Origin of the sequence: Kribbella sp. DT2, assembly GCF_049844575.1 — a bacterium.
Taxonomy (GTDB): domain Bacteria; phylum Actinomycetota; class Actinomycetes; order Propionibacteriales; family Kribbellaceae; genus Kribbella.
This window is the reverse complement of record NZ_JBNCLH010000003.1, coordinates 690,884-746,872: the sequence shown is the minus strand read 5'-3', so window position 1 is coordinate 746,872 and position 55,989 is coordinate 690,884. Positions and strand designations below refer to the sequence as shown.

53 protein-coding genes (2 of these 53 only partly in view) are annotated in these 55,989 nt (G+C 70.4%); 18 read left to right on the top strand and 35 right to left on the bottom strand.

The genetic code is table 11. From position 1 onward, the window contains the following. A protein-coding gene (locus ACLQ2O_RS16860) for a vWA domain-containing protein (RefSeq protein ID WP_425832231.1) crosses the window boundary here: on the bottom strand, positions 1 to 1,142 show its 5' portion. Its footprint begins 877 nt before the window's first position; the window shows 1,142 of its 2,019 coding nt (coding positions 1–1,142); it begins with the start codon at positions 1,140 to 1,142; its stop codon lies off the left edge, out of view. A gap of 149 nt (positions 1,143 to 1,291) precedes the next feature. Between ACLQ2O_RS16860 and ACLQ2O_RS16855 the strand changes: the two genes are divergently transcribed. The 5 genes from ACLQ2O_RS16855 to ACLQ2O_RS16835 all read left to right on the top strand — a co-directional run bounded on the left by ACLQ2O_RS16855 (position 1,292) and on the right by ACLQ2O_RS16835 (position 5,265). Further along, complete coding sequence (locus ACLQ2O_RS16855; protein ID WP_425832229.1) at positions 1,292 to 1,852, top strand: helix-turn-helix domain-containing protein; 561 nt, start codon at positions 1,292 to 1,294, stop codon at positions 1,850 to 1,852. A 138-nt stretch (positions 1,853 to 1,990) separates the two neighbouring features. Then, positions 1,991 to 2,863, top strand: a complete 873-nt coding sequence (locus ACLQ2O_RS16850) for a substrate-binding periplasmic protein (protein WP_425832227.1) — start codon at positions 1,991 to 1,993, stop codon at positions 2,861 to 2,863. Further along, positions 2,863 to 3,612 (top strand): amino acid ABC transporter permease, encoded by a 750-nt coding sequence (locus ACLQ2O_RS16845; protein ID WP_425832226.1) that lies wholly within the window; start codon positions 2,863 to 2,865, stop codon positions 3,610 to 3,612. Before ACLQ2O_RS16850 ends, ACLQ2O_RS16845 begins: the two co-directional genes overlap by 1 nt. Then, complete coding sequence (locus ACLQ2O_RS16840; protein ID WP_425832225.1) at positions 3,596 to 4,339, top strand: amino acid ABC transporter ATP-binding protein; 744 nt, start codon at positions 3,596 to 3,598, stop codon at positions 4,337 to 4,339. Before ACLQ2O_RS16845 ends, ACLQ2O_RS16840 begins: the two co-directional genes overlap by 17 nt. A gap of 125 nt (positions 4,340 to 4,464) precedes the next feature. Then, complete coding sequence (locus ACLQ2O_RS16835; RefSeq protein ID WP_425832224.1) at positions 4,465 to 5,265, top strand: polysaccharide deacetylase family protein; 801 nt, start codon at positions 4,465 to 4,467, stop codon at positions 5,263 to 5,265. Here the strand turns inward: ACLQ2O_RS16835 and ACLQ2O_RS16830 are convergent. The 6 genes from ACLQ2O_RS16830 to ACLQ2O_RS16805 all read right to left on the bottom strand — a co-directional run bounded on the left by ACLQ2O_RS16830 (position 5,262) and on the right by ACLQ2O_RS16805 (position 11,553). Beyond that, positions 5,262 to 6,014: an HAD-IIA family hydrolase gene (locus ACLQ2O_RS16830; protein ID WP_425832634.1), complete on the bottom strand. Its 753-nt coding sequence runs from the start codon at positions 6,012 to 6,014 to the stop codon at positions 5,262 to 5,264. The two genes, ACLQ2O_RS16835 and ACLQ2O_RS16830, sit on opposite strands and share 4 nt — an antisense overlap. A gap of 259 nt (positions 6,015 to 6,273) precedes the next feature. Next, positions 6,274 to 6,933, bottom strand: coding sequence for a ribulose-phosphate 3-epimerase (gene rpe, locus ACLQ2O_RS16825; RefSeq protein WP_425832222.1), 660 nt, complete (start codon positions 6,931 to 6,933; stop codon positions 6,274 to 6,276). Between the two features lie 13 nt (positions 6,934 to 6,946). After that, entirely contained in the window at positions 6,947 to 7,660 is a 714-nt protein-coding gene (locus ACLQ2O_RS16820; RefSeq protein WP_425832220.1) for a cobalt-precorrin-6A reductase, read from the bottom strand. A gap of 7 nt (positions 7,661 to 7,667) precedes the next feature. Continuing rightward, positions 7,668 to 8,591, bottom strand: coding sequence for a WxL protein peptidoglycan domain-containing protein (locus ACLQ2O_RS16815; protein ID WP_425832218.1), 924 nt, complete (start codon positions 8,589 to 8,591; stop codon positions 7,668 to 7,670). Between the two features lie 82 nt (positions 8,592 to 8,673). Beyond that, positions 8,674 to 10,218, bottom strand: a complete 1,545-nt coding sequence (locus tag ACLQ2O_RS16810) for a fibronectin type III domain-containing protein (RefSeq protein ID WP_425832216.1) — start codon at positions 10,216 to 10,218, stop codon at positions 8,674 to 8,676. Positions 10,219 to 10,329: 111 nt separating this feature from the next. Continuing rightward, positions 10,330 to 11,553, bottom strand: coding sequence for a HupE/UreJ family protein (locus ACLQ2O_RS16805; protein ID WP_425832214.1), 1,224 nt, complete (start codon positions 11,551 to 11,553; stop codon positions 10,330 to 10,332). Positions 11,554 to 11,694: 141 nt separating this feature from the next. Between ACLQ2O_RS16805 and ACLQ2O_RS16800 the strand changes: the two genes are divergently transcribed. Beyond that, a complete protein-coding gene (locus ACLQ2O_RS16800) occupies positions 11,695 to 12,357 on the top strand; it encodes a hypothetical protein (protein ID WP_425832212.1) in 663 nt (220 codons plus the stop codon). On the opposite strand, the gene cobM is transcribed toward ACLQ2O_RS16800, so the two are convergent. From cobM to ACLQ2O_RS16775, 5 genes are all read right to left on the bottom strand, one after another. Further along, entirely contained in the window at positions 12,350 to 13,096 is a 747-nt protein-coding gene (cobM, locus tag ACLQ2O_RS16795) for a precorrin-4 C(11)-methyltransferase (protein WP_425832210.1), read from the bottom strand. The two genes, ACLQ2O_RS16800 and cobM, sit on opposite strands and share 8 nt — an antisense overlap. Further along, on the bottom strand, positions 13,093 to 14,286 hold the full coding sequence (cbiE, locus tag ACLQ2O_RS16790) for a precorrin-6y C5,15-methyltransferase (decarboxylating) subunit CbiE (protein WP_425832208.1): 1,194 nt from the start codon (positions 14,284 to 14,286) through the stop codon (positions 13,093 to 13,095). Before cbiE ends, cobM begins: the two co-directional genes overlap by 4 nt. Next, a complete protein-coding gene (locus ACLQ2O_RS16785; protein ID WP_425832206.1) occupies positions 14,279 to 14,680 on the bottom strand; it encodes a pyridoxamine 5'-phosphate oxidase family protein in 402 nt (133 codons plus the stop codon). Before ACLQ2O_RS16785 ends, cbiE begins: the two co-directional genes overlap by 8 nt. A gap of 124 nt (positions 14,681 to 14,804) precedes the next feature. Further along, positions 14,805 to 16,403 carry an ABC transporter permease gene (locus tag ACLQ2O_RS16780; protein ID WP_425832204.1) on the bottom strand — a complete coding sequence of 533 codons (1,599 nt, stop codon included), beginning with the start codon at positions 16,401 to 16,403 and terminating at the stop codon, positions 14,805 to 14,807. Next, positions 16,403 to 17,314, bottom strand: coding sequence for an ATP-binding cassette domain-containing protein (locus tag ACLQ2O_RS16775; protein WP_425832202.1), 912 nt, complete (start codon positions 17,312 to 17,314; stop codon positions 16,403 to 16,405). The genes ACLQ2O_RS16780 and ACLQ2O_RS16775 overlap by 1 nt, the downstream gene beginning before the upstream one ends. Before the next feature lie 97 nt (positions 17,315 to 17,411). Here ACLQ2O_RS16775 and ACLQ2O_RS16770 point away from each other — a divergent pair, with 97 nt between their 5' ends. After that, positions 17,412 to 17,921, top strand: a complete 510-nt coding sequence (locus tag ACLQ2O_RS16770) for a GbsR/MarR family transcriptional regulator (RefSeq protein ID WP_425832200.1) — start codon at positions 17,412 to 17,414, stop codon at positions 17,919 to 17,921. A gap of 62 nt (positions 17,922 to 17,983) precedes the next feature. Here the strand turns inward: ACLQ2O_RS16770 and ACLQ2O_RS16765 are convergent, their stop codons facing one another. After that, entirely contained in the window at positions 17,984 to 19,849 is a 1,866-nt protein-coding gene (locus tag ACLQ2O_RS16765) for an alpha/beta fold hydrolase (protein ID WP_425832198.1), read from the bottom strand. Positions 19,850 to 19,962: 113 nt separating this feature from the next. Beyond that, the gene (locus ACLQ2O_RS16760) at positions 19,963 to 20,646 is read right to left on the bottom strand and encodes an NBR1-Ig-like domain-containing protein (RefSeq protein WP_425832196.1); all 684 of its coding nucleotides are present in this window, start codon (positions 20,644 to 20,646) and stop codon (positions 19,963 to 19,965) included. 152 nt (positions 20,647 to 20,798) lie between these two features. Here ACLQ2O_RS16760 and ACLQ2O_RS16755 point away from each other — a divergent pair, with 152 nt between their 5' ends. Beyond that, positions 20,799 to 21,503, top strand: a complete 705-nt coding sequence (locus ACLQ2O_RS16755) for a CHAP domain-containing protein (protein ID WP_425832194.1) — start codon at positions 20,799 to 20,801, stop codon at positions 21,501 to 21,503. 76 nt (positions 21,504 to 21,579) lie between these two features. Here the strand turns inward: ACLQ2O_RS16755 and ACLQ2O_RS16750 are convergent, their stop codons facing one another. The 9 genes from ACLQ2O_RS16750 to ACLQ2O_RS16710 all read right to left on the bottom strand — a co-directional run bounded on the left by ACLQ2O_RS16750 (position 21,580) and on the right by ACLQ2O_RS16710 (position 30,782). Beyond that, the gene (locus tag ACLQ2O_RS16750) at positions 21,580 to 22,602 is read right to left on the bottom strand and encodes a LacI family DNA-binding transcriptional regulator (protein WP_425832192.1); all 1,023 of its coding nucleotides are present in this window, start codon (positions 22,600 to 22,602) and stop codon (positions 21,580 to 21,582) included. A gap of 218 nt (positions 22,603 to 22,820) precedes the next feature. Next, positions 22,821 to 23,786, bottom strand: coding sequence for an L-histidine N(alpha)-methyltransferase (gene egtD, locus ACLQ2O_RS16745; protein ID WP_425832190.1), 966 nt, complete (start codon positions 23,784 to 23,786; stop codon positions 22,821 to 22,823). Next, positions 23,783 to 24,562, bottom strand: a complete 780-nt coding sequence (locus ACLQ2O_RS16740; protein ID WP_425832188.1) for a class II glutamine amidotransferase — start codon at positions 24,560 to 24,562, stop codon at positions 23,783 to 23,785. Before ACLQ2O_RS16740 ends, egtD begins: the two co-directional genes overlap by 4 nt. A gap of 50 nt (positions 24,563 to 24,612) precedes the next feature. After that, complete coding sequence (gene egtB / locus ACLQ2O_RS16735) at positions 24,613 to 25,947, bottom strand: ergothioneine biosynthesis protein EgtB (RefSeq protein ID WP_425832186.1); 1,335 nt, start codon at positions 25,945 to 25,947, stop codon at positions 24,613 to 24,615. Then, complete coding sequence (locus tag ACLQ2O_RS16730) at positions 25,944 to 27,170, bottom strand: glutamate-cysteine ligase family protein (RefSeq protein ID WP_425832184.1); 1,227 nt, start codon at positions 27,168 to 27,170, stop codon at positions 25,944 to 25,946. Before ACLQ2O_RS16730 ends, egtB begins: the two co-directional genes overlap by 4 nt. 137 nt (positions 27,171 to 27,307) lie before the next feature. Next, positions 27,308 to 27,985: a (2Fe-2S)-binding protein gene (locus ACLQ2O_RS16725; protein WP_425832182.1), complete on the bottom strand. Its 678-nt coding sequence runs from the start codon at positions 27,983 to 27,985 to the stop codon at positions 27,308 to 27,310. Next, a complete protein-coding gene (locus ACLQ2O_RS16720) occupies positions 27,982 to 28,758 on the bottom strand; it encodes an ABC transporter ATP-binding protein (protein ID WP_425832180.1) in 777 nt (258 codons plus the stop codon). The genes ACLQ2O_RS16725 and ACLQ2O_RS16720 overlap by 4 nt, the downstream gene beginning before the upstream one ends. Positions 28,759 to 28,761: 3 nt before the next feature. After that, on the bottom strand, positions 28,762 to 29,796 hold the full coding sequence (locus ACLQ2O_RS16715; protein ID WP_425832178.1) for a FecCD family ABC transporter permease: 1,035 nt from the start codon (positions 29,794 to 29,796) through the stop codon (positions 28,762 to 28,764). Continuing rightward, positions 29,793 to 30,782, bottom strand: a complete 990-nt coding sequence (locus tag ACLQ2O_RS16710; RefSeq protein ID WP_425832176.1) for a FecCD family ABC transporter permease — start codon at positions 30,780 to 30,782, stop codon at positions 29,793 to 29,795. Before ACLQ2O_RS16710 ends, ACLQ2O_RS16715 begins: the two co-directional genes overlap by 4 nt. Positions 30,783 to 30,909: 127 nt before the next feature. Here ACLQ2O_RS16710 and ACLQ2O_RS16705 point away from each other — a divergent pair, with 127 nt between their 5' ends. Next, a complete protein-coding gene (locus ACLQ2O_RS16705; RefSeq protein ID WP_425832174.1) occupies positions 30,910 to 31,884 on the top strand; it encodes an ABC transporter substrate-binding protein in 975 nt (324 codons plus the stop codon). Positions 31,885 to 31,929: 45 nt separating this feature from the next. Next, positions 31,930 to 32,592 (top strand): hypothetical protein, encoded by a 663-nt coding sequence (locus tag ACLQ2O_RS16700; RefSeq protein ID WP_425832172.1) that lies wholly within the window; start codon positions 31,930 to 31,932, stop codon positions 32,590 to 32,592. A gap of 368 nt (positions 32,593 to 32,960) precedes the next feature. Here the strand turns inward: ACLQ2O_RS16700 and ACLQ2O_RS16695 are convergent, their stop codons facing one another. Next, positions 32,961 to 33,890, bottom strand: coding sequence for a LysR family transcriptional regulator (locus ACLQ2O_RS16695; RefSeq protein ID WP_425832170.1), 930 nt, complete (start codon positions 33,888 to 33,890; stop codon positions 32,961 to 32,963). Between the two features lie 123 nt (positions 33,891 to 34,013). On the opposite strand from ACLQ2O_RS16695, the gene ACLQ2O_RS16690 reads away from it, so the two are divergent. Continuing rightward, the gene (locus ACLQ2O_RS16690) at positions 34,014 to 35,276 is read left to right on the top strand and encodes an MFS transporter (protein WP_425832168.1); all 1,263 of its coding nucleotides are present in this window, start codon (positions 34,014 to 34,016) and stop codon (positions 35,274 to 35,276) included. On the opposite strand, the gene ACLQ2O_RS16685 is transcribed toward ACLQ2O_RS16690, so the two are convergent. From ACLQ2O_RS16685 to folP, 3 genes are read right to left on the bottom strand one after another with little or no spacing between them, the layout of a single operon-like run. Then, entirely contained in the window at positions 35,252 to 35,926 is a 675-nt protein-coding gene (locus ACLQ2O_RS16685; protein WP_425832166.1) for a class III extradiol dioxygenase subunit B-like domain-containing protein, read from the bottom strand. The genes ACLQ2O_RS16690 and ACLQ2O_RS16685 overlap by 25 nt on opposite strands. Position 35,927: 1 nt before the next feature. Then, positions 35,928 to 36,656, bottom strand: coding sequence for a pyrimidine reductase family protein (locus ACLQ2O_RS16680; protein ID WP_425832164.1), 729 nt, complete (start codon positions 36,654 to 36,656; stop codon positions 35,928 to 35,930). Then, entirely contained in the window at positions 36,656 to 37,468 is an 813-nt protein-coding gene (gene folP / locus ACLQ2O_RS16675) for a dihydropteroate synthase (RefSeq protein ID WP_425832632.1), read from the bottom strand. The genes ACLQ2O_RS16680 and folP overlap by 1 nt, the downstream gene beginning before the upstream one ends. Before the next feature lie 201 nt (positions 37,469 to 37,669). Here folP and ACLQ2O_RS16670 point away from each other — a divergent pair, with 201 nt between their 5' ends. The 3 genes from ACLQ2O_RS16670 (at position 37,670) to ACLQ2O_RS16660 (ending at position 40,865) form a co-directional block, all read left to right on the top strand. Then, positions 37,670 to 38,986 carry an L-fuconate dehydratase gene (locus ACLQ2O_RS16670; protein WP_425832162.1) on the top strand — a complete coding sequence of 439 codons (1,317 nt, stop codon included), beginning with the start codon at positions 37,670 to 37,672 and terminating at the stop codon, positions 38,984 to 38,986. Continuing rightward, on the top strand, positions 38,983 to 39,735 hold the full coding sequence (locus tag ACLQ2O_RS16665; RefSeq protein WP_425832160.1) for an SDR family NAD(P)-dependent oxidoreductase: 753 nt from the start codon (positions 38,983 to 38,985) through the stop codon (positions 39,733 to 39,735). Before ACLQ2O_RS16670 ends, ACLQ2O_RS16665 begins: the two co-directional genes overlap by 4 nt. A gap of 167 nt (positions 39,736 to 39,902) precedes the next feature. After that, a complete protein-coding gene (locus ACLQ2O_RS16660; RefSeq protein ID WP_425832158.1) occupies positions 39,903 to 40,865 on the top strand; it encodes an aldo/keto reductase in 963 nt (320 codons plus the stop codon). A gap of 6 nt (positions 40,866 to 40,871) precedes the next feature. Here the strand turns inward: ACLQ2O_RS16660 and ACLQ2O_RS16655 are convergent, their stop codons facing one another. The 3 genes from ACLQ2O_RS16655 to ACLQ2O_RS16645 form a co-directional block, all read right to left on the bottom strand. Further along, entirely contained in the window at positions 40,872 to 42,155 is a 1,284-nt protein-coding gene (locus ACLQ2O_RS16655) for a neutral zinc metallopeptidase (protein ID WP_425832156.1), read from the bottom strand. A gap of 843 nt (positions 42,156 to 42,998) precedes the next feature. After that, positions 42,999 to 44,579: an ATP-binding cassette domain-containing protein gene (locus ACLQ2O_RS16650; RefSeq protein ID WP_425832154.1), complete on the bottom strand. Its 1,581-nt coding sequence runs from the start codon at positions 44,577 to 44,579 to the stop codon at positions 42,999 to 43,001. A gap of 154 nt (positions 44,580 to 44,733) precedes the next feature. Continuing rightward, the gene (locus tag ACLQ2O_RS16645) at positions 44,734 to 45,405 is read right to left on the bottom strand and encodes a FadR/GntR family transcriptional regulator (protein ID WP_425832152.1); all 672 of its coding nucleotides are present in this window, start codon (positions 45,403 to 45,405) and stop codon (positions 44,734 to 44,736) included. Between the two features lie 609 nt (positions 45,406 to 46,014). Here ACLQ2O_RS16645 and ACLQ2O_RS16640 point away from each other — a divergent pair. Genes ACLQ2O_RS16640 through ACLQ2O_RS16630 form a run of 3 tightly spaced genes read left to right on the top strand, consistent with a single transcriptional unit; the run spans position 46,015 to position 50,775 of the window. Continuing rightward, on the top strand, positions 46,015 to 49,860 hold the full coding sequence (locus tag ACLQ2O_RS16640) for a multifunctional oxoglutarate decarboxylase/oxoglutarate dehydrogenase thiamine pyrophosphate-binding subunit/dihydrolipoyllysine-residue succinyltransferase subunit (protein ID WP_425832150.1): 3,846 nt from the start codon (positions 46,015 to 46,017) through the stop codon (positions 49,858 to 49,860). A 1-nt stretch (position 49,861) separates the two neighbouring features. Beyond that, complete coding sequence (locus ACLQ2O_RS16635; protein WP_012922754.1) at positions 49,862 to 50,038, top strand: DUF6104 family protein; 177 nt, start codon at positions 49,862 to 49,864, stop codon at positions 50,036 to 50,038. Between the two features lie 20 nt (positions 50,039 to 50,058). Beyond that, positions 50,059 to 50,775: an AAA family ATPase gene (locus tag ACLQ2O_RS16630; protein WP_425832148.1), complete on the top strand. Its 717-nt coding sequence runs from the start codon at positions 50,059 to 50,061 to the stop codon at positions 50,773 to 50,775. A gap of 8 nt (positions 50,776 to 50,783) precedes the next feature. Here ACLQ2O_RS16630 and ACLQ2O_RS16625 read toward each other — a convergent pair whose 3' ends face one another. Continuing rightward, positions 50,784 to 52,082 carry a multidrug effflux MFS transporter gene (locus tag ACLQ2O_RS16625; protein ID WP_425832146.1) on the bottom strand — a complete coding sequence of 433 codons (1,299 nt, stop codon included), beginning with the start codon at positions 52,080 to 52,082 and terminating at the stop codon, positions 50,784 to 50,786. A gap of 209 nt (positions 52,083 to 52,291) precedes the next feature. Next, positions 52,292 to 52,645 carry an ArsR/SmtB family transcription factor gene (locus tag ACLQ2O_RS16620; protein ID WP_425832144.1) on the bottom strand — a complete coding sequence of 118 codons (354 nt, stop codon included), beginning with the start codon at positions 52,643 to 52,645 and terminating at the stop codon, positions 52,292 to 52,294. 114 nt (positions 52,646 to 52,759) lie between these two features. Here ACLQ2O_RS16620 and ACLQ2O_RS16615 point away from each other — a divergent pair, with 114 nt between their 5' ends. Then, positions 52,760 to 53,986, top strand: a complete 1,227-nt coding sequence (locus ACLQ2O_RS16615; RefSeq protein WP_425832142.1) for a sodium:proton exchanger — start codon at positions 52,760 to 52,762, stop codon at positions 53,984 to 53,986. Positions 53,987 to 54,045: 59 nt separating this feature from the next. Here ACLQ2O_RS16615 and ACLQ2O_RS16610 read toward each other — a convergent pair whose 3' ends face one another. The 3 genes from ACLQ2O_RS16610 to ACLQ2O_RS16600 all read right to left on the bottom strand — a co-directional run. Next, entirely contained in the window at positions 54,046 to 54,342 is a 297-nt protein-coding gene (locus ACLQ2O_RS16610; protein WP_425832140.1) for a WhiB family transcriptional regulator, read from the bottom strand. A gap of 136 nt (positions 54,343 to 54,478) precedes the next feature. Then, the gene (locus tag ACLQ2O_RS16605) at positions 54,479 to 55,660 is read right to left on the bottom strand and encodes an FAD-dependent oxidoreductase (protein WP_425832138.1); all 1,182 of its coding nucleotides are present in this window, start codon (positions 55,658 to 55,660) and stop codon (positions 54,479 to 54,481) included. 48 nt (positions 55,661 to 55,708) lie between these two features. Further along, positions 55,709 to 55,989 carry the 3' portion of an AurF N-oxygenase family protein gene (locus tag ACLQ2O_RS16600; protein WP_425832136.1) on the bottom strand. It continues 595 nt past the right edge of the window, so the window shows 281 of its 876 coding nt (coding positions 596–876); its start codon lies beyond the right edge, outside the window; its stop codon occupies positions 55,709 to 55,711.

Sequence of the window (55,989 nt, the reverse complement as noted above, 5' to 3'; positions counted from 1 at the left end):
CTGGTGGTGTCCTCGACCGGCGGCTCCTCGTCGACCCGGATCTCGTACGCGACGTCCTTGATCTCGCGGAAATCCTTGCCCGGGTCAACAGTCAGCACCAGGGCGTCGTCGTTGGCGCACTTGCCGGGTTCCTTCTTGAACTTCGTCCAGCTGGTCGCCGTCCCGGTCGCGAAGCCCTGTTCACCCTCCTGGACCCGCGGGTAGCTCTTGCTGCAGTCCTCGCCATCGAGGGTGGCGACCTGCAGCTCGGTCTGGATCACCAGGCTGGTCGCCTCCGACGGGCGGCGGAAGCTGATCCCGGCTCGCAGCGTCGACCCGGGGATGGTCCGCTTGAGCGTGTAGTGCTTCAGCTTGTCCTTCAGGTCGAACTTGTCCGAGTACAGACCCGGGACGAGCTCCGGCGAGCCCGGCTGCGCGGCCGTGCCCTGCACCGGCGTACCGGAGATCCGGAACGGGCGGAAGGCGCGGGTGGACAGCCGGTCGAGCCCGGCTTCGAGGTCGTCGGTGGAGTCGGCGTCGTAGTAGTCGCCGCGACCTTCCCGGGCGACGCACTGCAGGTCGCTGCGGGCCTTGCCGCTCACCTTGAACCCGACCACGTCGATCTTCAGGTCGATGCCCTGCTTGGCGATCGAGCGCGCCACGTCGCACGGCGCCGGCGCACACGTCGCCTCACCGTCGGAGACCAGCACGATCGTGCGCTGCCCCTCGGTGCCGACGTCCTTGGCGGCCTCCTGCAACGAGTACCCGATCGGGGTCTCGCCGTACGGCTTGTACTTGGAGATCGCGGTCCGCAGGGCCGGCCGGTTCCCGGTGCCGATCGGCACCGTCAGCTGGGTGTCGGTGCAGGCGCCGGGCTGGCTGCGCTTGAACACGGTCGCGCCGTAGACCCGGAGGCCGACCTGCGCGTTCTCGGGCAGCTTGCCGACCACGCGGGTCAGCGCCGTCCGGGCCGCGACGATCTTGGTCTGGCCGCCGCCGGCCGGCTCGGCCATCGAGCCGGACGAGTCCAGCACCAGGACCAGCTTGCCGTCGTCCCCGTCGGCGGGAGCCGCGTGGGCGGTGCTGATCGAGTGGCCGGCCAGCAGCACCGCTCCGGCCAGCAACAGGGCCGAGGGGCGTCGGAGCGCTCGCGTTCGCAACATCGGTTTCCTCCAGGTGAGATTCGCTATCGCAAGCTTTGCAGTTTGCTATCGCGAATGTCAACTCAGGCTCAGAAGTGGATTTTCGGGTTCGCAGGTGCGAAGATCGTTAAGACAGTCTTCCCAGGCGGTACGAGGAGCACATCACGCCAATGGACCACACGGCGCAGAATCTGCAGCAGCAGACCGAGTTGTACGGCGAACCGCTGGGCGACCTGGTCCGCCGGATCGCCGGCACCCTCGGCCTCACCCAGGCCCGGGTCGCCGACGTGATCGGCCTGTCCGCGCCGATGCTGTCGCAGCTGATGAGCGCCCAGCGGGTGAAGATCGGCAACCCGAACGTCGTGTCCCGGCTGCAGGCGCTCGACGAGTTCGCCGGCCGCGACGGCGCCGCCGGGTTCGCGCGGGACGTGATCGAGATCGCACTGCTCGAGATCGGCGGCAGCAGTGGCGCGTTCACCAGGTCGTCGCCCACGGCAACGGCCTTCCAGCCGGCCGGCGCGACCGGCCCGGCCACCGCGCAGTCGGCGGTGAGCAGGACCGTGGTCCGCCAGATCCAGGACCTGTTCCGCGATGTCGCTTCCGCAGCAGAGATCCAGCGGGCCGCGGACCTGATCCGGGCCGAGTCGCCGCGACTTGCCGAGCTGCTGACCGTCTACGGTACGGGACGGACCGATGACGCTGTGACACACTTCGAGCGTCGTTCCGGCTGATATACCACGCCTGGAGTAGACATTCCGGAGCCGTCTCATCCGGTGTCACGACGGAATGCCGCCCCCGCGGGCGGCGTTAGCGTCGTGCGGTGGGCCATCCCCACCGTTCCAGATTCACTTGTTCCTAAGGAGACACCCGTGCGCGCCATCAGCGCCTTCCGCCGCTTCGCGGCCCTCGGTACCGCCGTCACCCTGGCGGTCGCGCTCGCCGCGTGCGGCAGCGACGACACCACCGATGCCTCCGGCCCCGACCTCGGCCTGCTGCAGCAGGGCACCCTGCGGATCGGCACGCTCACCGACGCGCCGCCGAACGTGTACGTCAAGGACGGCAAGTTCACCGGCTTCGACAACGACCTGATCACCGCGGTCGCGGCGAAGCTCAACCTCGAGCCCGAGTTCGTCGGCACCGACTTCTCCGCCCTGCTCTCACAGGTCAACGGCGGGCAGTTCGACCTCGGCAGCTCGTCCATCACGGTCACCGCGGCCCGCAAGAAGACTGTTGCGTTCAGCAACGGTTACGACTTCGGTTACCTGGGGCTGAACACCACCAAGAGCTCCGGCATCACCACGTTCGACCAGCTGACCGGCAAGCGCGTGGTCGTCGTCCAGGGAACCGTCCAGGACGACTACGCCACCGAGAAGCAGCTCAACCCGGTCCGCGTGCCGAACTACAACGCCGCGGTCGGCCAGCTCAAGGCCGGTACGGCGGACGCCTGGGTCTCCCCCGCCGAGATCGGCGAGAAGATGGCCAAGGAGCAGGGCGGCGGCGTGGTGATCCTGGCCGCGAAGGAGCTGAGCGACGCGCCGATGGCGTTCGCCGTGGCCAAGAGCAACGACAAGCTGCGGGAGGCCGTCGACAAGGCGCTGGACGAGGTGATCGCGGACGGCACCTGGACCAAGCTGGTCGAGCAGTACTACCCCGGCCGCGCCGTACCGCCGAACTTCAAGCCGGGCAGCGGGACCGTGAAGTACACCGCGCCGAAGGCCGGTAGCACCCCCGCCGCCGGCTGATGGACATCTGGTCCACCCTCAGCGACACCTTTCTCGACTGGGAGTCGATGAAGGCAGTCCTGCCCGAGATGCTCGAGGTCGGGCTGGTCAACACGCTGATCTTCGCCGCCGCCTCGGTCGTGCTGGGCACCGTGCTCGGCATGGTCGTGGCGGTGATGGCGCTGTCGCGGCACTGGTGGTTCCGCTGGCCGGCGAAGATCTACACCGACATCTTCCGCGGCCTGCCCGCGATCCTCACCATCCTGCTGATCGGTCAGGGCCTGTCCCCGATCACCCGGCACTGGTGGGGACCGAACCCGTACCCGCTCGGCATCCTCGCGCTGTCGCTGATCGCCGCCGCCTACATCGGCGAGATCTTCCGGTCCGGCATCCAGAGTGTGGAGAAGGGCCAGCTCGAAGCGGCCCGCGCGCTCGGCTTCGGCTACAGCACCGGGATGCGGCTGGTCGTCATTCCCCAGGGCGTACGCCGGGTGCTGCCGGCGCTGGTCAACCAGTTCATCGCGCTGATCAAGGAGTCCAGCCTGGTCTACTTCCTCGGGCTGCTCGCCAGCCAGCGGGAGCTGTTCCGGATCGGGCAGGACGCGGCCGCGACCAACGGCAACCTGTCGCCGTTGCTGCTGGCCGGCATCTTCTACCTGATCATCACGGTGCCGCTGACGCACCTGGTCAACTGGTTCGACAAGCGCCTGCGCGAAGGCCGTCCCGCCGATCTCGAGGCCGAGGAGCTCGCCCATGCCGACCATCGTTGAGTCCGCGGCCAGCCTGGAGCTGACCGGGATCGAGCTTGCCTTTGGCAACAACAAGGTGCTGCGCGGCGTCGACCTCGCCGTACCGGCCGGGTCGACCGCGTGCGTGATCGGGCCGTCCGGCTCGGGCAAGTCGACGTTGCTGCGGGCCACGAACCGGTTGCTGGAGCCGGCGGCCGGAGACATCAAGCTCGGCGGCGAGTCCGTGCTGAAGAGCAACCCGGACGAGCTGCGGCGGCGGATCGGGATGGTGTTCCAGCACTTCAACCTGTTCCCGCACAAGACCGTGCTGGAGAACATCACGCTGCCGCTGCGCAAGATCAAGGGGCTGACCAAGGAGGGTGCGGCCGAGGCCGCGCTGGTCCAGCTGGAACTGGTCGGGCTGAAGGAGAAGGCGTCGGCGCGACCGGGCAACCTGTCCGGTGGGCAGCAGCAGCGGGTCGCGATCGCGCGGGCACTGGCGATGAAGCCCGAGGTGATGCTGTTCGACGAGGCGACCTCGGCGCTGGACCCGGAGCTCGTGAAGGGTGTGCTCGGGCTGATGGCCGACCTCGCGGGCGCGGGGATGACGATGGTGGTCGTCACGCACGAGATGGGCTTCGCTCGGCAGGTCGCCGACCAGGTCGCGTTCATGGATCGCGGCGTGGTGGTCGAGGCCGGGGCGCCGGAGAAGCTGTTCAGCGCGGCCGAGTCGCCACGGCTGCGGCAGTTCCTGTCGCAGGTGCTCTGACGACGCTGCGGCGTCGCGCCGTCCGGTATCCGGGTAGTTGACACGGAAGCGGCGTGGGGGCCGCCGTTTCCGCGGATCGGGTCGATCGTGGGCGGAGTGAGGCCGCCAACCGCCCTGGGGGACACATGGTCCTGCGTCATCTGCCCGATCGCCGCCGCCTGTCAGCCGCCCTGTCCGCTCTGTCCACGTCAGAGTCTCAGGCCTCCTCAGTAGGTGCCCGCCGCACGCCGTCGGCCGCCGTACTGCTCACGCTTCTGGTCGTCGCACTGGTCGTGGGGCTCGGCACCGCCGCCATCGGCAAGGCCCACGAGCCCGACCGGGCCGTGGCCGCACCCGCCCCGTCGCCTCCTCCCGCTCCGGCCAAGTCCGTCGTGCTCACCTTCGACGACGGACCTGACCCGCGGTACACCCCGCAGATCCTCGACATCCTCGACCGGTACGGCGTCAAGGCGACGTTCTTCGTGATCGGCACCGAGGCGAAACGCCACCCGGAGCTGACGCGGACCCTGACGCAGCGCGGGCACAGCGTGCAGAACCACACCTGGTCGCACGCCGACCTGAGCAAGCTGTCGTGGAGCGCGTTCCAGCGCCAGGTGAAGGACACGGACGCGCAGATCCACGCCGCCGGCGGCAGGACGACGGACTGCCTGCGACCGCCGTACGGTGCCCGCAGCGCGCTCCTCGACCGGAGGGCGGCCTCGCTCGGCAAGCGCCTGGTCCTCTGGGACGTCGACTCCCGCGACTGGACCCGCCCAGGTCAAGCCGCGATCGAGCAGCGGGTCGCCACGCACGTCCGCGACGGGTCGGTGATCCTCTTCCACGACGGCGGCGGCAACCGCGCCCAGACGATCGCGGCCCTGCCCGGAATCCTGCAACTGCTCAAGGACAGCGGCTTCGGCTTCCGGACGGCGGAGTGTGCGCGCTAAGCCAGCGCGGTGATCAGGGGGACGACGTCGGCGATCGACTCGACGATCCGGGTCGGCCGGTAGGGGAACCGGTCGACCTCGTGCTCGCCGGTCGAGCCGGTCAGCACGAGGATGCTGCGCAGGCCGGCTTCGAGACCGCTGATGATGTCGGTGTCCATCCGGTCGCCGATCATCACCGAGGTCTCCGAGTGCGCCTCGATGCGGTTGAGTGCTGAGCGCATCATCAGCGGGTTCGGCTTGCCGACGAAGTACGGCGCGACGCCGGTCGCCCGGGTGATCAGCGCGGCGACCGAGCCGGTCGCCGGCAGCGGGCCTTCCTTGGACGGGCCGGTCGGGTCGGGGTTGGTCGCGAGGAAGCGGGCGCCGTCCGCGATCAGGCGGATCGCCCGGGTGATCGCCTCGAAGGAGTACGTGCGGGTCTCCCCCAGCACCACGTAGTCCGGGTCGCGGTCGGTCAGCACGTACCCGACCTCGTGCAGCGCGGTCGTGAGCCCCGCCTCGCCGATCACGTACGCCGTACCGCCCGCGCGCTGGTCGTCGAGGAACTGCGCCGTCGCGAGCGCACTCGTCCAGATCGCCTGCTCCGGCACGTCGATCCCACCGGCCAGCAGCCGGGCCCGCAGGTCCCGCGGCGTGTAGATCGAGTTGTTCGTCAGCACCAGGAACTTCCGCCCGGACGTCTGCAGCGTGGCGATGAACTCCGAAGCCCCCGGAATGGCGCGCTCCTCGTGCACCAGCACGCCGTCCATGTCCGTCAGCCAGCTCTCCACCGGCTTGTGCTCACTCACCACAATCTCCTCGCCGTCGGATTTCTCCCTGATCTTCGCAGACCGATCAGGTTCTCCCCGTGAACCACTCGGTGGGCAGGTCGGCGGCGATGCGGCCGAGACGGCAGTAGGTGGCTGAGACCGCTCCGGCCGGAAAGACTTGGGGCGCGATCATGGCCTGGTTCTCGCGGACCCGGTGGTTTGCCCTCGGGCCCTCGCGGACCTGGGTGCTCGTGGCGGGTCAGCCGGCGTTCTGGGCGAGGGTGCGGAGGTTTTCGACCATCTGGTTCGGGTCGTCGGCGTTGTAGACGGCCGAGCCCGCGACGAAGACGTCGGCGCCGGCCTCGGCGCAGCGTTCGATGGTTTCGGCGGAGACGCCGCCGTCGATCTGGATCCACAGGTCCAGGCCGTGCTTGTCGAGCAGGGCGCGGGTCCGGCGGATCTTGGGCAGGCAGACGTCGAGGAACTTCTGGCCGCCGAAGCCGGGCTCGACGGTCATGATCAGGATCATGTCGAGCTCGGGGAGCAGGTCCTCGTACGGCTCGATCGGGGTCGCCGGCTTGAGAGCCATCGAGGCGCGGGCGCCCTTGGCGCGGATCTCGCGGGCGGTGCGGATCGGCGCGCGGCAGGCCTCGGCGTGGAAGGTGACGCTGCTCGCGCCGGCCTCGACGTAGCCAGGCGCCCAGCGGTCGGGATCCTCGATCATCAGGTGGCAGTCGAGGGGCTGGGCGGCGGCCTTCGCGAGCGACTCGACGATCGGCAGACCGAGGGTGAGGTTCGGGACGAAGTGGTTGTCCATCACGTCGACGTGCAGCCAGTCGGCGTTCGGGACCGCCGCGGCCTCGTCGGCCAGCCTGGCGAAGTCCGCGGACAGGATGCTCGGTGCGATCTGGATACCCATAAGGGTTCGGATTCTACCGACGGGCCTGCAGCCACTCGACGACCTGGTCGACCGACTCCACAGCCTGTACGCCGGGCGGCAGCGGCGGGCGACGGATGACGACCACCGGTACGCCGAGCTGCCGGGCGGCCTCGAGTTTCGCCGAGGTCATGGCGCCGCCGCTGTCCTTGGTGACCAGCACGTCGATCCGGTACTCGCGGAGGAGGGCGAGCTCGCCCTCCAGCGTGAACGGGCCGCGAGCGAGGAGGAGCGTGCACCAGGTGGGCAGCATCTCGGGCGGATCGACACAGCGCGCCAGAGTCCACAGACCGGTGTGAGCGAAGGCATCGAGCCCCTGTCGGCCGATGGTGAGGAAGGCGCGCGTTCCGGCTTGCGGAAGGAGCTGAGCGGCGACATCGGCAGAATCCACCCACTGCCCTGAGGTCGCGGACCACCCCGGTCGGCGGAGCACCAGCAGCGGGGTCCCGGTGCGTTGGGCTGCTTCGGCGGCGTGCTCGGTCATCGTGGCGGCGAACGGGTGGGTTGCGTCGACCAGCGCGTCGACGTCCTGGAGCCGGTCCATCAAGCCTTCGACTCCCCCGAAGCCGCCCTGGCGGACCTCCCCGACCGGCAGCCGGGCGTTCGTCGTACGGCCGGCGAGGGACGACACGACGTCGATGTCCTGGGCGACCAGGAGGTCGGCGAGGCGCCGGGCTTCGCCGGTGCCACCGAGCAGGAGGACCTTCACGGCCCCACTATCTCGCGGCGGCCCGCTGCACCGTACGGCGGCGGACGATCAGCCCGGCGGCAACCAGCAGGAGCAGCACGACGATCAGCACCAGCGGCAGCACGCGAGCGTGCGCGCCGGCGTCGACCGACGCCAGCTGCGAGGTCGAGCCCGCCGCGTCGGTGAGAAGTGGCGTGACGGTCACGTCGGCGCTCAGGGGCAGCACGGCAGCGACCCCCTTGACCGCAACCGTGGCGTTCCACTTGTCGCCCGGCAGGAGCGCGGGCGAATCGGCAACATCGGTCGCCGACGCCCTTAGTTGACCAAAGGGTCCAGCCAGCGACGCCGTCTGCCGCGCGGACACGGTCGCGTTGCCGGTGTTGTGCACGGTGTAGGTGACCGTCGCGTCCCCACCGACCAGCGGCGGGTGCACCTGCACCTCGCTCACCGTCAGCTGCGGCTTCAGCTCACCACCGACCCGCAGCTGGATCCGCACGCCCATTCGCTGCTCCGACCCCGCTTGTTCGACCGAGGTGACGATCCCGCCGATGTGGTCCCCCGGCGCCGCGTCGGTCGGTACGGTCAAGGTGAACGGAACCGCGGCCGACTTGCCCGGCTGGATCTTCACGTGCGTCAGCCCCGGGCGGACCCAGGCGCCAACAGTCGTGGCCTTCTCCGTCTGATGGCGCAGGTCCAGCTGACCCGTGTCCGTGGTGAATCCATCCGCGGCGTACACGGCCAGGTCGAGCGCCGTGGTCCCGCGGTTGACGACCGACAGCCCGTCGTCCACCTTCTCCCCCGGCGCGACCGTGTAGGTGTAGTTCTGCCGGTCCGGCCCGAAGGCGTTGTCGGCCGGCTGCACGCTCCACGGAGCATCAGCGGCAGAAGCCGGTACGGCGGACAGGCTGGTGGCGGCCAGCACCGCGGCGGCCAGGAGACGGGTCGATCGCATGGATGAGGTCCTCGAAAAGTAGGAAGGTGGAGCGGGCCCCCGCCCGCCCCACCCGATGGATCAGTGGCTCAGCCGAAGGTGCTCAGCGCAGCCAGTTGGTGTCGGCGGCAACCTTGTGGTCGCTCTTGCCACCCTGGTAGGCCTTGATCGCGACCTTGTCGACGGCCGAGCCGACCGGCTTGGCCGCGGTGGCGCCGCTGTTCGGGCCGCACCAGTCGACGTTGCCCTGCTCGACCGCCGCGTTCGGCGCCGCGCAGGTGCCGCTGCGCAGGTTCTCGACGACCAGCTTGTCGTCCTTGACCTGCACCCGGATGTAGGTCCGGACGTGCTCCTGGTTCTCGACCGAGTTGGCCCAGTGGTTCTTCGGGTTCAACGGGTCCGGACCGTAGTTCGGGTCCTCGGTGACGTCGGGCTTGGTCAGGTCGTAGTACTTCGAGCCCGACGCCGAGTTCGCCGTCACGTAGACGACGCCGCCGGGACCCTGGCTGACCTGCGTCGCGCCCGGCTGCTCCTTCTTGTCCGCCTTCTTGCCGTTCTTGATCTGGTAGCTGCGCGAGTAGCTGTGGTCGTGGCCCGACAGCACCAGGTCGACGCCCAGGTTGGAGAACGCGGTCGGGAAGTCCTGACGACGTACCTGGTTGTCACCGTCGTTGGCGTGCGCGGCCGGCGAGTAGATCGCGTGGTGGTAGACCAGCACGGTGTACTTCGCCTTCGCGCCGTACTTGTTGACGACGCTGGTCACGTAGCCGATGTGCGCGGCGTCCGAGGCGTTGGCGATCGCGTTGCTGTTCAGGTCGATGAACAGCACGCCCTTGTACAGGTACCAGTAGTCACCACCGGAGGTGGTCGCCTGGGCACCGGCGTAGTACGGCGTCGAACGGTCGGTGTTCGGTGTCCAGAAGTGCTGCTCGTACGCCTTGCCACCGACGTCGTGGTTGCCGATGGTCGCGGCCCACGGGTACTTGCGCAGCACGTCGGAGCCCAGGAAGGCGTCCCACTGCGACTCGGTGTTCGCGGACTCGACCTGGTCGCCACCGGAGACCAGGAGCTCGGCCTTCGGGTTGGCGGCGGTCGCGACCTTCAGGGTGTCGGCCCAGCCGGCTCCGTCCTTGGCGGTGTCACCGGACGAGCCGATCTGCGGGTCGCCGAAGAACAGGAAGCTGAAGTCGCCCTTGAAGTCCTGGGTCTGGAACGTGTACGTCGGCGACCAGTGGCCGGCGTTCCCGATCCGGTAGGCGTACTTCTCCCGCTGCTTGAGACCGTCGATCGTCGAGTGCGCGTTGTAGCCGCCGTTGACGGTGTTCGCCGCCACGGTGGCCGGGAAGGAGGTCGCGTTCGCGGGGAACACGCCCTTCTTCACCTGGTTGGCCGGGACGACCTGGACAAGCGTGCCCGCGGCGGTCGAGGCGTACCAGCTCAGGACCCGCTGGTTCTCCTTGGCTCCCACGCCGAGCACGACGCGGGAGACGACGACGGGCTCTCCGTCGACCGGCTTCCTGGCGGCCGTCGCGGTCGACAGACCGCCGGCGAACACTGTGGAAACCCCCACCATCGCCACCGCGGCCAGGGCCAGGCGGCGTCCAGCAGCTCCGCGGGGGCGGAGCTGCTTCCACTGGTTGAACTTCATCGATGTTCCGTCCGTTTCAGGTACGAGAAGTAGTTGCTTCGCCAACTTCCTCTCGGCGGGTGGACCGACGGTGAACAACTGTTTCCGTCGCAACAAAATATTCGGGTTCAATCAATTGGCGACCCGCTGGACGAACCAGACCAGGCCCGTCACAGCGACTCCGGCGGAGAGTGCACCGGTCACCCACAGTGCCGTGATCGGCGTACGACGGCGCAGCAGCGCGAGGATCGGGAAGACCAGCGCGATGATCGTCAGCTGCACGGTCTCCAGGCCGATGTTGAACACCAGCAACGACCAGAGCAGCTGCCAGGACCACGCGGCGTCGATGCCGAGCGCGCTGGCGAACCCGAGGCCGTGCACGAGCCCGAAGCAGAACACGACACCGAGCCGGATCCAGCCCGCGCGGTCCAGGCTGAGGCGGCGGTTGCGGATCGTCTCCAGCTCCCCTGCGTGCAGACCTCGTTGCCTGAGGCGCCAAAGGTGCCAGCCCGCGACCACCGCGATCGACAGCGCGATCACCGGCTCGACGAACGACGCCGGCACGTGCACGATGCCGAGCGCGGCGAGCACGAACGTGACCGAGTGGGCCAGCGTGAACGACGTCGCCGCGAGCACGACCTCGCGCAGCCGGCGGGACCCGGCGATCAGCGCGAGCAGGAACAGGATGTGGTCGATCCCGGTCAGCAGGTGCTCGGCGCCGAGCCGGAAGAACTCCCAGAACCGCTCGGTCGTCGACTGGTGGGTCGAGAACGACCGGTGCTCCTTGTCGAGCGCGGCGCTGCCCGACTTGAGGTCCAGGTCGTAGGTCAGGATCGTCTTGGTGTCCTTGACGTACGTCTCGCTGTCCGGGAACAGCTCGCTGCGGACCTCGTGCTCGTCGGCGGGCTCCGGACACGCGTAGTCGAGGACGAGCAGCGCGTACGGCGCGCCGTCGCGCATCGTCATCGTGTAGTCACCGGCCTGCGTCGGCGTACAGGCCTGAGCGTCGGTCGCGACGGTGAATCGCTTGCCCACGTAGGCGTTCACCGCCTTGGTGTGCGCGGTCAGGGCGGCGGCCTGGGCGACCGGGTCCTGGGCGTCGAACGCGGCGGTGCCCTCGCGGAACAGCGGGTCGTCCTTCTCGCTGTCCGCGGCGGAGACCACCAGCAGGTCGTACTCGAGGCCGAGCTCGGCCCGGACGTGGCCGCGCTCGGGCGCGGTGACGGCGACGTACACGACGGAGGAGAAGCCGTGCGCCGAGGCGAGCGGGGCGCCGAGCGCCAGTCCCAGGACGGCCAGCAGCAGGGTGGTGAGCGCTGCGCGAGCGACGCCGTACGGACGGTTGCGGGTGAACATGATGCCTTCTTTCGGGGTCGTTCGCACCGTGCACGCGACGGGTGAACGAACGACGAACATCTCGCGACGCAGACCCGATATCACTACGTCCTGGGGTAGAAAGGGCGTTGTTTTGCTGCCGTTGCCGTTCCGGAGGACCCCTTGCGCTCGCGACCCGCCGCGACGATCGTGCTCGCGCTCGCCGTTGTCCTGACCGGCTGCGGCGCCCAGGACGACTGGGCCGCACCGCGGGTCGCACCCGGACCGGTCGGTGCCCTGGGCAACGGGTTCGTCGACCCGAAGGCGGTCCCGACACCGGAGGCAACGATCTCGCCGAGGCCCGGGTCGTGGGACGCCGTGCACCCGGCGGAGGGTTACCGGGTCGTGCTGCTCTCGGCCGGCACCGACACGCAGACGAAGACGCTGACCGACGCGGTGAACGGGTGGGCCACGGCGGAGAAAGTGAGCCTGAAGAAGATCACCGCCGACGACGCCGTGCACCGGATCGACCGGATCAACGAGGCGCTGGCGCTGAAGCCGGACCTGATCGTCGTCGCCGGTCACGACCTGATCGACCCGATGGCGCTGATCACCGCCAACCACCTGGGCCAGCAGTTCCTGGTGATCGGCGCCGAGGTGGCCGAGCCGACGCACAACGTCACCGCCGCGGACTGGACCGGCGCGGCGTTCCGCGGCGAGGGCCTCGGGATGTCGTCGGACTACGACCCGGCGACGTTCACTCCCGAACGCGCCGGCGCCGCGATCCGCGCCGGCGTGGCCGGCGTGCTGCACGGGCTCACGGGCATCGTCGTGTGGATCAGCTAGAGCGGGACCGCGTCGTCGAGTAGAGGTGGCTGTCGGGGAAGTTGCCGGCAGCAAGCGTCTCGCCGACGATGACGACAGCGGTACGCCGTACGCCGGCCTGCCGCACCTGCTCGGCGATGTCGGCGAGCGTCCCGCGCAGGATCAGCTCGTCGGGCCTGCTGGCGCGGGCGACGACGGCGACCGGGCAGTCCTCGCCGTAGTTCGGGACGAGCTCCTCGACCAGCCGCTCGATCTGCTGGACGGCCAGGTGCAGCACCATCGTGGCGCGGCTCGCGCCGAGCATGGCCAGGCTCTCCCCCGGCGGCATCGCGGTCGCGCGACCGCCGACCCGGGTCAGGATCACCGTCTGGCCGACCTCGGGCACGGTGAGCTCGCGGCGCAGCGTGGCAGCGGCCGCCGCGTACGCCGGTACGCCGGGTGTCACGTCGTACGGAATGCCGAGCGCGTCGAGCCGGCGCATCTGCTCGGCCATCGCGGAGAACACCGACGGGTCGCCCGAATGCAGTCGTGCGACGTCGCTGCCCCGCTCGTGCGCGGCCGACAGCTCGGTGAGGATCTGGTCGAGGTCGAGGTTGGCCGTGTCGACCTTGCGGGCGCCGTCCGGGCAGTGGTCGAGCAGCTCGAGCGGGACCAGCGCACCGGCGTACAGGCAGACGGGTGAGCTCGCGATCAGGTCGCGGCCGCGGACGGTGATCAGGTCGGCCGCGCCCGGTCCGGCGCCGATGAAGTGGACGGTCACTTGGTCACGCTCCAGATCGTCACGGGCATCGCGGGACGCCAGCCGGTCATCCCGCCGACCGGTGAGGCGCGCTGCACCGACAGGCGGACGAGGTCGCCGCCCAGCTCGGCGTACCAGCGGGCGATCAGGGTCTCGGTCTCCAGGGTGACGCCGTTCATCACCAGGCGGCCGCCAGGGTTGAGTGCTTCCCAGCAGGTCTCGACCACGCCGGGCTTGGTGCCACCGCCACCGATGAAGATCGCGTCAGGGCTCTCCAGATCTTTGAGTGCTTCGGGTGCCGCACCGACTGTGGTCCTGACGACCACACCGAGGCTCGCCGCGTTGCGGTCGAGTCGTTTCGCCCGGTCGGGGTCACGCTCGATCGCCACCGCGCGGCAGCTCGGGTGGTGGCGGGTCCACTCGATCGCGATGCTGCCGGCGCCGCCGCCGACGTCCCAGAGCAGCTGCCCGGGGACCGGAGCCAGCCGCGACAGCGTGACCGCGCGGACCTCGCGCTTGGTGAGCTGGCCGTCGCTCTCGTACACGGCGTCGGGCAGACCGGGGCTGGTCGGTAGCAGCGAGGCGTCGGGATCCGGTCGGCACTCGACGCCGATGACGTTGAGGGCGTCGACGGTGTGGTCCCAGTCGCGCGCCGCGCGGGTCCTGACCGTCTCGTCGGGTGAGCCGAGCCGCTCCAGCACGGTGACCGTCGAGCCGCCGTACCCGCGATCTGTCAGCAGCCGCGCGACCTCAGCCGGCGTGTGCGGCCCCCAGCTCAGTACGACGAGTCGCCGGCCCGGCTGGACGTGCGGGTGGATCAGCTCGAGCGGGTGACCCACCAGGCTGACCACCTCGATCTGGTCCTGCGGCCAGCCGAGCCGCGCACAGGCCAGCGAAACACTCGACGGGTGCGGGATGACGCGCACCGCGTCCGGGCCGAGCAGCCGGGTGAGCGTCGTACCGATGCCGTGGAAGGTCGGGTCACCGCTGGCCAGCACGCAGATCTTCCGGGCTCCGTACGTCGCCAGCAACCCCGGCAGCGACTCCGACAACGGCGACGGCCAGGCGATCTTCTCGGCGACGTCAGGAACCAGCGCCAGCTGCCGGGCACTCCCCATCAGCACCTCAGCGGCCTCCACCGCCTGCCGCGCTGCCGGGGACAACCCGTCCCAGCCATCGGCCCCTACACCGACGACCGTCAACTCAGACATTGCCGAGCACCTTGGTCACGGCGATCTCCACCACGACCCGCTGGGGATTCACCCGCGGCTGCTTGTACCGCTCCGCGTACCGCCGCTCGGCCTCCGCCACGTCGGCCGGGTCATCGCGCACGACCGCGCGGCCTTCCAGCGACGACCACTTCCGCCCGTCCACCTGAGCCACCGCCACCGCGGCCCCCTCGGCCCCGGCCGCCCGAACCACCCGGGCCTTGTGCGAGGTCCCGCTGCAGATCACCCGAGCCACCCCGGCCTCGAAGTCGACCGTCACCCCCACCGGAACGGAGTGCACTGACCCGTCCTTCCGCACGGTGCTCAACACGCACAGGTGCCGCTCGGTCCAGAACTCGACGAAGCCGGACGACGGGTCACTCAGCACCGAATCCACCAGCCGATCGTAGACGGCGGGTACCTCCACCACTCACCAAGCCTTCACGCGCGGACGCCGCTCGGCGTACGAGGTACGCGAGCGGCGGCCGGAGGAGAGGTTGGTGAGTGGTGGAGGTTCGGGGTCAGCCGATGTCTCGGCGACGGAAGGTGGTGTAGCCCGCCGCGGTGAGGGCCGCGGTGATGGCGAGCAGCCAGATCAGCGGGGTGGCGGAGAACTCGCCGCCGGGGAGGCGGGGGGTGTGGGCGTAGGGGCTGAGGTTCATCACGGACTGCGGGAGGTTGAAGATCGAGCCGAACTGGCCGATCAGGAGGAAGAGGCCGTAGAGGAACCAGGCGGCGGTGATCGCGCGGGGCAGGGCTCCGAAGAGGAGGATGACCAGAGCGGTGACGAGCCAGGTGGCCGGCAGCTGGACTGCGGCGGCGGCCAGGAGGCGTGGGATCTGGTGGCCCATGTTGCCCAGCGAGGCGCCGCTGGAGATACCGCTGCCGAGGCCGCCCAGGAGTGCCAGGAGCGTGGTGCCGAGGAGGGCGATGAGGACGTGGCTGGAGAGCCAGCGGGTTCTGGTGACGCCGGTGGCCAGGAGGGGTTCGGCGCGGAGGGCCGTCTCCTCGGAGCGGAGACGGAGGGCGGCCTGGATGCCGAAGGCGCTGGCCAGAAGGCCTAGAAGTCCGGTTTCGGTGGCCAGGAAGGCGTCGGTGATGCCCTCGACGCCGCCGAGTTTCTGGACGAGTTCCTTCGCGCTGTCGCTGGTGACGAAGCCGTCGACGTTGCTGGCGATGTTGCCAACGATCAGGCCGAGCAGGAGGAACGCGGCGGACCAGCCGTAGAGCGCTCCTCGTTGCAGGCGCCAGGCCAGGGCGAGCGGCGAGTTCAGCGACCGGGCGGCGACCGGCGGGCCGGGGCGTGGGCGGACCAGGCCGGCGCCGATGTCACGGCGGCGAAGCAGAGCGAAAGCGGCGACCACCAGTACGGCGAGCAGCGCGATCGGCAGCAGCGCGACGACGTACCGGTCACCGGCGAACGGGCGGATCTGCTGGGTCCAGCCGATCGGCGACAGCCAGGAGACCCACTCGGAACTGCCGCTGGCCGACGAGTCGCCGATCGCGCGCAAAACGTACGCGACGCCGAGGACGACGGCGGTCATGCCGGTCGCCGTCCGGGCGTTCTCGGTGAGCTGGACGATCAGCGCGCTGACACCGGCGAAGGCCAGGCCGGCCGCGGCCCACGTCAGGCCGAAGGCGAAGGACCCGGCGGCCGGCAGGCCCGCGCCGATGAGACCCAGGGCACTGAAGAGGCCGAGCAGGATAACGGTGCCAGAGGCAACGATCAGACCGGCTGCCAGTGCGGCGTACCGGCCGAGGACACCGGCGCTGAGCAGCTCGAGCCGGCCGGTCTCCTCCTCACCACGGGTGTGGCGGTTGACGATGATCGCGGCCAGCAACCCGACCAGCAGGGCGCCGAAGCTGGTCAGCTTGAACAGCGACACCTCGCCCAGCGAGGTCGGGTCGAAGATGCGGCCGTACAGCGAGAGCAGCGCGGGCGACGAGTTCGTCGTGGCGGCTGCCTCGACCCGGGACTGCACGTCGGGGAACACCTCGATCGAGGCCTGCGCCGAACCGGCAGCGGTGATCGCGAAGACGACCACCCACAAGGGGATCAGCACCCGGTCCCGGCGCAGGGCCAGCCGGACCAGGGTCGACGTACCGATGAAGTCCTTCATCAGGCATCAGCCATCTCAGGCGTTGCGGTGTCGTCCTCGTAGTGCCGCAGGAACAGCTCCTCCAGCGTCGGCGGCTGCGCGACGAGGCTCTTGATCCCGCTCGCGGCGAGCTGCTTCATCAGGCCGTCGAGCTGCGCGGTGTCGACCTCGCAGCGCACCCGATTGTCCTCGACCTCGAGACTGTGGACGCCGGGCAACGAGGCCAGCCCGTTCGGCGAGGCGGCCAGCTCGGCCTGGATCGACGTCCGGGTCAGGTGCCGCAGGTCGGCCAGCGTGCCGGTCTCGACCACATTGCCCTTGCGGATGATGCTGATCCGGTCGCAGAGCGCCTCGACCTCGGACAGGATGTGGCTGGACAGCAGCACGGTCCGGTCACGGTGCCGCTCCTCCTCGATGCACTGACGGAAGACCTCCTCCATCAGCGGGTCGAGCCCGGAGGTCGGCTCGTCCAGGATCAGCAGCTCGACGTCCGAGGCGAGCGCCGCGACCAGCGCGACCTTCTGCCGGTTGCCCTTGGAGTAGGTCCGGCCCTTCTTGGTCGGGTCGAGGTCGAAGCGGCGCAGCAGGTCGTCGCGCTTCTTCGGGTCCAGCCCCCCGCGCAGCCGGCCGAGCAGGTCGATCACCTCGCCACCGGTCAGGTTCGGCCACAGGTTCACGTCACCCGGAACGTAGGCGAGCCGGCGGTGCAGTGCCGCGGCGTCGTGCCACGGGTCGCCGCCGAGCAGCGACACATCGCCGGAGTCGCCGCGGAGCAGACCGAGCAGAACCCGGATCGTGGTGGACTTCCCCGCGCCGTTCGGGCCGAGGAAGCCGTGCACCTCGCCGGTCGCGACGTCCAGGTCGAGACCGTCGAGCGCGTGCGTCGCGCCGTAGGACTTGTGCAGTCCGGAGACGATGATGGCTGATGTCATGTTTCAGAAGCTACACTTCATTCAGTAATTTGTGAATCTTTCTAACGTGTCTCTCACACGTCAGGGATTCCGGTCACCGAGAGGAGATGATGGGGCGATGAACGGACAACGAGACGACGCGGCCGTCCAGCGGTACGCCGAGGGATTCGGCAACCTGCTGGCCGACACCGGCTGGCCGCGGATGTCGGCCCGGGTCTTCGCCGCCGTCCTGTCCAGCGAGGACGGACGGATGACCTCGGCCGAGTTGTGCGAGCAGCTGCAGGCCAGCCCCGCGGCGGTCTCCGGCGCGGTGCGGTACCTGCTGCAGATGCGGCTGGCCAGCCGCGAGCGCGAGCCGGGCAGCCGGCGCGACGTGTACGTCGTGCAGGACGACTTCTGGTACGAGTCGATGATGCGGCAGGACCGCTTCCTGCCACGCTGGGAGGACATCCTCGGCCAGCTGATCAACGTGCTCGAGCCGGGCAGCGAGTCGCACCGCCGGGTCAGCTCGACGCTCGGCTTCCTGGCGTTCATCCAGGAGGAGGTCGACGGGCTGAGCGAGCGCTGGGTGAAGCGCAAGGCCGAACTGGACGCCGAGTACGACGCGCGTCAGGCCGACGCCCGCTAGTTGCCAGACACGACCGAAGGCCCGGCGACCGAGATCGCCGGGGCCTTCGTCGTACGGGGTGACTAGCGCAGCGAGCTGGCCGCCACCGTGTCGAGCGTCTGCTGCAGCAGCGAGCTCACCTTGAGCGAGCCGGCCTTCGACTTCGGCAGCTGGACCGCCTTGCCGTCGACCGGGCCCTTGACCGGGTAGACCGACAGCTCGGCCGGCAGCGGGCTGGTGCCGCAGACCTGGTCCTTGCCCGGCAGCTCCCCGCCGAACACGAACCGGTCACCGATCGCCTCGGCGCACGCCGACGCCGACCCGATGTACTGGCCGTGCTGGCCCTCGTCGTCGATCGCGACGAACCGGGTGACCTGCTGGGTGTCGTTGTGCGTCCGCAGCGACCCCTCGTACGCCGTCGCCGGGTCGAGCTCGCCCTGGACGATCAGCATCCGCGGCGAGCCCTTCAGGTCCAGGTTGCGGTCCTGCGGGGCGTACTTCCAGTACGCACACATCGGGACGCCGTTCATGTAGCCGAAGAAGTCGTACTTCTTGGCCATCTTGTCGGCTTCCTTGGTGTAGAAGTTCGGGTCCTTGTTCCAGGCGGTGTCGTTGCAGCGCACGGTGTTCCCGATCGCGCCGAGGTTCACCGGCTGGTCGCCCGAGGTCGCGCGGGCGGCGGTCTCGCGGGCGTCGGCGAGCACCGACTTGGCCGAGTCGACCTGCGCGGCCGCCGTGGCGGTCGCGGCCGCGGCGGTCACGCCGTACCGGGCCCTGATCGCGGCGAGCGTGTCGAAGGCCTGCAGCTCCGGCGCGAGCCGGGCCCACGCGCGGTCGACGTGCTGCACGGTGATCTCACCGGCGTCCGGGTCCTTCACGAACTCGTCGTGCACCAGGACGTCCAGCGTCGCCCGGATGAACCGGACGTTGCCGTAGATCGCGCTGTAGATGTTGCCGTCCAGGCCGTCACCGCGGACCGAGCTCTCGCCGGCCTTGACCAGCGTGACCAGCGACGCGCGGACGCCGTTGTACTTGGCAAGGACCTGCGCCGGCGTCTTTCCGAGGCCGGTGATCTGGTCGGCGTGCCGGGCGATCCACGGGAACAGCTGGGTGTCGCGGCGGCGCTGGCCGGAGAACGGGTCGAAGTTCACGTTGTCCCACTGGGTGTGGGTCCAGTCCATGTTGGAGTCCAGCACGAACCGGCCGACCTTCGACGGGTAGGTGTCGGCGTACCAGCCGCCGAGCCAGGTGCCGTAGCTGTAGCCGATGAAGCTCAGCTGCCGGGCCTTGAGCAGCGCCCGGATGAAGTCCATGTCGAACACGGTCTGCTGGCTGCTGACGAACTGGCCGAACTCGGTCGCCGAGCAGGCGTCGGCCTGCAGCTTGGCCTCGGCCATCTCGACCTTGTGGGTGAGCTTGGTGCGCTCCTTGTAGTCCGGCGTCACCGGCAGCGCGTTCAGGGCCTCGGCGGTGGTGACGCACTGCAGCGGCGTGCTCTGACCGAACCCGCGCGGGTCGAAGCCGACCAGGTCGAAGTCGCTGAACAGCTGCGGCTTGTCGGTGCCCAGGGCCGCGGTCAGGTTCAGGCCGGCGCCGCCCGGACCGCCGGGGTTGGAGGCCATCAGGCCCTTCGACGTACCGGTCGCCTTGCTGTAGGCGATGGCGACCTCGACGTCGGGGTGCGCGGTCGGGTTGGCCCAGTCCATCGGCACCTTCACCTTGGCGCAGTTGGTGGTGGGGGCCTGCGGGTAGAGCGACTTGACCTGCGCGTCGAACGAGCAGACCGACCAGTTGATCGGCTGGTCGAGGTACTTCTGCGGGATGGACGGCGTCGGCGGATCGGTCGGCTTCGGCGCGGCTGCGGCCGTGGTGGCCGTCAGCAGCGGAAGGACCAGCGCCGCGGCGGTGGCTGTTGCTACGGCCACCGCGATCTTGCGGGTAGTGAACACGCTCGGGCTCCCGTTGTTCCAGGCGGACAGGAATACGGCAACCTAAATCGCCTGACCGGGCAGTTACCAGGGGTCAAGCCCCACTCAAGGGCAAACTTGCGTCGGGAGAGCCCCTACAACTCGTAGACGGTGTGGATCGTGCAGTAGATCGGCGGGGACTCCAGGCCCGGGTAGTAGAGCCGGCCGGCGTCATCGGTGATCTTGAAGTACGCCGTGGAGGCGCCGACCTGGGACGGCGCCTGCAGCAGCATCCGGACCGTCACGATCTGGTCCGGCAGGGCGTCCGGGATCCGCGCCGAGCGGGGTGAACGCATCCAGCCGGGCGTCGCGGCCGCGCCCTGCCGGGTCAGCCAGCGGTCCTGCCACGGGCGTTCGCCGCTGTTGCGGATCTCCCAGGTCTTCTCGAACTTCTGGTCCCGGACCACCCGGGTACCGTCCGGCATGCACTCGCCGACCAACTCCGCCCGGTCGTCGGGGTGGTAGTCCACCGGCACGGATCCACCCAGGACGACCGGCTGGACGTGGCGGCGCTGGTCACGCTGCGACACGTCCTTGCCGGCCCGGACGGCGGCGTCGAGCTCGACCAACTGGTTCACCAGCGAGCTGTCGGCGCCGAACTGCTCGTCGTACCACTCGATCAGTTCGCGGCTGGGTTTGGTGTGGCCGCGCTCGACCCGGGACAGGTGTCCCTTGTCCCAGCCGGACAGGTCGGCGGCGCGCGTGAGAGGGACGCCGGCCGCCTCCCGGAGCTCGCGCATCCGGCTGCCGATCACGGTCCGTGCCTGAGCTGGCCTCACGGTGTACTCCCGGTCTCACCGTTACTAGTCCACAGAGTTTACCCACGGATGGTTAATTGTTTTCGTTGCCCACTGCGACAACGCGGTAACTCTTTGATTCTCTGCAAGCAGTGCCGATTCGCCAAGGCACCCGAGCGAAAAGGATGCAGCTCATGCGGACCGCCCTCCTCCGTACCATCGCCCGCGCCACCGCCACCGCCCTGATCGGCGGCTCGGCCGTCGTCGCCACCGCCGTCGTCACCACCGCCCCCGCCCACGCCGCGACCGGCACCGTCGTCACCGACGGCGGGACCGGCGTCACCATCCGGTCCGGCAACGCCCTCAGCTTCGCCTCGGTCGGCACCCAGCCCAACGGCCCGGTCGAGATCGACTGCCAGATCTACGGCGAGCCGGTGACCGGCAAGTTCGGTCGCAGCCTGATCTGGGACCACATCCCCGGCAAGGGCTTCATCTCCGACTCCTACGTGAACACCGGCAGCGGCGGCCTGGTCGCCCCGCTGTGCACCAGCAACCCGCGCGCCGACAAGGCGATCGCCTGGTACTCGGCCCGCAACGGCTCGACCGCGTTCCAGGGGTACTGCGAGAAGGCGGCCGAGAACTCGTACGGCAAGACCGCGATCCACGCCTCGGCCAAGGCGAACTGGAACGCCGCCGTCGCGCGCGGCGAGGCCCACCGCGGCGACCTCAACCCGCCGAAGGGTGCCCTGGTCTTCTGGGACCTCGCGGCGCCGTACGGACATGTCGGTGTGGCTCGCGGTGACGGCTACTTCTGGGCCACCAGCGTCAACAACAAGATCGGTCTGGCCAAGCTCCCGTACTTCAACAGCTACCTCGGCTGGGCCTGGCCGAACTTCTGATCCACCCTTCGACTGATCCATCCACGACAGGCGTCCGGTCGTACCCGCCCCTCCGACCGGGCGCCTCGGCACGTCCTCAGACCGGTGGCCGCTCGCCCGAACCGCGCTGGATCAGTACGGCGGGCAGGACGATGCGTTGCGGTGGCCGCGTCTCGGTGCCGGCGGCGCGGGCCAGCAGGAGGTGGGCGGCGATGCGCCCGAGGTCCGCGATGTCGGAGGCAACGACCGTGACCGGCGTGGGCAGCATGTCGGCCATCCGGAAGTCGTCGAAGCCGACGACGGCCGGGCGGGTGTTGTCGCCGAGGCCGCGCAGGACGCCTTCGGTGACGAAGTTGGTGGAGGCGAACAGCGCCGTCGGCGGATCGGCCCGGTCCATCAGCTCGCTGGTTGCCCTCTCGGCTGCTTCGGCGGTGCCCTCGGGAAGCTGCACGACCAGCGATTCGTCCACTGGTACGCCGGCCTCGCGGTGGGCCCGGCGGTAGCCGCGCAACCGCCGTCCGGTCGTGTAGTACGACGGCGCCAGCAGGACCGCGACCCGGCGATGCCCCTGCCCGAGCAGGTGATCCGTGGCGACCTTGCCGCCGGCCTCGTTGTCGACCATCACGATGTCCGCGTCGATCCCGTGCGCGGGCCGGTCGACGAAGACCACCGGGACGCCGGCCGACGTCAGGAACGAGTGATCGCTCTGGTCCGGCACGATCATCAGCCCGGCGACCTGGCGCCCGATCAGCTCCTGGATCGCCCGCTTCTCCCCCTCCGGGTCTTCGTCCACGCTGCCCAGCACGACGGCGAAGCCCGACTGCCCGGCGACCTCCAGCGACGCCTTCGCGATGGTGGCGAAGAACGGGTTGGTCAGGTCGCCCAGCACCAGCGCGAGACTCGACGACTTCTTGCCCGGCCGGAGCGCGCGGGCAACCTCGTTGCGCTGGAACCCGAGCTCGTCGATCGCCGCCCGGACCCGCTCGGCGGTCTCCGCCCGGACCCCGGCGCCGCCGTTCACCACCCGGGAGACGGTACCGAGCCCGACACCGGCGCGCCGGGCCACGTCGATCATCGTCGGCGGCCTGGCGTCGGGACTGCGTGGAAGCGTTTCGGTCACGGGGTCGACTTCCCTCTCACAGCACGGCATCGTCACCCGACAGTAAGCCTTGGAAACGTTACCACCCAGGAGGCAGGATCCCGTCGACCACCTGAACACCAAGGTCCGGGACGCCGCCTCCCCCGCACCGCCCGCGTACGCCCCCGCCCAGGAGCCAGCACGCCAAACGCCCGGCCGGAAACAGGCGGGGTCCGGCCGGGCGCGTCGTCGTACTGAGGTCAGATCGCCTGCCAGAGGGACAAGGCGTAGCGTTCTTCGGTGTCGGTCCACCAGGCGGCGGGGGTGAAGCCTGCTTTGCCCAGTTCGGCTTCTACGCCGTAGCGGTGGAACTTGGCGGAGATCTCGGTGCTCATCTCCTCGCCTTCGGCGAAGTCGACCTCGAGGCGGATCTCGGGGATGAGGACCTTCATCGCGCGGTCGGCGCGCAGGTGCATCTCGATCCACTCGTTCTCGGGGTCCCAGACGGCGACGTGGGTGAAGGAGTCGACGTCGAAGTCGGCGCCGAGCTGGCGGTTGAGGACGCGGAGGACGTTGCGGTTGAACTCGCCGGTGACCCCGGCGCTGTCGTCGTACGCCGCGACGAGGGTGGCGGGGTTCTTGACCAGGTCGGTGCCGACGAGCAGCCACTCGCCTGGTTCGAGGACGTCGCGGACCGAGGTGTAGAAGGTCTCGCGTTCGGTGGGCAGCAGGTTGCCGATCGTGCCGCCGAGGAAGGCGACCACGCGCGGGGCCTCACCGGGGAGCTTGTCGAGGTGGGCGGTGAAGTCGCCGACGACGCCGTGCACGGTGAGCTGCGGGTAGTCGGCGTTGATCGCCGCGGCTGCTTCGCGGAGAGCTGTCTCGGAGACGTCGAGCGGGACGAACGTGTTCAGCGTGCCGTGGTCGCGCAGGCCGTCGAGCAGCAGGCGGGTCTTCTCCGAGGAGCCGGAGCCGAGCTCGACCAGGGTGTGCGCACCGGTGAGCTGGGCGATCTCGGCGGCGCGGGCCTGCAGGATCTCGCGCTCGGCGCGGGTCGGGTAGTACTCGGGCAGGCGGGTGATCTGCTCGAAGAGTTCGCTGCCGCGGGCGTCGTAGAACCACTTCGGCGCCAGCCACTTCGGGTCCGCGGTCAGTCCGGCCCGGGCGTCCTCCCTCAGGGCGCGGGAGGTGTAGTCCGGGGTCAGATGAACGTCGATCAGGGTCACTGTCGTCCTTCCATCGGGGTGGTGGAGCAGGAGTACCGGGTCGCGGTGAGCAGGGTGTGGTCGGGAAGTTCTTTCCAGGTCGGGTCGTCGGTGGCCCACGGCTCGGAGCTGACGGCGACCGAGTCGTCGGTCTGCCTGACCCACAGCGAGTGCGTCCAGGTGGTCGCGACGAGCTGCTCGCCGTCGGTGAGCAGGATGTTGAGCCTCGATCCTGGAGCGGCCTCCTCCACCTTCTGTACGACGCCCGCCACGGCATCGGCGGCCGGCACTCCGGCGGCGAGCTGCTGGACGACCAGCGCCCACAGCAGCGCGGAGTCGACCGGCGCGTCGAGCGTCAGCAGGTCGGTGACCGGCAAGCCCTCGGCGAGTTTCGTCAACGACCCCGGCCAGCCGCGGATCATCCCGTTGTGGCTGAAGAGCCACCGCCCGTGCACGAACGGCCCGGCAGCCCCCTCGCCGAGCGGCATACCGGTGGTGCCGTTGCGCACGGAAGCGAGCACCGCACCGGACCGGATGCTCCGGGCCAGACCGGGCAGGTTCTCGTCGGCCCAGATCGGCACGTTGCGCCGGTACCGCACGGGTTCCTCGCGTCCTCCGGCTCCTGCGGAGCCGGAGGACGCGAGGATGGAGGAGGAGGGGTCGCTCGCCCCCGACGGCTGGCCTTCGGCCGCCGGGTACCAGCCGACGCCGAAGCCGTCGGCGTTGACCGAACCTCCGCCTCGCATGTCCGACGGGGCCCAGCTTTGCTTGTAGAGCGAGTGGGGTGGATCGATCACCAGCGACGCCAGTGTCCTCTCCGGGCCCAGGTAGGCCAGGTGACGGCACACTAGTGGAGCTCCGTGGGCTTGGGGTCGCGGGCGCAGCGGAAGCCGGCGAAGATCTGGCGGCGGACGGGGTAGTCCCAGTTGCGGAAGGTGCTGCGGGCCACGACCTCGTCGGTGCCGAAGGAACCGCCGCGGAGGATCTTGTGGTCGGCGCCGAAGAAGACCAGCGAGTACTCGTCGTACGGGAAGGCACGGAAGCCCGGGTACGGCGTGAAGTCGCTCGAGGTCCACTCCCAGCAGTCGCCGATCAGCTGCTCGACACCCAGCGGCGAAGCACCCGCGGGATAAGCACCGACCGGCGCCGGTCGCAGGTGCCGCTGGCCGAGGTTGGCGTGCTGCGCGCCAGGAGTCTCGTCACCCCACGGGAACCGCCGCGTCCGCCCCGACGCGGGGTCGAAGCGGGCAGCGAACTCCCACTCCTCCTCCGTCGGCAGCCGTTTGCCGGCCCATTTCGCGTAGGCCTCGGCCTCGTAGAAGCAGACGTGCATCACCGGCTCGTCCAGCGGCAGCGCCTCACGATGCCCGAAGCGCGTCCGCATCCAGTTGCCGTCGGCAACCTCCCAGAAGCGCGGTGCGTCCAGCGAGGCCTTCTGGACGTGCGCCCAGCCCGCCTCCGACCACCACTGCTCGTTCTCGTAGCCCCCGCCGAGCACGAACTCCAGGTAGTCCCCGTTGCTGACCGGCACGGTGTCGATCACGTACGGCGCGACGTGCACCGCGTGCGCGGGCCGCTCGTTGTCCAGCGCCCACGGCTCGATCGACGTCCCCATCTCGAAGACGCCACCCGGTACGACGATCTCCGCGGCGGGAAGCCGTCGCCCCGCGGGCGGCGCCGGCGCGTCCAGCACCGGCGAACCGGTCCGCAGCTGGTGCGTCGCCAGCATCGTCTCGTCGTGCTGCTGCTCGTGCTGGACGATCATCCCGAACGCGAACCCGTTGTCGACCAGCTCGCGCCCGCCGTCGAACTTCACGTGGTCGAGCACGTCCATCACCTTGTCGCGCACCTCGACGACGTACGCCTTCGTCTCGGTCGGGTTCAGCAGCGGGAGCGCGGGCCGGTCGGCGCGGGCGTGCATGAACGCGTCGTACAGCTCGTCGATGTCCTGCCGGACCGGCTCGCGGCCGCCGACGTCGCGGACCAGCCAGAGCTCTTCCTGGTTGCCGATGTGGGCGTAGTCCCAGACCAGCGGGGACATCAGCCGGGAGTGCTGGCGGACCAGGTCGTCGGTGTCGACCGCGTCGGTCAGCTGGACGGTGCGGGCGCGGGAGCGTTCGAGCTGCCCGGCGACGAAGGCCCGCAGCTGCTCCGGCGTCAGGTCGGACAGTTGGTGGTTCATGAGGCTCGCCTTCTCTGGGTGTCGTCGACGATGCAGTGCAGCCGGGTTGCGACCTGCGCTGTCAGTTCTTGGTCGATGCCGGTCCGGTCCAGCACTCGGGCGCCGAGCTCGACCAGGTCCCGCGCGGCCTGGTGCACGAGCTTGTCGTCGAGCCCGTCCCGCGCGGCTGGGAACCAGCGGCCCGCTGCCGGAGCGGCTGCGGCCAGTGCCTGGTCGGTGACGGCCGGGTCGGACATCAGCGCGATCAGCAGGAGCGTCGGCTCGATCCAGCCGTCCCCCTGCTGGGCGTCGAGGTATCTGACCTCGAGGTACCCGCGGGGCCGCACGGGTGGGAACAGGGTGGACAGGTGGTACTCGAGGTCGTCGTACGTCGGTCTGTCGTCGGGCAGGGCGCCGTCGGCCCAGGCCCCGAAGGTCAGACCGGCCGGCGCCTCCCAGGAGTCGCCGCGGCGCAGGCAGAGCACCGGCGCCTCCATCGCCGTACGGGCCCAGACCGCTGCTGGGTCCTCGTCGAGCGGTGGTGGTCCGGTGAACGGTGCGCAGGTGCCGAAGGTCGCCTCCGTCCGCGCCGACGCCCAGCCGGTGTCCGTGCCGGTCCGCTGCCGCGAGTTGGCGAACAGGGCGACCAGGGCCGGGCCGACGTCGTGCAGGGCGCGCCAGCGCAGCGCTGCCTGGCCGGGCTCACCGGCGTCGAGGCAGACCTGCAGTCCCGCCGTGCTGCACATCATCCGTGGGCCGTGCGGGCCGAGCTGCTGGAACGCGTGCTCCATCGCCGCGTAGCGCGGGACGGTGAGGATGCGGCGCGGTGGACGGAAGGCGTCCAGGCCGTGGTCGCCGGGCACGAGGCCGGCTGAGTCCAGCAGGGTTCTGAGCTCCGCCGTGTCGGCGACGGTGTCCTCGATCAGCCTGGGCACGGAGGCCGAGGCGGCGCCGGAGATCTCCACCTGGCCACCCGGCTCCACAGTGACCAGAGAACCCCGGCCGAGTGGCAGCTGCGGGCTGCCCCGAACCAGGGTGGGGGGCGCGTGCACGCCCAGGGCCTTGCTCAGTTGTCCGGCGTCGAGCGGCCGGTGCGGATCGTCCGCGTGATGCACCGTCCACTCCAGCTCGACACCGTGCAGCTGTGGAGGGCCGTGCTTGAAGCACACCATCTCGACGTACCCCTCCGCCTCGGCCCGGGAGCCGATCGGAGTCGTCGCCGCGGTAGAACCTGGCTCCGTCACGTCAGCGAACCTAACTCCGGCCACCGGCCGGGACAACCGATAGCGAGTTACCTCTCGATGACGTACGCACTGTCGCAGGGAAGGAATTCATGCCGTCCAGCGTGCCCGGCAGCACCGACAGTTTTCGGCCGCAGCCCTCAGATCGGCACTTTCACGCCGGAAATCCGTGGGCAGGTGCTGCAGGGATTCGTGTTCGGCAGCGCATAGACGAAGCAGCACGACGTCCGCATCGTCCGGTCCAGATCGAGCCGGAACGCCGCGGCCGCGGCGACCGCGTGCCGTGCCTCTTCGGGCATCTGTACGGCGGCCCGCAGCTCGTCACTGATCGCTCCGAGCCGCTGACGCGAGCTGAGTTTGACGCCCGGCTGGTAGCTGTCGGTGAACGCCCTGGTGTGGCTCTCGACCTGCTGCACGGCCTCGCTGGTCGTGACGACCCGGTCCGAGAGCAGTGCGACCTCCACCGGGTAGTGCGCGGTCGGGTGGCGCCGGAACGCCAGCGCGTCCGGTGACACGTCCGGTGAGACACCTGTCAGCGCAGTGGACAGTCCGGCCACGATCGACGGCACCGAGACGTACCACATGAGCACGAACATCGCGGCCACTCGCACCGGTGGCTCGATCGAGTACTCCGCCGCGTACTCGTCCTGCAGCACCTTCCGCCACCCGTACGTCGGGTCGCCACCGGCCAGCTGCTCCTGCAGGAGGGGACCGCAGTGGATCCACTCAGGCCCGGGCAGCTGGTCAGCGGCCCGAACCGACAGCCACTCCATCTCCCCGTCGAGCAGGTCCGCGAGGCGGCTCGCGGTGTACGTCATAGCGCCAGCCTACGGTCGGGCACGACCACAGGGGCTCCGCCGACTTCGACCACCGTGGCGCGCAGACCGAAGACGTCGGCCAGGAGCCGCTCGCTGAGGATGTCGACCGGCCTGCCCTGAGCAGCGATCTTGCCGTCGCCCATCACGACCAGGTGGTCGGCGTACTGGGCTGCGAGGGTCAGGTCGTGCAGCACGGTGACCACTGTGCGCCCGGAGGTGTGAGCGGCCGCGTGCACGACGTTCATGACGTCGACCGCGTGGGCCAGGTCCAGGTAGGTGGTCGGCTCGTCGAGCAGCAGGTGCTGCGTGCCCTGGGCCAGGACCATCGCGATCCAGACCCGCTGCCGCTGGCCGCCCGACAGCTGGTCCACCGGACGGTCCCGCAGCTCAGCGAGCTCTACAGCGTCCAGGGCGTTCTCGATCGCCTGCTCGTCCTCCGGAGTGAGCCGAGCGAACAGGCCGCGGTACGGGTGCCGGCCGCGCGACACCAGCTCGGCTGCGGTGATCCCCTCCGGAGTCACCGGGCCCTGAGGCAGTACGCCGAGCTGCCGGGCCAGCTCACGCGCCGGGAGCGTGTGGATGTCCTTGCCGTCGAGCAGAACCCGGCCGCTGCTCGGTTTGAGCAGCCTGCTCATCCCCCGCAGCAGTGTGGACTTGCCGGAGCCGTTCGGCCCGACCACAGCGGTCATCCGGCCCGCCGGCACCTCCAGGCTGAGCCCGGCCACGACCGGCTTGTCTGCGCCGTACGCCAGGGTGAGGTTCTCCACGTGCACGGTTCAGCGCCCCTTCTGCTGACGGCCGATGAGCTGGATCAGGTACGGCGCTCCGAGCGCGGCGGTGACCACGCCGACCGGCAGCTCGTACGGACCGACCTGCAGCAACTCCAGGCCGTTCCGGGCGATCAGGTCGGCGGCGGTGACGAAGAGCGCGCCGAGCATCGCCGTGGTCATCAGTGGCGGCCGCTCCGACCGGGCCAGCCGCTGGGCGATCTGCGGCGCGACCAGAGCGACAAAGGCGATCGGACCGGCTCCGGCCGTCGCCATGGCGGCCAGGACGGTCGCGATCACCAGCAGGGCGATCCGGACCCGCGAGACCCGGACGCCGAGCGAGGAGGCGACGTCGTCACCGAGCACGAGGGCTTCCAGGTTGCGGTTGAAGGTCACAGCGAGCGGGACCAGCAGCAGGACAGCCAGACCCACAGGGACCGCGTCGCTCCAGGTCCTGGAGTTGAGCGAGCCCGCCAGCCAGGCCGCGGCCCGTCCGGCGTCGGTGACGTCTCCGATCACCAGGAGCCAAGCCACCAAGGAGTTGGCGGCCGCAGCGACGCCCACACCGATCAGCACTACGCGACCGGCGTCGACCACCCCACGCTGGATGGAGAGCAGGCCGACGACGGTAGTGGCGAGCAGACCGCCCAGTACTGCGGCCAGCGGGATGCCGACCTTCGCGGCGGCGCCGGAGATGTTGCCGCCACCGGTGCCGGCCAGGACGATCACGGCGACCGCTGCAGCCGAGGCACCTGAGTTGACGCCGACGATGTCCGGGCTGGCCAGAGCGTTTCGGGACAGGGTCTGCAGGAGAGCGCCGGACACGGCGAAGGCGATGCCGACGAGCAGTCCGGTCGCCACACGAGGCATGCGGAGCTCCAGCACGACCAGGCGGGTCCCGTGGCGGCCGCCGCCGAGCAGGACGTCAACCACATCGGCCAGCGGGAGCCGCGTCGTACCGACGCTTAAGGAGACGAGTGCTGCTGCGACGGCGGCCAGTGCGAAGGCAGCGGCCAGCACGACGGTGCGGGGCTTGGTGGTCACAGGGCCACCGCCCGGCGTCGTACGACCAGGACGAAGAGCGGCGCACCGACCAGACCCAGTACGACGCCCGCCTGCACCTCGCCGGCCCCACCGACCAGCCGGCCGACCAGGTCGGCCAGGATCAGCGCGGCCGCTCCGGTGAGACCGGCGGCCGGGATGAGCCAGCTGTTGCGGGCCCCGAAGAGCCTGCGCGCGATGTGTCCGGCCATCAGGCCGAGGAAACCGATCGGGCCGCAGGCGGCTACACCGGCTGCCGTCAGCAGGCCGATGGCGAGCAGACCGACGAAGCGGGCGCGCCGGATCGACAGGCCGAGCCCGGCCGCCACGTCGTCGCCCAGTGCGAGCAGGTCGAGGTCACGTGCGTTGACCACTGCGAGCAGCAGACCGACGACCGCGAACGGCAGCACCTGCACTGCCACGTCCAGGCCGCGCCCGGCGACCGAACCGACTGCCCAGAACCTGTACGAGTCCAGCGTGTCCGCGTCGAGCAGGACGATCGCCGAGGTGAAGGAACCGAGCAGAGCGGCCACTGCGGCGCCGGTCAGCGCCAGGCCGACAGGAGTCGCGCCACTCCCCCGAGTCGCCAGCCGCTGGACACCGAAGGTCGCTGCGAGCGCGCCGACGAGGGCGAACCAGACCGTCGTACGGATCGAGTCGGCGACGCCGAGCTGCAGTCCCAGTACGACGGCCAGCGCGGCTCCCGAGCTGACTCCGAAGATGCCCGGCTCGGCGAGCGCGTTGCGGGTGTGGCCCTGCATCAGCGCGCCGGCGACGCCGAGGCAGGAGCCGATCAGCACGGCGACCACCGTGCGCGGGAAGCGCAGGTCGCGGACGATCACGTCGGCGTCGGAACCGGACGGCTCGACCAACGCCTTCACGACCGCGTCCGCGCCGAGCCAGCGGGAGCCGAGCGCGAGGCTCGCGCCGAACGCGAGCACGACGAGGAGCAGCAGCAACAGCAAGGCCATCGGCCGCGACACCCTCACCCGGGTGATCTTAGGTGAGCCTTACCGATCCGCGAGCGTGATATCCGTCCTGTGGAAAAGGTTAGGGCACCCTTAGCTCGGTGACGTAGGGTGCTGCTGTCTCGTACCGACGTCCTGGGGAGTGCTTGTGAGGATCCGCCGTCTGGCTGCTGTTCTGGTGGTGAGCGCGCTCGCGCTGGCCGGGTGCGGGTCCTCCGGTGAGGACGAGCCGGCCGCCGGCGGCGACGCCGGCGCGGGCTTCCCGCGAACGGTCGAGCACGCGATGGGCTCGACCGAGATCCCCACCAAGCCGAAGCGGGTCGTCGCGCTGGACGCGAGCTTCGTCGACGCGGCACTGATCCTCGACACCCCGGTCGTCGGCTACACCGACTACCGCACGATCAACGGCGAGCTCCCGGAGTACCTGGGCGACGACCGGACGACGTACGGCAAGGAGTCGGAGTCGGTCGGCACGCTGGCCGAACCGAACCTGGAGAAGATCGCCGCGCTCGATCCTGACCTGATCATCACGGCGAAGGTGCGGCACGAGAAGCAGTACGACCAGCTGAAGGCGATCGCGCCGACCGTGATGTCGGAGACCACCGGGCCGACCTGGAAGGACAACATCCGGCTGACCGCGAAGGCGCTCGGCGAGGAGGAGCTGGCCGAGAAGGAGCTGGCGTCGTACCAGGCGGCGGCCAAGACCGTCGGCGCGGCGATCAACGCCAAAGCAGGCGACCCGACCATTTCGGTGGTGCGGTTCGTCGACGGGCCGACCCGGCTGTACCAGGCCGCGAGCTTCTCCGGGATCGTGCTGAAGGACGCCGGGCTGAAGCGGCCCAAGTCGCAGGACGTCGAGGACTTCGCCGCGGAGATCAGCGCCGAGCGGATCAAGGACGCCGACGCGGACGCGATCTTCGTCGCGACGTACGCCGACGACAAGGGGCTGAGCGCGAAGACCGCCGAGCAGTTCAAGGCCAACCCGCTGTGGAAGCCGCTCGCGCCGAAGGTGCACGAGGTCCCGGACATCACGTGGATGACCGCGGTCGGGCTGCAGGGTGCGTGGGTCATCCTCACCGACCTGGCCAAGACGTTCGACGTACCGGCGCCGGTCAAGAGCTGACAGTCCTGCCTGGAGCGGCTGTGGCGGCGGGCTAATCTCGGTCGGGTGACGGTGCTCGAGCGGTGGCATGTGGGGCCTTGGACGACCTCCGGTACGGCGGCCGGTGCGCCGCTGGAGCCGGGGCGGCGGCGGACGCCGGACGAGCTGAACTTCGACGTCGTCGGCTTGGCCCGCATCCTCGGCCGGCGCCTTGACGGGCGGGCGGAGCTGCAAGTCCGGCTCTGGCAGAACGAGCTCCGCCCGACGCACACCCGCTTGGTCGGCGTCCACACCCTCGCCGACCCGGCCGACTCCGAGCTCCTCCGCCAGACCGCGCTGGAAGCCTTCACCTGGCTCAGCACACTCGCCCCCGAGGGCTACGAGTTCGTCCTCACCGACGCGGTCCGCCTCCAGCCCAAGCTCGACCTCACGGCGGAGGTCGTCGCCGTCGACGCCGTCATCCACCTGGCCACGGACCGAGGCGACACCTACCCAGCCGACCGCCTGGCCGCCTCCCACGTCCGCCAGTCCCCCGCAGGCGATTGGTACGCCGGCAACGCCGTCTGCAACTGGTCCGGGCCGTACCCCACGGCCGACGAGGCAGTAGCCGCCGTCCGTGGAGCCCGAGTAGAACTGGCCGACCAACTAAGAGCCGGCGGCCACACCGACCTGGCCAACACCGAACCCCGCTGGACCCCAGTACCCGTAGAGCACGCCCCAGCCTCGTAGCCACGGACTTGCCCCGTCGGCCCCGCTACGCGGAGGTGGGGTGGGGGCGGCGCCCCGCCGGCGGACCACGCTTCGCGGGTCCGAGAGCAGCCGCGTGGCCGTGAGCTATCCCGCAGCCTCGGGCGTATGGCGCGGGCCCTGCAGCTGCGGCCGGCCAGGCCGAGCCCCCGGAGGCCGCTGCGGCCGGAAAACAACAGAGGAGCCGCTGCCTGTCCTCCCCAGGGGGAGCCGCAGCCTGTTCGTGGGCGCGGGCCCGCAGCCTCGGTTCGTTGGGCGCGGGCCCACCACCTCGTTCATGGGCGCCGGTCCGCAGCCTCGGTTCGTGGGTGCGGGATGGGGCGCTGGTCGCCGGCTGCCTGGCTTATCCCTCACCCCGGGGTTCTTGTCCACGTCGGTAGCCAGGTGGGGTCGGGTAGCGGTGCCAGGGTGTGGCAGTGGTTGATGATTGCCTGGAGGGACGGGTGGGGGTTGTCTCGGGGCAGAACGAGTGAGAGCGGGTAGGCGATCGTCGGGTTCTGGATCGGGATTCGGCGGAGGTCGTACGACGCGGGCCACAGGTAGCGGTCGCGGGTGCCGATGAGGGTGGCCAGGTCCGGGGAGTCCGCCAGGGCGTCGAGCAGGACCTCGGTGCCGAAGTTGGGGCCGGCGGCGTCGATCCGGAGGTCGAAGGCCGTGGTGAGCTCGTCGTAGAACTCGGCCCACTCGCTGCGGGGCGCGATACCCGGGATCCAGATGCGGTGCCCGCGGAGTTGTGCGGGGGTGACGGTTCGCGCGGCGGCGAGCGGGTGCCGGGGGCCGACCAGGAGCTCGAGTGCGAGGTCGAAGGCGCGGACCAGTTGCAGCCCGGGAGGCAGCGCGGAGGTGACCGTACGGAACGACGCATCGACCTCGCCGGCCGCAACCGCAGCGGCAGCGACGCGCGGGTCGTCGACCCGCAGCGTGACCACGTCGAGGTCGATCTCCGGGTGCGCCCGCCAGTAGTCGTGCAGTACGACGGCCTGCGCGCTCCGCAGACCGAGTACGTCGATCCGCAGCGCCCGTGACCCCGGCCTGACCGCGCCGACCGCGCGCTCGGCGCCGGCGACGATGCCTCGGGCGTGCGGCAGGAAGGCCTGCCCGTCGAGCGTCAGCTCGACCCCGCGAGCAGTCCGCGCGAACAGCTGGACGCCGAGCTCCCGCTCCAGCGCCGCGACCCGCTTCGAGACCGCCTGCTGCGTCACGCCGAGCTCGTCCGCCGCGTGCTGGAACTGCCCCAGCTCCGCCGCCCGGACGAACGACCGCACCCCTTCGGTATCCACCGCCTCATCGTAAGCACGCCCAACCGATCGTTGTGGCTCGCCGACGCGACGGTTGTTTGATCCGCCTGCCACCGGACGGCTGTGATGCACAGGCCTGCACATTGGTTGTCGCAAAGGAGATCCGTGCCCACCCAAGACTTCAAGGCCCTGTGGACGGCGTACGCCGTCAGCACGTACGGCACCTGGATCGCCTTCGGCGCGTTCCCGCTGCTCGCCGTACGGGAGCTGCACGCGTCGGCGATCGCGGTCTCGCTGCTGGAGGCCGCCGGCCTCGCCGTCGCCGCGCTCGTCGCGTTCCCGCTCGGCCCGTGGATCGACCACCGCGCCAAACGCCCGGTGATGGTCGCGATGGACCTGCTCCGGTTCGTCGCGATGGCGACGGTCCCGATCGCCTACCTGTTCCAAGCGCTGACGTACGCCCAGCTGCTCGTCGTCTCGATCGTCTCCGGTACGGCGAACATCGCCTTCACCGCGGCCTCCGGCGCCTACCTGAAACACCTTGTCCACAGGGACCAACTGCTCGCCGCGAACGGCAGGTTCGAGGGCACGAGCTGGACGGCGACCGCGCTGGGACCGCCGCTCGGCGGCGCACTCGTCGTCGTCCTCGGACCGGTCGTCACCGTCGCCGCGGACGCCTGCAGCTACCTGCTGTCCGCCCTCGCGGTCCGCCGCATCCGCGGGACCGACCTCGCATCACCCAGCAGTACGGCGGGACGGCGCGGGCCGACCCCGACCCCGACGCCCACCCCCACCCCGAGCTCGGGCGCCCGGTTGCGTGCAGCCGACTTCTTCAGCGGCTGGCACCTGATCCTCGACGACCCCGGCCTCCGGCGCCTCTACCTCAACGGCATCACCGTCAGCGGCCTGATCATGGCCACCACCCCGCTCCTGGCCGTACTCCTCCTCGGCGAGTACCAGCTCAGCGCCTGGCAGTACGGCCTGGCCTTCGGGCTCCCCAGCATCGGCGGCTTCGTCGGCGCCCGCCTCTCGGCGCGTCTCGTGACCCGCTTCGGGCGGCACCGCGTCATGATCGTCACCGGCTGGCTGCGGTCGATCTTCCCGCTCGGTCTCGCGTTCACCCGTCCCGGCGTCTCGGGGCTCGTGACGGTGATCGTCGTCGAGGCACTGCTGATCACCTGCATGGGCATCTTCAACCCGATCTCCGCCACCGAGCGCCTGCAGCGCACGCCCACCGATCAGGCTGCGCGCGTCCTCACCGCGTGGAGTGTCAGCAGCAAGCTCGCCCAGGCCGGGACGATGGTCATCTGGGGGCTCCTGGCAACGATCACCAGCCCGCTCACCGCGATCACCGTCTCCGGCGTCCTGCTGCTCGGAACTCCGCTCCTGCTGCCGAAGCGGGATCAGGTCCAGTTGGCAACGAAGTAGCCGACCCCGTACGGCGCCGCGTGGTACAGCAGGTCACCGGTCAGCCCGGTCGTTGCCGCAAGCACCTGCCAGGGCGCGCGGCCCGCCGCGTGGAGCTCGGCCGCGAGGGCCGGGTCGAGTGCGGCGAGCGTCGTCGTGTCGGCCAGGTGGAGGGCCGCGGCGACCGTCTGGTCGAAGAGCTCGGCGCGAGGATGCAGGTGGACCGGCGAGTGCTCGCTCCGGCGGGCCGAGCCGTCCCCCATGACGAGGAGGGCGACCCGGTCGTTGCCATTGGCAAGCTCTCGTCCGAGCGCGAGGCAGTCGCCGGGAGGCAGGTCCGCGGTGATCGAGAGGTAGGTCCGCGAGAGCTCGGCAGCCTTGGACTGGTTGAGCAGCCAGGCGCCGACAGCCAGCGACAGCGGCAGCACCGGGACGCCATCACCGACCTGGACGCGAGCGCCGTACGGGGTGAAGGTGCCGGCTGCGTCACTGTCGTACTGCGTGGCGGTGGGACCGGCGCCGATGACAACCAGCCGGTCGGCGGTCGCCAGCTTGTCGATGGCGACGAGGCACGCAGCGCGCAGGTCGTCGAGATCCGTGGCGGCGCCACTCGCGACCTCCGGGACGAGCAACGGCGGGTGCGGGCAGACGGCGGCGCTGACGACCGGCATGTCAGGCCTCGCGTAGGTAGCGGAAGAAGAGGTACCCGTCGTCACCGGCCAGGGCCGTGTGCAGGACGTAGCCGCGAGACCCCGTCGCCCTCGGCCCGGCGGTGATGCGGCCGGAGCCCGGGCCGGCCAGGATCGGTGCCATCGACAAGCACATCTCGTCGATCAGGTCGGCCTCGGTCAACGCGCCCTGGAGGTGCGGGCCGCCCTCGGTGAGGATCTGCGGCAGCCCTCGCTCGACGAGCGTGTTGACGACCTCGCGCAGGTCGACCCCGGCATGCCCGCAGACCACCACGTCGGCGACCTCGGCCAGTGCCTCGCGCGCCTCGGCCGGCGACGCGGGGTGCGTGAAGACGATCGGCCGCACCGGCGCCTCGGCCAGGAACGGGGCAGCGGGATCCAGATCCAGTCGCGACGACACGATCGCGAGCGTCGGGTTCTCCGCCAGGCCCTGCTCGACCCGCCAGGTCCGCCGGGCAGCGCCGAGCCGGAGCGGGTTGTAGCCCTCGATCCGGACGGTTCCCGCGCCGACCAGCACGACGTCGCTGAGCATCCGCAGCTTGCCGAAGATCTCCTGGTCGGCCGGGCCGGACAGCGCCTTCGACTTCCCGTCGATCTCGACCGCGCCGTCCAGGGTGGTCACGAAGTTGCTGCGCAGGTGCGGCACCGTCCGGTCCTCGACCTGGTACGCCGCGATCACCTCCGCCTCGCTGAGGTCGGCCAACCGCTGCATCAGGCGAGACTCCTTCGGGTTCCGGCGGGCTGCTTGGCACCACGCAGTACGGCGATCAGGTCGAGCGCCTGCCGCGCGGCCGGTACGTCGTGCACCCGGAACACCCGGGCGCCGAGCCAGGCCGACACGCTCAGCGCGGCCAACGTACCGGACCCGCGCCGGCCCGGCGGGAGGTCCAGGGTCTCGCCGATGAAGTCCTTGTTCGACACCGCGACCAGGACCGGCCAGCCGGTCGCGACCAGCTCGTCCAGGCGCCGGGTCAGCTCCAGCGACTGCAGCGTGTTCTTGCCGAAGTCGTGGGTCGGGTCGATCACGATCGCGTCCCGCCGGACGCCGGCCGCGACGGCCTTCCCGGCCAGTGCCGTGGTCGTCCGGATCACGTCGGCCACCACGTCGTCGTACGCCATCCGGTGCGGATCGGTGCGCGGCGTCAGCCCACCGACGTGGCTGCAGACCAGCCCGGCGCCGGTCTCGGCCGCGGCGGCCGCCATCTCGGGATCGGCGCCGGCCCAAGTGTCGTTGATCAGGTCCGCGCCGGCCTCGCCGACCCGGCGCGCGACACCGCTGCGGTAGGTGTCGACGCTGATCACCAGGTCAGGATGACGAGCACGGATCCCTGCGACGAAGTCGACGGTCCGGCGCAGCTCCTCGGCTTCGCTGACCGGTTCGCCGTACCCGGCCTTGACCCCGCCGATGTCGACCAGGTCGGCGCCGTCGGCGACCGCTTGGGCGATCGCGTCGTAGGCCTTGCCGGTGGCGAACGTCGCTCCCCGGTCGAAGAAGGAGTCCGGCGTGCGGTTCACGATGGCCATCAGCGCGCACTGCCCCGGCCCGAACTCGCGCCGGCCCAGCCGCAGCACACCCGCCCCCGTCGCCTCGTCCGCCACGTCGCCGACTCTAACCGGTCGACCTGAACCACTCCGGGAAACCCGTGACGAGCGAGCCACATATCCTATAGGATCTCTGACCAGCAGTCTTTTGCGTTCCGCCTCCGCACCAAGAACGGGTCCTCCATGCCGCGTTTCACCGAGTTCGAGACGTACGACGTCCGCTTCCCCACCTCGCGGGACCTGGACGGCTCCGACGCGATGAACGCCGACCCGGACTACTCCGCGGCGTACCTGATCCTGCGCACCGACGCCGGCGACGGGCTCGAGGGCCACGGCTTCGCGTTCACGATCGGCCGCGGCAACGACGTGCAGACCGCCGCGATCGAGGCGCTGCGCGACCACGTCGCCGGGCTCGACGTCGACGCGACGCTGGCCGACCTCGGCGGGTTCTGGAAGTCGCTCGTGCACGACTCGCAGCTGCGCTGGCTGGGCCCGGAGAAGGGCGTCATGCACATGGCGATCGGCGCGGTCGTCAACGCGGTCTGGGACCTGGCCGCCAAGCGGGCCGGCGTCCCGCTGTGGAAGCTGCTGGCCGACCTGAGCCCGGAGCAGATCGTCGACCTGGTCGACTTCCGCTACCTGACCGACGCGCTCACCCGCGACGAGGCGCTGGAGATCCTCCGCAAGGCCGAACCGGGCCGCGCCGAGCGCGAGCAGCAGTTGCGCGAGCGCGGCTACCCGGCGTACACGACGACGCCCGGCTGGCTCGGGTACGACGACGAGAAGCTGGTCCGGCTCTGCCGCGAGGCGGTCGCCGACGGGTTCACCCAGATCAAGCTGAAGGTCGGCGCGAACCTCGACGACGACATCCGCCGGATGCGGCTCGCCCGCGAGGCCGTCGGGCCGGACATCCGGATCGCGATCGACGCCAACCAGCGCTGGGACGTCGCCGACGCGATCGCCTGGGTGCAGGCGCTGGCGCCGTACGACGTGTGGTGGGTCGAGGAACCGACCAGCCCCGACGACATCCTCGGGCACGCCGCGATCGCGCGCGGGATCGCGCCGATCCGGGTCGCCACCGGCGAGCACGTGCAGAACCGGGTCGTGTTCAAGCAGCTGCTGCAGGCCGGGTCGCTGGCGTTCGTGCAGATCGACTCCGCCCGCGTGGCCGGGGTGAACGAGAACATCGCGATCCTGCTGCTGGCCGCGAAGTTCGGCGTACCGGTGTGCCCACACGCCGGCGGGGTCGGGCTGTGCGAGCTGGTCCAGCACCTGTCGATGTTCGACCTGGTCGCGGTCAGTGGTAGTACGGACCAGCGGGTGATCGAGTACGTCGACCACCTGCACGAGCACTTTCTCGACCCGGTCGTGATCGAGGCGGGGCACTACGTCGTGCCGACGCGGGCCGGGTACAGCGCGGAGATGGAGGCCGGCACGTTGCGCGACTTCCGGTTCCCCGCGGGCAAGGTCTGGACCGAATCGAAGGAGCAGTCGAAGTGACGGATTTCGCCGGCCTGAAGGCCGTGGTGACCGGTGGCGCGTCGGGGATCGGCCTGGCCGCCGCAACTCAGCTGGCCGCGCGAGGTGCCGAGGTGGTGGTCTTCGACCTCAAGCCGGACGTGCCCGCGCCGCTGACCGGGATCGCGGCCGACGTCACCGACGACCAGTCCGTGCGCGACGCGGTCGCCTCGGCGGCGCTGCGGCTCGGCGGGATCGACATCCTGGTGAACAACGCCGGAATCGGTGCCCAGGGCAACGTCACGGCGAACGACGACGAGGAGTGGCACCGCGTGCTCGACGTGAACGTGGTCGGGATCGCGCGGGTGACGCGGGCGGTGCTGCCGTACCTGCGGCGCTCGTCGTCGGCGGCGATCGTCAACACGTGCTCGATCGCGGCGACTGCCGGTTTGCCGAACCGGGCGGTCTACAGCGCCAGCAAGGGCGCCGTACTGGCGTTGACGATGGCGATGGCGGCTGACCACGTGCGCGAGGGGGTGCGGGTCAACTGCGTCAACCCCGGTACGGCGGACACGCCGTGGGTCGGTCGGCTGCTGGACGTTGCCGCGGACCCCCAGGCAGAGCGCGCGGCGCTGGAGGCACGGCAGCCGATGGGACGACTGGTGACGGCGGACGAGGTCGCACTGGCGATCGCGTACCTGGCGAGCCCGTTGTCGGGCTCGACAACCGGTACGGCGCTGGCGGTCGACGGCGGCATGCAGAATCTGCGGCTGCCTGCACCGCCCAGCTGAGCCGGTACGGCGGCGTGCGGCTCGGCCGCGAGCCGGCCCGGCCCCCGGGCCCCGGCTCGACCGACCCCAACCTCCCCCTCCCCCGGCTCCGCCGGGGCCGAGCGTCGCGCGGCTGACCGGCGTACTGTCTTTCTCGCTTTGTCCTTCGGTGGAAAGGTGATGTGCTCGTGAAGATCTTCCCCACGGACCTGCGGATCGGGCTGGGCGGTGCTCCGCTGGCCGGGCTGTTCACGCCGATCTCCGACGCCGACGCGGTCGCGACGGTCGAGGCGGCGTGGGAGGAGGGCTGGCGGTTCTTCGACACCGCGCCGCACTACGGGCTCGGGCTGGCCGAGGAACGGCTCGGCACCGGGCTCGCGGGCAAGCCGCGCGACGAGTACACGCTGTCGAGCAAGGTCGGCCGGATCATCTACGAGGCCGACACCGAGGAGGGCGACGGCGAGGGCTTCGCGGTGACGTCGAAGCGGCGTCGCCGCTGGGACTTCAGCCGCGACGGCGTGCTGCGCAGCATCGAGGACTCGCTGCGCCGGATCGGTACCGACCGGCTCGACATCGTGTTCGTGCACGACCCGGACGACCACTACGAGGAGGCCGTCGCGACCGCGTTCCCGACGTTGATCGAGCTGCGCGACCAGGGTGTGATCGGCGCGATCGGCTCCGGCATGAACCAGTCCGCGATGCTCACGCGCTTCGTCCGCGAGGTCGACGTCGACGTGATCATGCTGGCCGGGCGGTACACGCTGATCGACCCCGACGGGCTGGACGACGTACTGCCTGCTTGTGTGGACAACGACACGCAGGTGATCGCCGTCGGCGTCTTCAACTCGGGGCTGATGGCTCAGCCGCGGCCGGCGTCGGACGCCACCTTCAACTACGCGCCCGCCGACCAGGCACTGATCGACAAGGCCAACCAGCTCGCGGACGTCTGCGAGTCGCACGGCATCACACTGCCGTCGGCCGCGTTGGCCTTTCCTGTGTTCCATCCGGCGGTCGCGGGAATCGCTGTCGGCTGCCGGTCCGCGGCCGAGGTCCACGCCAACGCAGCGCTCTCGCGCGTCGAGGTCCCGACGGGTTTCTGGTCCGACCTCAAGTCGGCAGGTCTGCTGCGCGAGGACGCGCCGACGCCGTAGCGGCTCTCAGCTCACCTGGGACGACGGGGCCGTGAAGGTGTTGCAGACGGCCAGGTTCGGGCGGTCGAAGGCCCGTCGCGACCAGATGCCGTGGTTGCGGGTGCTGCCGTGGTCGCGGGCGCCGAGCTCGGGGCGGTCGCCGGTGTTGTTCACGACGTACAGCCACTGGGTGCGCAGCGTGCCGCGGATGCCGTAGCTGGCCTTGTTGGCGCCGAGGAACAGGTTGCCGAAGCAGGACGCCTGCAGCTCCTTGCGCCGCTGCATCTCCAGCTCGAGCGCCGGGGTCGCCGCGTTGTAGCCGAGCCGCCGCGACGCCTGGAGGATCCCGGTCAGCTCCTGGACGGCGTGCCCGTACTCGTGCGCCGCCGCGTGCGAAGCCACCGCCCGGCTGAACGTCTGCGACTGCTTCCAGTACTGGATGTCGAGGTCGGCCTTCATGTACATCGTGTGGTTCGACGGGCAGTAGAAGGCGAGCGCGTCGATGGCCGTGCCGCAGGGCGAGCTGCCGTTGGTCGCGATCGTCAGCAGCCCCGGCGGCCGGAACTGGTACCCCGCCGAGGTCACGTGCCGCCGCCAGGCGCGGTCCAGGCAGGCCTTCAACGAGCGGTAGTACGCCGTCGAGTTCGCCTGGTTGCCGAGCCCGACCCGCGACTCGCGGCAGCCGACCGATGCCTGCGTGCCGGTCCGGTACAGCTTGTTCGTCGCGGCGATCTGGTACGGCGTCAACACCGGCGCCGGCTTCGGCGACGGCGGACTGGTCGGCGGCCGCGTCGTCGCGGGCACGCTCGTCGGCGGCTCACTAGTTGCCGTCGGCACCGTGGGGCTGTCCTCCACCGTCGGCTCGTACGACGGCGACGCCACCGGCGGTGTCGCCGTCGAGTCGTCCTTCCCGGTCAGCGAGAACCCAACCCCCACCACTACGGCGGCCAGCACGGCCAGCCCGCCCACCACAGCCAGCACCACCAGCCCCAACCCTCGCCGCTTCTTCGGCGGCTGCGGCATCGGCCCCCAGCCGAAGCCCTGCTGCCCGGCCCCGTACGGCGACCCGGCGTACTGCTGGCCGGCGTACTGGCCAGGCGGCGGCCCGTACGGCCCCTGCTGCCCGTAGTACTGCCCCGGCGGTGGCCCCTGAGGAGGCGGGTACTGCCCAGCCGTCTGCGGCGGATACGGGCCGATGCCCTGCGGTGTCCCCTGGCCGTACTGTCCCGCAGGCGGCCCCCACTGCTGCCCAGCCGGCGGCCCTTGATTCGGCGGGTTCTGCCCAGGAGGTCCCCACTGCTGACCAGACAACTCGGCTCCTCCACCCGTAAGCCGGCCCGTACAACCGGTCCCCCGAAGCGTAGAAGCCCAAGGGTCCAGCCCTCGACACCCCGAGCGCGCGTCGGCCCCACCCCTGTCCTCGCCCGCCCTCGCCCGCCCTCGCCGGTCCTCGCCCGTCCTCGCCCGTCCTCGCCCGTCCTCGCCCGCCCTCGCCCGCCCTCGCCGGTCCCTGCCCCGGCTTCGCCCTCCACCCGACCACGCCTCTGCCCCCTCGGTTCCGTCCTCTCTCAGCCCCGCCCCGCTCCCAACCTCGTCCAGACCGTCGACTGCTTCGTTGTTCGACGACTGACGCCGTACAACGCGTCAGTCGTCGAACAACGCACCACCGTTGCCCCAAGCAACACAAATCCGCCGGGCCAGGACCGGGCGGGCCGGGACCGGGTGGGCCGGACGGACAGACGGACGGGCAGGCAGGCAGGCCTAGGCCGAGGCCGGCGCGGGCCGGAACGACGAGCCCGGCGGGACGAGCCCGGCGGGACGAGGCCGGAAGGCGAGCTGGACGGAGCCAGGCGGACGGACGGAGACGAGGCGTACTTCGAGGCCTGCACCAGTGGTCCGCCGAGTTGGATGACGAGGCGAACCGTCTGGAGTGGGCGCTCTTCGAGCACACGGGTGTGACTAGACCAGCGTGTGGTGGGCCAGGCCGGCCCCGCTCACCGCCTCAGCGGGGGCCTCGGTGGGAGTAGCGGGGGCGGGCGACCACCGGCCAGGTCCTGTGGCCGTGGGGTGTGGTTGTGGTCGCCGTACGGGGTGGCTGGGGAGTCTGGGTGGGTTCCCGGCGGATGCAGCGGAGGCTGCCTGCTCTGCGCATGGTTACAGGGGGTCGATCTCTTGGAGCTGGTTGTTCTCGATGGACAGCCAGCGGGTGATGCCGATGTCTTTCAGGAACGGGAGGTCGTGGCTGGCGACCAGCAGGGCGCCTTGGTACGACGACAGGGCTGCCTGGAGTTGGGTGATGCTCGCCAGGTCGAGGTTGTTGGTGGGCTCGTCGAGCATGAGGAGTTGGGGTGGGGGCTCGGCCAGCAGCAGGGCGGCGAGGGTGGCGCGGAAGCGTTCTCCGCCGGACAGGGTGCTGACGGGCTGGTCGGCGGCTCGGCCCCGGAAGAGGAAGCGGGCCAGGCGGGCCCGGCGGTCGTTGTTGTCGGTGCCGGGGGCAAGGATCGCCAGGTTCTCGGCGACGGAGAGGTGGTCGGTCAGCAGGTCGAGGCGTTGCGGGAGGAGGCGGGCCGGGACCAGGGGCAGGCCGAGGGTGGTGACGGCGTGCAGCAGGGTGGACTTGCCGGCGCCGTTCGGGCCGGTGAGGGCGATCCGTTCGGGGCCCCGGATCTCCAGGTTCGCGATCAGGCCGGTGCGGAGCTTTAGGTCCTGCAGGCGCAGGGCGACGCGACCGTTGGGGATCGCGGTGTCGGGCAGGTCCACCCGGATGTGGTCGTCGTCGTGGATCTTCTCCTCGGCCTCGGCCAGCGCCTCCTGGGCCGCGTCGAGGCGCTCGCTGTGCATGCCGAGGTGCTTGCCGGCCGAGACCTGCGACGAGCGTTTCATCGCGCCGGCCGCCATCTTGGCCACGCTGCCGGACTCGAACGCACGACGCCCACCCGCCTGGCGGCGCTCGATCTTCGTCCGTGCCTCGATCAGTTCCCGCTTCTGCCGCCGTACGTCGGCATCGGCGGATCGCATCATCCGCTCGGCCGCGTCCTGCTCGACGGCGACGGCTTCCTCGTACGCCGTGAGGTTGCCGCCGTACCAGGTCAGGTCGCCCTTGCGCAGGTCCCCGATCTGGTCGACGCGGTCGAGCAGCTCGCGGTCGTGGCTGACCACGAGCAGCGCGCCCCGGAACGCGTCCACCGCGTCGTACAGGTGCCGCCGGGCGCGCAGGTCGAGGTTGTTGGTGGGTTCGTCGAGCAGCAGGACGTCGGGGCGGCGGAGCAGCTCGGCGGCCAGGCCGAGCAGGATCGTCTCGCCGCCGGACAGCTCGCCGACCGAACGGTCCAGGTCGATCGCGCCCAGGCCGAGCCGGCCGAGCAGCGCCAGGGCGCGCTCCTCGACGTCCCACTCGTCGCCGACCCGGGCGAAGTTCGCCTCGGAGGCGTCGCCGGACTCGATCGCGCCGATCGCCGCCCGGACGTCCGCGATGCCCAGCGCGGCGTCGACCCGCAGCGAGGTGTCGAGGGTGAGGTCCTGCGGCAGGTACCCGAGCTCGCCGCTGACCCGGATCGATCCACGCTGCGGCGTCAGTCGTCCCGCGATCAGCCGCAGCAGCGTCGACTTGCCGGCGCCGTTGCGGCCGACGAGTCCCGAGCGCGCCGGTCCGGCGGCGAAGGAGAGCCCGTCGAACAGCACGTCGCCGTCGGGCCAGGCGAAAGTGAGGTCGTTACACGTCAAAGAGGCAAGCATCAGGTGGTACTCCGAGATCTCGAACGAGACCGCGCACCGACCGGTGGCGATCAACCGCTGCTGAAGAGAGATCTCAGTTGTTCAACCCGCACCCCTGACCTGGACGACAAGACACCACAAGACTAGCCAGCCGGATCAGCCCGGGCCAACTGTTTTACGGCGCCTTGCGGAGCCAGGACTCGACGCCCGCGATGTGGGCGGTCATCCAGGCGCGGGCGGCCTCGGCGTCGCGTTGCTCGAGGGCGTCCAGGATGGCGGTGTGCTCGGCGAGCGTCCGCTCGACGGCGCCCGCCTGGGTGACGCCGCGCCAGATGCGGGCGCGCTGGGTGGCCCCCGAGACGCCGTCGAGCAGCGAGCAGACGACGGCGTTGCCGGTCGCCTCGGCGATGCCGCGGTGGAAGCGCAGGTCGTTCTCGACCAGCGCGTCGACGTCGGCGGACGGCGACAGGTCACTGGTGAGCAGCCGCAGGTTGGCCAGCTGCTCCGGCGAGATCCGGGACGCGGCCAGGGCGGCGACGCCGGGTTCGAGCAGCCGGCGTACCTCGAAGAACTGCAGGACCGAGTCGTCGCGGTGCAGGTCGACCATGAAGCTGAGCGCGTCGAGCAGGTGCGCCGAGGTCAGGCTGGTCACGTACGTGCCGTCGCCGTGCCGTACGTCGAGCACGTTGACCAGCGTCAGCGCTTTCACCGCCTCGCGCAGCGAGTTGCGCGACAGACCGAGCCGGGCGGCCAGGTCCGCCTCCTTGGGCAGCCGGTCCCCCGGGCCCAGCTCGCCGGAGGTGATCATCTCCTTGATCTTGACGATCGCCTCATCCGTCAGCGCCATCGGATCAGTATGCCGCCGCGGTCGCCCACCCTGGCGCTGCCGTACCGAACGACAGGAAGTCTCCCCGCCCGGTCCCCGATCCCCGCTCACGCCGAGCGGCCGGGAAGCGATTTCGCCGACATGTCCTGTCGCTCGGTACCGAACGGCGTCGCCCCGTCCGGCCTCAAGCTGGTCCGCGGGCTGGCCAATCAATGAGAACTGGACTGATCCGCTGCGTGACGTTGGCCACATTTTTGCGTACGCTCGGTCATCACCAGGGGCGAGCGCGCAGTTGCATACAGTGGGCACTCAGGCGTAGTGAGCACTCCGGAAAGGCCTCGATCCACGCCTGGAACCCCACCGCTGCAACGCGTCCCGCAGTCCGGCCCGGGCCCGAGCCAGGTGTCAGGAGCGGCGCCGCGGGCAACAACGCTGAAACACCCGAAACGCAGGTGTTCCAGGGCGCGAACGATCAACCCACGGTGGCGGAACCACTCGACACACTGGTCCGGTGGTCCCGGGCTGTAGATGTCTTGCCGCTGCTATTAGCCTTGCCTCGGGAGCAGCCCCATAACTCCCGTAGTCATAACAGTGGTACCGGACCCGCAATCGGAAGAGGCGAACTGCCCAGTGGCCACCGAGCCATCAGACACAAATCCCCTTGCAGCCTTCGGAGCGAACGAATGGCTGGTCGACGAGATGTACGAGAAGTACCAGCAGGATCCCAAGTCGGTGGATCCGGCCTGGCTCGACTTCTTCAAGGAATACAGCCCGGGTGACGCGAAGCCGGTGAACACCGCCCCGTCCGACGCTCCCCGACCCGATGCGGTGTCCGAGAACAAGACCCCGGAAGCACCGGCCCGAGGTACGGCGGCGACCGCACCGGCCTCGAGCGCGCCGGCGGCGCAGGCCGCCACGACGGCCCCGGCCCCCGCCTCGACGGCCAACACGGCCTCGACGGCGACCCAGAGCAAGGACCAGCCAGCCCAGACCAAGCCCGCAGCAGCGGCCCAGCAGCAGACCGCGCCCGCGGCCGGCGGCGCCCCGACCGGAGGAACGGTGAACCAACCGCCCGCAGCGCAGCCCAAGCCCGCTCCCGCGACCAGCACGGACGCGGAGCGCAGGATCCTGCGGGGTGCCCCGGCCCGGACCGCCCAGAACATGGAGACCAGCCTCCAGGTCCCGACAGCGACCAGCGTCCGCCAGGTGCCGGTCAAGCTGCTGATCGACAACCGGATCGTCATCAACAACCACCTCAAGCGCGCTCGCGGTGGCAAGATCTCGTTCACCCACCTGGTCGGCTGGGCGCTGGTCAAGGCGCTCAAGACGCTGCCGGAGATGAACGCGTCGTACGACGAGACCGAGGGCAAGCCGACGCTGGTCCAGCCCGAGCACATCAACCTCGGCCTGGCCATCGACATGCAGAAGCCGGACGGCACCCGCCAGCTGCTGGTGCCGTCGATCAAGGCGACCGAGTCGATGACGTTCGCCGAGTTCTGGATGGCCTACGAGGACATCGTCCGCCGGGCCCGCGACAACAAGCTCGCGCTGCCGGACTTCCAGGGCACCTCGATCAGCCTCACCAACCCCGGCACGATCGGTACCCAGCACTCGGTGCCGCGGCTGATGAGCGGCCAGGGCTGCATCATCGGCGTCGGCGCGATGGAGTACCCGACGGAGTACCAGGGCGCGGCCGAGGAGACGATGGCCAAGCTCGCGGTCAGCAAGGTGATGACGCTGACCTCGACGTACGACCACCGGATCATCCAGGGTGCGCAGTCGGGTGAGTTCCTGCGCCGCCTGCACCAGCTGCTGCTCGGCGCCGAGGGCTTCTACGACGAGATCTTCCAGAGCCTGCGGATCCCGTACGAGCCGATCCGCTGGGCCGCCGACCTCCCGCACAGCCACGAGGAGGACATCAGCAAGCAGGCCCGGATCCTGGAGCTGATCCACGCCTACCGCGTGCGCGGCCACATCATGGCCGACACCGACCCGCTGGAGTACAAGCAGCGCAGCCACCCCGACCTCGACGTCGCGACCCACGGCCTGACGCTGTGGGACCTGGACCGCGAGTTCGCGACCGGCTCGTTCGGGGCCGCGACCGACCGCCGGTTCATGAAGCTGCGCGAGATCCTCGGCATCCTGCGCGACTCGTACTGCCGCACCACCGGTATCGAGTACATGCACATCCAGGACCCCGAGCAGCGCAAGTGGCTGCAGGAGCGGATCGAGCGGCCGCACACCAAGCCGCCGCGCGAGGAGCAGCTGCGGATCCTGGCCAAGCTGAACGAGGCCGAGGCGTTCGAGACCTTCCTGCAGACCAAGTACGTCGGCCAGAAGCGGTTCTCCCTGGAAGGCGGCGAGACCACGATCCCGCTGCTGGACGAGCTGTGCGAGGAAGCCGCCGGCGCCGGTCTGGACGAGGTCGTGATCGGCATGGCGCACCGCGGCCGGCTGAACGTGCTGGCCAACATCGTCGGCAAGTCGTACGGCCAGATCTTCCGCGAGTTCGACGGCAACATCGACCCGCGCACGGTCCAGGGCTCCGGTGACGTCAAGTACCACCTGGGCGCCGAGGGCGAGTTCGTCTCGGAGTTCGGCGACAAGATCAAGGTGTCGGTGGCGGCCAACCCGTCGCACCTGGAGACCGTCGACCCGGTGCTCGAGGGCATCGTCCGGGCCAAGCAGGACATCCTCGACCAGGGCGCCGCCTTCCCGGTGCTGCCGCTGCTGGTGCACGGTGACGCGGCCTTCGCGGGCCAGGGCGTCGTGGCCGAGACGCTGAACCTGTCGCAGCTGCGCGGGTACCGTACCGGCGGCACGATCCACGTGATCGTCAACAACCAGGTCGGCTTCACCACTTCGCCGGCCTCGTCGCGCTCCTCGATGTACTGCACCGACGTCGCGCGGATGGTCCAGGCGCCGATCTTCCACGTGAACGGCGACGACCCCGAGGCCTGCGTCCGGGTCGCCGACCTGGCCTTCGAGTACCGCCAGGCGTTCAACAAGGACGTCGTGATCGACCTGGTCTGCTACCGCCGCCGCGGTCACAACGAGGGCGACGACCCGTCGTTCACCCAGCCGCTGATGTACGACCTGATCGAGCAGAAGCGTTCGGTGCGCAAGCTCTACACCGAGGCCCTGATCGGCCGTGGCGACATCACGGTCGAGGAGGCCGAGCAGGCGATGCGCGACTTCCAGCAGCGGCTGGAGCGCGTGTTCACCGAGGTCCGCGAGGCGAAGAGCCAGCCGGACACCCCGGCGCCGTACGTCACGGTCCCGGTCTACCCGGACAAGCCGGAGGGCCCGGACGCGACCGCGACCACGCCGGAGGTGCTGAAGAAGATCGCCGACGCGTACACCACGCTGCCGGAGGGCTTCACCGCGCACCCGAAGGTGATGCCGCAGCTGCAGCGTCGCGCCGCCGCGATCACGCAGGGCCCGGTCGACTGGGCCAGCGCGGAGATGACGGCGTTCGGTTCGCTGCTGCTGGCCGGTCGCCCGGTCCGCCTGGCCGGTCAGGACAGCCGTCGCGGCACGTTCGTGCAGCGGTTCGCGGCGGTCATCGACCGGGTCAACGGTCAGGACCACGTCCCGCTGCAGAACCTCGGCGAGGAGCAGGCGAACTTCTACGTCTACGACTCGCTGCTCAGCGAGTACGCCGCGCTCGGCTTCGAGTACGGCTACTCCGTGGCGCGGCCGGACGCGCTCGTGCTGTGGGAAGCGCAGTTCGGGGACTTCGTGAACGGCGCCCAGTCGATCATCGACGAGTACATCTCGGCCGGTGAGGCGAAGTGGGGTCAGAAGTCCGGCGTCGTACTGCTGCTGCCGCACGGCTACGAGGGTCAGGGACCGGACCACTCGTCCGCCCGCATCGAGCGCTTCATGGCACTGTGCGCGGAGAACGCGATGACCGTGGCACAGCCGTCCACGCCCGCGTCGTACTTCCACCTGCTGCGGCGCCACACGCTGCAGGAGGAGCACAACCCGCTGATCGTCTTCACGCCGAAGCAGCTGCTGCGGCGCAAGGAAGCGGTGTCGCAGCCCGAGGAGCTGACCAGCGGCACGTTCCGGCCGATCCTCGGCGACGCGGAGGCCGAGGCCACCGCGGCGACCGTCGAGCGGGTCATCCTGTCGTCCGGCCGGATCGCGTACGACCTGTTCGCGGAGCGGAAGAAGACCGAGACCGACAAGATCAGCACCGCGGTGATCCGGGTCGAGCAGCTCTACCCGCTGCCGGCCGAGGAGATCAAGGCGGAGCTCGCCAAGTACCCGAACGCGACCGAGGTCCGCTGGGTGCAGGACGAGCCGTCCAACCAGGGCCCGTGGCCGTTCATGGCGCTGAACCTGACCGAGCACCTGGGCGGCAAGCCGTTCTACCGGGTGTCCCGGCCGGCCATGTCGGCGACGTCGGTGGGCTCGATGGGCGCGCACACCGCCGAGCAGCAGACGCTGCTGAAGCAGGCGTTCAGCTGACGTGTACTTCACCGACCGAGGGATCGAGGAGCTCGAGGGCCGGCGTGGCGAGGAGGATGTCTCGCTGGCCTGGGTGGCCGAGAGGCTGCGCGAGTTCGTCGACCTGAACCCCGAGTTCGAGACGCCGATCGAGCGGTTCGCCACCTGGCTGGCCCGGCTCGACGACGAGGACGACTGATCGTTTTGTAGTGTGAGCGAATGCCCTTCGCCGACCACCCCGTACGCCGGGTGGCCGCGGCGGAGGGCATTTCGCCGTCCGGGCCGTGGCCCCACACCATCCCCGCTGTGCGGCAACTGCTGACCGAGGGGCTCGACCTCGGGCCCGGTGTCACGTTCCTGGTCGGGGAGAACGGCGCCGGCAAGTCGACGCTGGTGGAAGCTGTGGCGGTCGCGTTCGGGATGTCACCGGAAGGCGGGTCGACCGGCGCCCGGCTGACCACGCGGGCGACCGAGTCGTCGCTGTCGGACGATCTGGTGCTGACGCGGGGTGCGGGTGCGCCGAGGCGCGGGTTCTTCCTGCGGGCCGAGACGATGCACAACTTCTACACCTACCTCGAGCAGAACCCCGGCGGTCCCGAGCCGGTGTTCCACGAGATGAGTCACGGCGAGAGCTTCCTCTCGCTGATCGAGGACCGGTTCACCCGCCGCGGCTTCTACTGCCTGGACGAGCCCGAGTCGGCACTGTCCTTCTCGTCCAGCCTGGCAGTGGTCGGCGTACTGAAGCAGCTCGCCGACAGCGGCTCGCAGGTGCTATGCGCGACCCACTCCCCCGTGATCGCCGCGCTGCCGGGCGCGACGATCCTGGAGGTCGGCGACTGGGGCATCCGCCGGACGGTCTGGGACGACCTCGAGCTGGTGCAGAACTGGCGTGCCTATCTGCGGCACCCCGAGCAGTACCTACGGCACATTCTCTGAGCCGCTGCTCAGTGAACGACCACGACCGGCTGGTTCGCCACCTCCGGCATGAACTCCCGCTGCCAGGGCCTGACCACGACGAGCAGGGTGACCAGGGACAACGCCAAGCCGGCGGACATCACCACGGCCATCGCGACCGCGTCGGTGCCGAGGGCACCGACCATCGGTGCGGCGACCGCGCCGATCCCGAACTGGACAGCGCCCAGCAGGGCCGCCGCGGTGCCCGCCGCCTCGCCGTGGCGCGACAGCGCCAGCGCCGGCGCGTTGGGAAGGGCCAGACTGGCGGCGAACAGCGCCGCCCAGACCGGGACGAGGATGCCGACCAGGCCGCCCAGGTTCAGGGTCGCGGTCAGCAGCAGCGCGACCCCTGCCAGTGCGGCGAGGACCGCGCCCGCGGTGAGCACCTGCTCAGGCTCCCATCGCTTCAGCAGCACCGGGTTGAGCTGGGTCGCGGCGATCAGCAGCAGCCCGCCCACGCCGAACAGCAGCCCGAAGGTCTGGCTGCTCACACCGAACTGCTCCTGGAACACGAACGACGCTCCGGCGACGTACCCGAACACGCCGGTCATCGCCAGGCCGGCGACGAGAGTGAGCCCGACGAAGACGCGGTCGCGGACCAGCTGTCCGGCCGTGCGAGCGATCTCGGCCAGCCCGAACGGCCGGCGTTTGGCAGGCGGCAGGGTCTCGGGCAGCGTCAACGCCACCAGGAGCATCAGCAAGATGCCGAGCACGGCCAGTACGACGAACAGGCCCTGCCACGGCAGCGCCACCAGCAGGGCGCCACCAACGGTGGGGGCGAACACCGGCGCGACGCCGATGACGAGCATCAGCCGCGACAGGAGGGTCGCGGCCGCGCGGCCGACGTACAGGTCACGGACGATCGCCAGCGCGACCACGGACCCCGCGGCGGCACCGACGCCCTGCAGGACCCGGAACACCGACAACGTCTCGACGTTCGGAGCGACCGCGCAGAGCACGGAGGCCAGCACGTGCAGCCCCGCTCCGGCGATCAACGGCAGTCGGCGGCCGGTGCTGTCGGAGAGCGGACCCACCAGCAACTGCCCGAGGGCGAGTCCGGCGAAGGTGCCGGTCAGGGTGAACTGAACCGCCGTCTCGGACGCCGCGAGGTCGGTGGTGATGGACGGCAGCGCCGGCAGGTACAGGTCGATGGTGAGCGGGCCGAGCGCCACGATGAAGCCCAGCGTCAGCACCAGCCGCAGCCGGCCCATCGGGCGCACCGGGCCGTCGGCGGCCACCGTCGGGGAATCAGTCGAAGCGGGCGAGGTCGGAGCATCGGAGATCGCCATGGGTTCCTCGTGATCGGCGGACGAGCAGGGCGCGACGTCACTGTCGCCAGCCAACGACAACGGCCCGCCCCGGCGACCTATTCCCACCCCCACCCACGATCCACCCTGCGGACCACGGGGCCCTCCGAGCCGCGCGAAGCGCAGGCGGGGCGGCCCGGCTCCCCCTCCCCCGATTCCTTCCCCACCAGTCCCGCCCGCGTAGCGGGCGGTCAGTCGGCGTGGGGTGGTTTGCGGCGCAGGGGTGGGTCGGGGGCCAGTGAGCCGTCTGGGGCGATGTGTTCGAAGATCTGGTCGACCAGGTTGAGCACGTGCGGGTCGTCGACGGTGTAGATGTGGCGGCGGCCCTCGCGGCGGGCGGTGATGATGCCGGCCAGGCGGAGTTTGCCGAGGTGCTGGCTGGCGGTCGCGATGCTCACTCCGACGCGGTCGGCCAGCGTGCCCACGTCGTACTCTCCCTGGGCCGCCAGTGCGACCAGGTGCAGCCGCACGGGGGCGGACAGCATCGCGAAGGTGCCGGCGGCGGATTCCAGCTGAGCCCTCGTCGGTTCGGGAAAGGTCGTCATCTCGCGGTCATTGTGACGCGTGTTCCGGCTCCTGGGGAGGCGGCAGGCCGAGGGTGAGCACGGTCTCACACTTTCGCAATTGCGAAAGTATCGAAACGGTGGCAGGCTAAAACCATGGCAAGAGCCCTCCGCCCCGTGCTGCTCCTCCTCGCCGTGGCGATCCCCGCGATCGTCCTGCGGGTCACCGGAACGCACCCCTTCGCCCCGATCGGCATCCTGGTTTTCGGTCTCGGCGTGGTCGCCGCGTCGTTCGTCCTGGCCTGGGCCGCCGAGGCCGCCGAGATGGACATCTCCGGCGGGCTGGCGATCGCCCTGCTCGCCGTGATCGCGGTCCTCCCGGAGTACGCGGTCGACCTCTACTTCGCCCACACCGCCGGCAGCAACCCGGAGTACGTCCAGTACGCCGCGGCCAACATGACCGGCTCCAACCGCCTCCTGCTCGGCCTCGGCTGGTCCAGCGTCGTACTGGTCAGCCTGTACGTCGCCAGCAAGCGCAGCGGCCGCACAGTCAAGGCCCTGGTGCTCGACTCGGGCTACAAGCGCGAGCTCGGCTTCCTGCTGATCGCCGGTGTGGTCGCGTTCGTCATCCCGCTGACCGGCCAGATCCACCTGGTGCTCGGCATCGGACTGTTGGCCTTCTTCGCCTACTACCTGTGGCGCGCCGCGGCCAGCGAGCACGGCGACGAGCCCGACCTGGTCGGCCCGGCCGCGCGGATCGGCAGCCTGCCGAAGGTGCAGCGCCGGATCACGGTGATCGCCATGTTCGCGGCGGCCGCCACGGTCATCCTCTTCTCGGCCGAGCCGTTCGCCAACTCGCTGGTCGAGGGCGGTCACGCGCTGGGCATCGACCAGTTCCTGCTGGTGCAGTGGCTGGCCCCGCTGGCGTCCGAGGCGCCGGAGTTCATCGTGGCGCTGCTGTTCGCCTGGCGCGGTAAGGGCGCGGCCGCGATCGGCCTGCTGATCTCCGCGAAGGTGAACCAGTGGACCCTGCTGATCGGCAGCCTCCCGATCGCCTACGGCATCGGTGGCGGCGGCCCGGCGCTGCAGCTGGACGGGCGGCAGGTCGAGGAGTTCCTGCTGACCGCGACGCAGACGATGCTGGGCATCGCGATCCTGCTGGCGCTGCGCTTCCCGCGCTGGGCGGCCTGGACGCTGCTGGGGCTGTTCGCGGTGCAGTTCGCCGTACCGGGGCAGACCGGGCGGTACGTGATCTCCGGCGTGTACGCCGTGCTGGCGATCGCCGCGTTCGTGCACCACCGGCGGGAGATCATCCCGACGCTGACCGGCCCGTTCCGCCGGACGCGGAAGAAGGACGACGACCGCGAGCTGGTCGAGGTCTGAGACCGATCGCCGAAGGGCCCGCGGACAGCTCGTCCGCGGGCCCTTCGGCGTTGATCGGGTCAGCTGGCCTGCTGCTCCTCGACGGTGACCGTACGGCGGCGCTCGGTCGGGCCGGGGCGGCCCCGGCGGCGCCCGTCCAGGAACTTCTCCCCCGCGGCCGTGCCGGTGAACTTGGTCCGCCGGGCCCACGCGCGGCACTCCTCCAGCACCGGGCACGCGGTCAGGCAGATCGCCTGCGCCTTGCGCTGCTCCCACTGGGTCGCGGTCTCGTCGTACGCCGGTGACATGCCGACGCACGCGGCCTTCGACATCCAGCGGTCGGCGGGGTCGGCGATCACCGTCAAGGTCGGCCTCATGGGCACTCCTGCTCGTCGTTCGATCGGGCGGATCGAGTCCGCGGGGGTTTCCCGCGCCACTCACAGCTTGAGCCTCGGTCGTTGCCCCGGTGCGACGCCAATGTTTCAGGCATGAAACGTCACAAGCCGAGAGGTGTCACATCAGTGCCGCTGACACCGGCGCCTCGGTGAGCAGGGTGCGCACGGTCTCCTGGGCGCAGGCCTTGTTGACGCCGATCCCGCCCTGGGCGCCGCGCTTGATCCAGCCGGTGACGAAGTGGCCGGGCCGCCCGACGACCGCGCCGTTGACGTTCGGTACGACGCCGCGGAGCTCGTCGAAGGGCAGGCCGGGGATCGGGCGGGCGGTGAAGCCGATCGCGGTGATCAGGGTGCCGGCCGGGATGGTCTCGCCGGCGGTGGTGGTCAGGCCGCGGTCGGTCCACTCGGCAGGCATGGTGTTGTAGCGGAAGACGATGCCCTTGGTGTGCTCGACTTCCCGGTACGCCGAAGCGGTGTAAGCAGCAGCTTCCGGCCCTCTGCGCCCGACCACCACCACTTCGGTGATGCCTGTGCCGCTGAGCGTGATCAGGAGGCGGGCGAGATCCAGTGCGACGTTGCCGTTGCCCACGACGATTGCCCTGGGCCCCTTCAGCTCCGGTCGCCGGGCGCCGGGCCGCTCGTTGTACCAGGCAACGACCTCGTCCGCCGTCACCTCACCGGGAAGCCCCAGCCGGCGGCTCTCGTACGCGCCGGACGCGTGCACGACCGCGTCGTACCGGCCCTCGAGCTCCGCCACGCTCACCGACGTGCTGGGCCGCCAGCGGACCCGCGGGTGCGCGGTGATCCGCTCGAAGGTCTCCACGATCTGCTTCGTCAGCGGATGGTCCGGCGCGACGCCGTACCGCGCCAGGCCGCCGACCACCGGCAGCCGGTCGAACAAGGTCACCTCAGCCGTGCTGCGCTGCAGCAGCTCGCGCGTCGCGTACATCCCAGCCGGGCCCGCCCCGACCACCGCGACCCGCCGCGGCCCGTCGGACCAGCGGTCGAAGCGCGGCGGCTCCCAGCTGTCCAGGTCGAGCCCGTCGAGCAGCGGGCGCTCCTTGTAGTACGACGCGTTCAGCTGTACGTCGACCGCCGCCGAGCGGTCAGCCGGCTTGGCGGCGTCCACCGGGCAGATGTCGGCGCAGGCGCCGCAGTCGATGCAGGTCCGCGGGTCGACGAACAGGCCGTCCGTCGTCCCGAAGCCCGGCTCCCCCGGCGACGGGTGGATGCAGTTCATCGGGCACACCGCGACGCAGCTCGCGTCCGAGCAGCAGTCCCCGCTGATCGCGTACGTCACGCCGACGCACCCCCATCCGCGGAGCGACAACAACCGGCGCGGGGCATGTCAGAGCAGCCCGGTCCGCCGGTAGACCCGCCGCGCGGCCGGCGTCAGCAGACCGACCTCGGCGAGGAAGTCCATCAGGTTCGCGCAACTCGACCGCAGCAGCGACCGGTGGTGCTCGTTGCCGCGGGCCATCGTGACAGCTTTCCCGACGTCGAGGCCCGCGTTGCGGTAGACGGCCGGGCTGACCATGCTGCTGACGATCATGTCCGCGGCCAGCGCGATCACCAGCGCGCTGACCTGGCGCCGTACCGGCCCGGCGGTGGCGATCCGGTCCCGGGTCT

Excerpts from the sequence above, each read along its gene's own strand:
- folP (WP_425832632.1), bottom strand. The coding sequence starts at position 37,468 with ATGGCCATCGTGAACCGCACGCCGGACTCCTTCTTCGACCGGGGAGCG.
- ACLQ2O_RS16780 (WP_425832204.1), bottom strand. The coding sequence starts at position 16,403 with ATGAAGGACTTCATCGGTACGTCGACCCTGGTCCGGCTGGCCCTGCGC.
- ACLQ2O_RS16620 (WP_425832144.1), bottom strand. The coding sequence starts at position 52,645 with ATGACGACCTTTCCCGAACCGACGAGGGCTCAGCTGGAATCCGCCGCC.
- ACLQ2O_RS16855 (WP_425832229.1), top strand. The coding sequence starts at position 1,292 with ATGGACCACACGGCGCAGAATCTGCAGCAGCAGACCGAGTTGTACGGC.
- ACLQ2O_RS16650 (WP_425832154.1), bottom strand. The coding sequence starts at position 44,579 with ATGCTTGCCTCTTTGACGTGTAACGACCTCACTTTCGCCTGGCCCGAC.
- cbiE (WP_425832208.1), bottom strand. The coding sequence starts at position 14,286 with ATGTCTGAGTTGACGGTCGTCGGTGTAGGGGCCGATGGCTGGGACGGG.
- ACLQ2O_RS16840 (WP_425832225.1), top strand. The coding sequence starts at position 3,596 with ATGCCGACCATCGTTGAGTCCGCGGCCAGCCTGGAGCTGACCGGGATC.
- ACLQ2O_RS16770 (WP_425832200.1), top strand. The coding sequence starts at position 17,412 with ATGAACGGACAACGAGACGACGCGGCCGTCCAGCGGTACGCCGAGGGA.
- rpe (WP_425832222.1), bottom strand. The coding sequence starts at position 6,933 with ATGGGTATCCAGATCGCACCGAGCATCCTGTCCGCGGACTTCGCCAGG.
- ACLQ2O_RS16680 (WP_425832164.1), bottom strand. The coding sequence starts at position 36,656 with ATGCAGCGGTTGGCCGACCTCAGCGAGGCGGAGGTGATCGCGGCGTAC.
- ACLQ2O_RS16615 (WP_425832142.1), top strand. The coding sequence starts at position 52,760 with ATGGCAAGAGCCCTCCGCCCCGTGCTGCTCCTCCTCGCCGTGGCGATC.
- ACLQ2O_RS16810 (WP_425832216.1), bottom strand. The coding sequence starts at position 10,218 with ATGAAGTTCAACCAGTGGAAGCAGCTCCGCCCCCGCGGAGCTGCTGGA.
- ACLQ2O_RS16670 (WP_425832162.1), top strand. The coding sequence starts at position 37,670 with ATGCCGCGTTTCACCGAGTTCGAGACGTACGACGTCCGCTTCCCCACC.
- ACLQ2O_RS16845 (WP_425832226.1), top strand. The coding sequence starts at position 2,863 with ATGGACATCTGGTCCACCCTCAGCGACACCTTTCTCGACTGGGAGTCG.
- ACLQ2O_RS16835 (WP_425832224.1), top strand. The coding sequence starts at position 4,465 with ATGGTCCTGCGTCATCTGCCCGATCGCCGCCGCCTGTCAGCCGCCCTG.
- ACLQ2O_RS16625 (WP_425832146.1), bottom strand. The coding sequence starts at position 52,082 with ATGGCGATCTCCGATGCTCCGACCTCGCCCGCTTCGACTGATTCCCCG.
- ACLQ2O_RS16805 (WP_425832214.1), bottom strand. The coding sequence starts at position 11,553 with ATGTTCACCCGCAACCGTCCGTACGGCGTCGCTCGCGCAGCGCTCACC.
- ACLQ2O_RS16630 (WP_425832148.1), top strand. The coding sequence starts at position 50,059 with ATGCCCTTCGCCGACCACCCCGTACGCCGGGTGGCCGCGGCGGAGGGC.
- egtB (WP_425832186.1), bottom strand. The coding sequence starts at position 25,947 with ATGAACCACCAACTGTCCGACCTGACGCCGGAGCAGCTGCGGGCCTTC.
- ACLQ2O_RS16610 (WP_425832140.1), bottom strand. The coding sequence starts at position 54,342 with ATGAGGCCGACCTTGACGGTGATCGCCGACCCCGCCGACCGCTGGATG.
- ACLQ2O_RS16830 (WP_425832634.1), bottom strand. The coding sequence starts at position 6,014 with ATGGACGGCGTGCTGGTGCACGAGGAGCGCGCCATTCCGGGGGCTTCG.
- ACLQ2O_RS16645 (WP_425832152.1), bottom strand. The coding sequence starts at position 45,405 with ATGGCGCTGACGGATGAGGCGATCGTCAAGATCAAGGAGATGATCACC.
- ACLQ2O_RS16755 (WP_425832194.1), top strand. The coding sequence starts at position 20,799 with ATGCGGACCGCCCTCCTCCGTACCATCGCCCGCGCCACCGCCACCGCC.
- ACLQ2O_RS16815 (WP_425832218.1), bottom strand. The coding sequence starts at position 8,591 with ATGCGATCGACCCGTCTCCTGGCCGCCGCGGTGCTGGCCGCCACCAGC.
- ACLQ2O_RS16685 (WP_425832166.1), bottom strand. The coding sequence starts at position 35,926 with ATGCCGGTCGTCAGCGCCGCCGTCTGCCCGCACCCGCCGTTGCTCGTC.
- ACLQ2O_RS16725 (WP_425832182.1), bottom strand. The coding sequence starts at position 27,985 with ATGACGTACACCGCGAGCCGCCTCGCGGACCTGCTCGACGGGGAGATG.
- ACLQ2O_RS16775 (WP_425832202.1), bottom strand. The coding sequence starts at position 17,314 with ATGACATCAGCCATCATCGTCTCCGGACTGCACAAGTCCTACGGCGCG.